The sequence below is a fragment of the Corallincola luteus genome (assembly GCF_004336975.1).
GTDB lineage: Bacteria > Pseudomonadota > Gammaproteobacteria > Enterobacterales > Neiellaceae > Corallincola > Corallincola holothuriorum.
Genome location: NZ_SJXE01000002.1, coordinates 115,344 through 173,014, shown reverse-complemented (window position 1 = coordinate 173,014; position 57,671 = coordinate 115,344). Strand labels below are relative to the sequence as shown.

The window sequence follows — 57,671 nt, the reverse complement described above, 5'->3', positions numbered from 1 at the left end:
AAGGAGCCACGATTGGCAGCGTTATTCCATCGGTAGATGCTGTTATTCCTGCTGCCGTAGGGGTTGATATTGGCTGTGGCATGGTAGCGACGAAAACAACACTCACTGCCAGTCAACTGCCGGATAATTTGTCTGCCATTCGGCATGCGTTTGAAGCCGCAGTGCCCCATGGTCGCACCAGTGGTCGAGGCCGAAGCCGAGATCGAGGTGCTTGGCATAACATTCCGGAGATCGTAGCGGGTGAATGGGTGAAGCTACAAACGCGGTTTGAACGTATTTGCGCCAAGCACCCCGCCATCAAGAAAACCAACAATGTGAACCATTTGGGAACGATGGGCACAGGGAATCACTTTCTAGAGCTTTGTCTGGATGAAAATAATGCTGTTTGGATTATGTTGCATTCAGGCAGCCGTGGGGTTGGTAACCGCATCGGTACCTATTTTATCGAGCTTGCTAAAAAAGAGATGCAACGCCACCAGATCAATCTGCCAGATATGGACCTAGCTTATCTGGAAGAAGGTAGCGAATACTTTGATGATTACGTAGAGGCAGTTGAGTGGGCTCAGGATTTCGCAGCGAAAAACCGTGAAATTATGATGTTCAATGCCATTGCGGCACTGAGAAAGCAGCTGCCAATTGAATTTTCAACGGCAGAGTTGGCGGTCAACTGCCACCATAATTATGTCTCACGAGAGCGCCATTTTGGTAAAGACTGCTTTGTGACACGGAAAGGAGCTGTGCGTGCTAAAAAAGGGGAAATGGGGATCATTCCTGGCAGCATGGGCGCGCGCTCATTTATTGTACGCGGCCTGGGGAATCCAGACAGCTTCAATAGCTGCAGCCATGGTGCTGGTCGAGTGATGTCGAGAACCAAAGCGAAAAAGATCTATAACGTCGATGACCAAATCAAGGCCACAGAAGGGGTTGAGTGCCGAAAAGATGCATCTGTTATCGATGAGATCCCCCACGCTTACAAAGATATTGAGCACGTAATGGAAGCACAAAAAGACCTTGTGGAAGTGGTGTACACCTTGAAGCAGATCGTGTGCGTTAAAGGATAGAAGTAGAAAAGGAGTAACCATGTCTTATCTCATCATCGATGGATCACAAGGTGAAGGCGGCGGCCAAGTGCTAAGGACAGCACTGACGTTATCCATTTTGACGCAGCAAAATATCGAGCTGATAAACATTCGGGCAGGTCGAAAAAAAACGGGGCTATTACGGCAACATTTAACCTCTGTTTTGGCCGCACAAAAAATTTGTGACGCCAAAACAGAGGGGGTGGAGCTCGGTGCTACGCGGATACGCTTTGCGCCAGGCCAAGTAAAATCGGGTAACTTCCATTTTGCGATTGGCACTGCTGGCAGCACAGTTTTGGTTTGCCAGACTATTTTACCGGTATTGGCTTTAGCGAAAGGCCACTCTACGGTGACCTTTGAAGGTGGCACGCACAATGGCATGTCACCCTCACTGTGTTTTTTACAACGCTCTTATCTGCCGGTGCTGGCGCGCATGGGAGTAGAGTGCGACGTACAAATATCTGCACTAGGTTTTTACCCTGCAGGAGGGGGGAAATGGCAGCTAAACATTGCGCCTACAACGCGGCTGCGCCCTTGTCATTTAACGCAGGCGGGCGCTGACGTCGCGACGACAATGGCAAACTGTTCGGCTAATGCCTTGATCAGCCAGTTATCAGAGAGCATTGGGCAACGGGAAATTACCACCGCTAAGAAAGCATTAGGCTGGCAAGAAGCATCCAGCGAAATAAGAACAGTGATGACGCCAGGCCCAGGTAACAGCTTTCAATTATGCATAGACGGCGAAAGCCATCGCCACTTATTTGAGGTTGTAGGAGAGCTGGGCGTATCAGCAGAAAGGGTGGCCAAGCGCGCTGTTGGCCGAGTGAATAAATTTGTTCATGCCCAAGCGGCAGTAGAAGAACACCTGGCCGATCAACTGCTATTACCTATGGTACTGGCAGGCAATAGCAGCTTTACAACAACCAAGCCTAGCTTGCATACAGTCACCAACATTGACGTGATTCGGCAAATACTGGGGGTAAAAATAAAAGTAGAGCAGATAGATGATCTGCTTTGGCGAATACATACAGAGGATTAGTTGATGGAACAACATCAAAGAACAGCAGAAAATCCAATAGCGCCAGGCATAAGAGAGGAGATCCTCCGGCGGATAAAAGCAGCCGAAAATGAGCACGGTGTAAAAGTACTATATGCCATCGAATCAGGCAGTCGCGCTTGGGGCTTTGAAAGCCCCAACAGTGACTATGATGTCAGGTTTATCTATGCGCACCCACTGGATTGGTATCTAGCAGTCGATCTCGAAGATAAACGCGATGTGATCGAGTATCCCATCGTTGACGAAATAGATATCAATGGCTGGGATATACGCAAGGCATTGAAGCTGTTTTTGAAATCCAACCCTGCTTTTATCGAGTGGTTACAGTCGCCTATTGTCTATGTCGACGATGGACACTTTGCTGATCAAGCCCGGCGGTTGATGCCACACATAGCATCCTCAACAAAGGGCATATATCACTATCGGCACATGGCGATAAACAACTATCGTGAGTATCTGAAAAAGGATTTAGTGCCGCTGAAAAAGTACTTCTATGTCTTAAGGCCGTTGCTTGCCATCATGTGGCTGGAAAAATTTGATGAACCTGCGCCCATTGAATTTGAAGTGCTTAGACAGTTGGTTGCGGATGACGGATCACTGAATTTAGCGATAACCCACTTATTGGAACGCAAACGAAAAAGCCAGGAAAAAGAGGTTGCACCAGCAGTGCCTGAACTAAATAAGTTTATCGAGTGTCAGCTCACACGACTTGAGAATTATGCTGAGAAGTATAAAGACAGAGCCGTGAGTTTTGCGCCTTTGAACACCCTGTTTCGGGACGTATTGGCTCGATACTAATCAGCAGCCGCTGGTATCCACCACGATGGTGTAGGTGTCATCTACACCATCGGTACCTCGGGGCTCTATATAGCGGACAAAGCAAGGGTTGGCGTCGTCTTCTAGGTTATAACCGATACGAACATTGGAGGAGTTAGAGTCCAGGTTGCAGGTGTCACCACTGCCGTAGCAGACTTCCAGGTCAGGATCTAAATCCAGCGTGTCGATAAGACCACCATCATTGTCACCATACGCTTCCGGATAACCGACTTTAATTTCGATATCGGTGCCACTGTATTCGATAGTGACATCTCGCAGTTCTTTTTCGATGTTATCGATAGCCGCTCAAATGTGACGATAAATAATGAGAACGGAGTGACCTTTCGAACGACAAAACAGATGGCAAAAGCAAAGAAGCAAAGGGCTCTCAATAACGGTGTGCTGTTAACGTGTTCGTTCTCAACCAGTGATTGAAAGTGCGTTGCAGCTGGCTGATCGGCACCCCGGTGACTCGCTCAAGCTGCGCGATACCCAGCGTGACATCGCATCGATCCGCTTTTTCCTGCAGCAAAAGTTGCGCAAGCCATTGCTCCCGTGTGGGATCGTCCATCAGAAAGTAGATAAATGCCCAGCTAGTCCCATAGAAATCTTTACTGCTGCTGCCGTAAAACTCTTGATGCGCTGTGTTTAGCAAAATATGCAGAGGCACAGGACTAAATCTGAGCACCTGCTCCGAACGCCAATCAGGGCTTGGGCTCACCTCGGCATACTGCATTTTAACCTGCAAGTTTTCCAAGTATTCTGATAGCCCTTCCGTTAACCATGGCCCGGTTTCGCCAATCAGCCCGGAAGTGATGGAATGCACGGCTTCATGCACCGCCGTTTCAGTGGTTTGTTGCTCACCTAAATAGAGTAAGACTGACTCGTTGCGGCTGGGCGAATAAAACCCCGGCGCATCAGCCCGAACACTTGCCTTAATAGAACGGCGGTAATCAGCATAGTGCGCCGAGTTGGCGAACACTTGCATATTCACAGCGATCTTTCGCAACTCGCCTTGACCCAATAACGAACGATAAAACAAAAAGCTCTTTTTGATACGCGCCCGCAGCTGATCCTTAAACATCTTATGAACACCGTGGGTCTTGAGATCTAACAGGTAATAGTCCATCTCATCACCCGTCGACAACTTGATCTGTTTGGCTTCGCCACCACCAGCACGCTTATCGGAATAGTGAGTCACACCATTGTCATCCACCCAGGTAAATACACTTAGCGTGGGTTTCTTTGCCACCTCCCCCAATGTCTGATCAATACATTCACCACGGCGCTGATAAGGAATGTGGCGCGTTTCGCCTCGGCCTAAAAAGGTACGTTCCGGTGCCGATACGGTTTGCCCAATTAACTCAGGTTGTGGCGCTTCAATCGCTTCTTCGACGGGAAGTTGAGCTATCAATAGTTCGTAGGTAGTGCGCAGCGAATGAACGACTTGATCAGGCAAGATATGACGATACCTGTCCGGCTTCAATGCAACAGCCAGCGCCCCGACAAGGAGGGCACATAGCAATAGAAGGCTTAATGAATATTTAGGCTTCATTCAGCTAAAACAATATCTGATTCAGTGGTACGCCTGCCAACTTGCTGTCCATGCCAGAGACTATGGCCTGCGTACAATTATGCATACTGCCCCGCCAGCCAGCCGGAGCTCCATGCCCATTGGAAGTTAAAGCCCCCGAGCCAGCCCGTCACATCCACCACTTCACCGATAAAATACAAGCCGTCGACGTTTTTTGCTGCCATGGTTTTGGAGCTCAAACCGTTGGTATCCACACCGCCCAAGGTGACTTCGGCAGTACGATAACCTTCGGTGCCGCTGGGGATCACCTGCCATTGATGCAGCACGGTGTTTAGTTGTTCGCGCAGTTTAGTACTGAGTTGGCCGATGGCAGGGTTCGGCAGTTGATGCAGTTTGATCCAGGCTTCGACCATGCTTTTGGGGAATTTCCGCGCCAGCGCATTTTTGAGGGTGAGTTGCGGCTGAGTTTTCGCCTGCTCCAATAGCCAATCAATCAGCGATTCTTGCGGCGACAGGTCAAAGGTGACCGCTTCGCCCGGTTGCCAGTAGGAGCTGACCTGCAACACGGCAGGGCCAGACAATCCGCGATGAGTAAATAGCAGAGCTTCTTTAAAGCCGGTGCCATCTTTAGCCGTGGCATAGCTGTCGACACTGACACCACTTAATTCCGCCAACACCTCTTTCTGCTCTGGTTGCAGAGTGAAAGGCACCAAGCCCGCACGGGTAGGCAACACGTTAAGGCCAAATTGCTCAGCGATTTGATAACCCAGTGGCGTGGCACCTAACTTAGGCATCGACAGGCCACCGCAGGCCACCACCAGCGATGTGCAAGCCAACTCTCCTTGGCTGGTTTTCACCAGAAAGCCGTTCTCCAATTTTTCCACACCCAGGATCTCGGTACGCAGCTGCACCTTCACGCCGGCGTCATCACACTCTTTTAGCAACATATCGACGATTTGATGGGCGCTATCATCGCAAAACAGCTGCCCCAGAGTTTTCTCGTGGTAGGCGATACCGTGCTTATCTACCATGGCGATAAAATCCCATTGGGTATACTGCGCCAATGCAGACTTACAGAAATGAGGGTTCTGGCTGAGGTAGTTGGCTGGTTCAGCATACATATTGGTGAAATTACAACGCCCCCCGCCGGAGATAATGATCTTACGCCCTGCTTTTTTGCCATGATCAAGCAAACGCACGCTTCGACCACGCTTGCCGGCCTCGGCAGCACACATTAAGCCTGCCGCACCAGCGCCAATTACTACTACATCTACATTCTCTGTCATCGGGTTTGCTCGATTATCGCCATAGGGGCAGGTTAAGCCGCTGCACGCTGTTCAACGCGTATTTTACGCAGCTTTTGCACTGAGCGGTAATGGTTCACTGCATACAGCAACGGCCAGATAGAACCGACAGAAAGTCAAAAGGCGTCGGCATTGCCCCGGTTGGCGCAGGCTGTCGTTAAACGCTAAGTGGCAAAGTCAGCGCCAGGCTGATTGGCAATTCATTACGAATCAGCCTGTTGGGATCACAAAATTACGCATCGACTAACGTCTTGATATCTAATCAGGTTATAAATAATTGATGTGGCGCAAAAGCTGAATGTTAGAAAAAACTAACGCCAACGATTGGAAAGCGGTGATAGATAGCGCAAAATACAAACAATTTAACATCACATTAACCTTTTCAATTCCGTCAGTGGCCATACTCATGTCACATGCGTTGAGTGAAAAGTTAATCCAGATTTTCATCATTTTTAAAGTTAAGGTTGCGCGACAGCATGGATCATATTCACGCCTTACCCAATGGCTTCCAGCTCGATAACTATCGTATTGAAGGCATACTTGGCCACGGTGGTTTTGGTATTACCTACAAAGCCGTTGATGTTTATCTTAATAAAATCTTTGCCATCAAAGAGTTTTTGCCAAACGAATTTGCTGTCCGCGCGGGCGACACTGTTGCGCCCAAAAGCCAACAAGATGCCGATGATTTCCAGTGGGGCTTAGATCGCTTTCTGCAAGAAGCCCAGGTATTGGCGCGCTTTACTCACCCTAACGTCAACCATGTACACCGCTTTTTCCAGGCGCACGGCACCGCTTACATGGTGCTGAATTATGAAGAGGGCGATACCCTTTCCCACAAGCTGCAAGCCACACCTAAGCTCAGCACTGCCGAGATCCAACGCCTGCTGTCCGACCTCACCAGCGGTCTGCGCCAGGTACACCAAGCCGGTATGATCCACCGCGACATCAAACCGGGCAATATCATTATCCGCCCTGATGGCAGTGCCGTATTACTCGACTTTGGTGCCGCCCGACAAGCGATCGGTAATCGCTCCGGCCGTGTTACCCAGATCTTAACCCCCGGCTATGCGCCTATTGAGCAGTATGCCGAGTCGATGGATCAGTTGGGGCCATGGACAGATATCTACGCATTGGGCATGGTTGCTTATCGCGCTGTTACCGGGTTCGGTGATGACAAACTAATGGATGCGGTGAGTCGCTCTCTGACCGCGTCACGGGGTGGCCCAGGAATGCCATCAGCGACCTCCCTTAGCCAAGGGGAATATCCCGCAGAACTATTAGACGGTATCGATTGGGCGATCGAGGTAAATGAGAACCAGCGCCCGCAAGCTGTCGAACTCTGGCAGCATAAATTGGGCTTAGTCGGTGAGCCAGCATCATCCTATGGCCAGCCCAACGGGCAGCCATCAGATCCAGCGGCAACCGTCGTCATGGGTTCACCGTCAGCGTCTCCTACACCATCGCAACCGGCCCAGCCATCGCCTGCCAAACCGGCGCCATCTCCGGCCCCTGAGCCCGCGCCAGGCAATAGTGGTGGCACCATGAAAACATTGCTGATCCTGTTAGTTGGCATCAGTGTTGGCGTCGGTGGTTACTTCATTGCTCAAAGCCAGCTCAAGCCTATTGTTAATGGTGGTGGAAGCCAAATCGTTGACACCAAAACCGCAGGCAAAGAAAGCAAAACCAAAGTGACCGCCGATAAAGGTCCGCTGCAGATCACGCTAAATCCTAGCTCAGCCAAGGTAGTGTTCACAGGCACCGGTCGCTTATATAGCAAAGGGATGACGCTACCCTACGGCAAATATGAAGTGAAGGTGTCAGCCGACGGCTATGAAAGCAGCACACTGACCCTAGATCATCAGGAGCATGGCTCACCATCAGTGAACTTAAGCGCGGCAATTTCAGAATTCGCCTTTACCGTAAAACGCCAGCCTGCGGATGCCAGGGTGCGCATTTTAAATATTGGCCCAGCCTATAGCGATGGTATGTTGCTTGCGCCCGGTAAATACCGCGTTGAAGTGAAAAAAGCCGGCTACCGTACACATACGGGTTGGCATGAATTTACGCCGAAAGCCGGGGATACAGGACCAACAGTCACCCTAAAACGTGGCGGCTTCATCGTGGATGCTTCCGGCAAAGGCGATTACAGCAATCTGGCTTCCGCCATTGCCGCAGCCAAATCCGGAGACACGCTTTTAATCCGCCCAGGCACCTACACTGGGGCGTTTAATTTAAGCAAAAAAATCAAGCTCAAAGGCGACGGTAACCGTAGTCAGATCGTGGTGACATCAACCACGGACAACACCTTTACCATCTCTGGCGATGCCACTCTCGATAATCTGACCATACGTTATACCGGTAAAGTGGATAACCAAAATGCCCTCTGGATCACTGGTGGCTCGCCGACGATCACCAATTGTGACCTGAGTAACGGCCACTCTACTATCTTGGCAGCGAAGGGCACGGCCAATCCAACGGTCACAGACAACTACTTCCATGGCACACCATGGAATGCCGTTAACACTTACGGTGACACCCGCGGACTCTATCGCAACAACCACTTTAAAGGCCTTGAGCAGCCCGTGTTTGTGGTCAAAGATCGCGCAAGCCCTAAAGTGCAAAACAACCGTTTTACTGACAATAAAAGCAATAACTTCCTGCTTCGTGATGCCGCAAAAGGCAGCTTCGAAGGCAACGTACTCCGCGGCACGGGTGAATCCTTTGCCATCTCCATTGCTGGCACATCAACACCGACCTTTATTAGCACCGATGTGAAAAGCCCTGGTGGTCGCGTGTTTTTGGTGAAAGAACAAGCGCAACCAACTATTCGCAAGAGTAGCTTGACCGGGCTATCGGACTGGGGACTCTGGGTCGAAGGCACGGCCAGTCCACGGTTTGAAGAGAATGAGGTGGATGGCTTCGGACTCACGATATACGACACCTCGAGTCCGGTCATCGTAAACAACACTCTGCGCAATATCGGCGGGAATGGTATAAACATTCGCGAAGAGGCTCAGGGCATCTATCGTGGCAACAAGTTCTATAACGTCGGCTACGATGACGACAACTCATACCCCAGTGTCTATGTTCATGAAGAAGCGTCACCCACCGTCAACGGCAACCGCTTCTTTAAAGGCGGTTCGCAGGAAGTCTACGAAGCGGGTAAGAAAGCTAACGTCTACGACAACTATTGATTTAGGAGCTTAACCATGGCGATTCGAGCCTATAGCATTGGCCGCAGCGCTCACAACGACATCGTTGTTAATGACGCGTCAGTGTCTGGACGCCACGCCGAATTGGTACAGGCCGCAGATGGTCGACTGTATCTTTCCGATTGCCAAAGCACCAACGGCAGTTTCGTTGATAATAATGGCCAGTGGCAGCCGCTGGTCCAAAGCTTTATTGAACCGCAACAAACACTACGCTTAGGGAATATCACCATCACAGCGCAGCAGTTGTTACAGCAACTCAATGGCAGTGGGCCTAAGCGTCACCCCGGTACCGGAGAAGTATACTCTTGAACCGCAAGGAGTATTGGCTCTACTGCCTGTGTGCAGCGGTAGTTCTTATACTACTGCTCTCCTTTGCCTTGCCAACAGGCAGTAATGCAGCGGCACTGTTGCTTGATCGTGAAAGCAGAGTACTGCCGTTTCCGTTCACCATCCCGGTGGTGATGTGGCTCGTGTTTGCCATCGGTATTGCCGAGCTTTGGTTCCGCTTAACCGCTGCCAATGAAGAACAGCAGCAGCTGGTCATGAAGTTGTTGCCGGAAGACCAGCAAACCATGTTGTTAGCTCGCGATTTAGGCGCGCTCTATCAACGCCTGCAAACCATTGCCCCCCACTGTTTTTTGCCGCGACTATTGCGCCGCGTTATTTTGCAATTTCAAAGCAGCGGTTCGCTGGCGCAAGCCAACACCATTTTCAATTCGAGCCTCGAACTTTATCAACATGAAATTGACCTGAGATACAACGTGGTTCGTTACATCAGTTGGCTGATCCCGACGCTGGGTTTTATCGGTACCGTAGTCGGTATCGCGCTTGCCCTCAGTGATGCCGGTGCAGCGCCCAAGTTTGACGACCCTGAGCTGCTGAAACAGGTGACCCTTAGCTTAGGTTTAGCTTTTTACACCACGTTACTGGCTCTGGTGATGTCTGCCGTGCTGGTACTGTTAACACACATTGCACAAGGGCGCGAAGAGCGTGCTCTGAACCTATCTGGACAATACTGTCTGGACAACCTCATTAACCGACTTTACGAACGTCAGGGGGAATAACATGCCCGTCTACAGAGATCAAAATGGCCGCATTATCGATAGCCCAACCCAACAGGCCAGCAATCCGCTAGAGCAGCCTACTCAGGTAGTCAGAGGCTCAACACCCAAACCAGCACAAGCGACCCCTGCCAGTCCATTAGATGCGGCAACCACTGTCAATCGACCAGGCGTCACCCCCGCCGCACCATTAGCAGGGCAGAATGTGGATACGCCGACATCTCGCACACCTCAAGGGCAAGTGCCAGCCGCAGCCAGCCCATCCGACGGCGATCCTAAGACCCGTGTCTTTCGTCCTGGTCGTGCAACCACCGCCGCGCCAGCATCAACAGGTGAAGCCCAACCCGCAGCTGCTGCGGCAACGGCAGAACAAAGCAGTGATGCCATGGCAGATCCCTTAGCCGGTTGGTTAGTGATCACCGGCGGTCCAGGCATGGGCAATGCGTTGCGCCTGGGTTATGGCGTGAATGCTATTGGCCGCGACGCCGATCAGCGGATTGTCTTAGATTTTGGCGATGACCAGATCTCCCGTAAACAACATGCGCTGGTCACTTACGATCCGAAAGGACGTAAGTTCTATTTGCAGCATGGTGGCGGTACCAATTTGGTCTACATGAATGAAGCACCCGTGCTGACACCGACCGAGTTAACTGCTGGTGTAGAACTGATCATCGGTGCTACCGAGCTACGATTCATGCCACTATGTGGCCCTGACTTCGATTGGCAAGAGAAGGCTTAACCATGGCGCTGACGCCCTTGATGGCTGGCGCCCAGATACAGGGCGCACGAGACTACCAGGAAGACAGTTTCGGTCACTGGTTGGTTAACGATGATGGCGACATGTTGCTGTTGGTAGCCGACGGCATGGGCGGTCACGCCGCAGGCGACACCGCCAGCTTGTTAGCGAAAGAGACTTTTCTCAATCACTATCAGAATTCAACCCCCGCGCCCGCAAGTGTGATGTTGCGGGATGCGCTCAATGCCGCCAATGGCGCGATCACCGAGCATATCGCGAACAACCCAGGTCACGAAGGGATGGGGTGTACCTTACTGGCAGCTTTAATCAGCGAGCAAGCAATCACCTGGGTCAGTGTCGGTGACTCTCCGATGTGGCTACTTCGTCACGGTGAGTTAAAACGGCTTAATGAAGATCATTCGATGTTACCCGTGCTTCAAGGCTTAGTAGAGCTGGGGCGAATGACCGAAGAGGAGCTGGCCAAAGACAGTCGACGTAACGCATTGCGATCCGCCTTATGTGGCGATCAATTGTCGCTCATCGACCAACCCAAAATGCCCGTTCCGCTGCAAGCCGGTGATCAGATATTGTTGGCCAGCGATGGCGTCCAAACACTGTCGGACAAGGCGATTGCCGAACAGTTGTCTGCCCAAAGCAGTGATCCAGCAGCCGGAGTACGCCGGTTACTGGCGGCTGTTGATGCCGCCAACGCGCCGGGACAAGACAATGCCACGGCAGTGCTCGCTGAGATCCCCGCCAGTGCCAACACGCCACACCAACATAAACAAGCTAGCAGCAGTAAACTGCTCCCCGCTGTCGGTGCCGTGGTTGTTGCCGCTGTACTTGGTTGGTGGCTACTGACCCCCACCCCAGATTGTGGTGCCACCGACGAAATCTGCGCTGATCCAGCCAGTGAAACACAGCCAACAGCACCGTCAATAATAGAACCTGAAACAGCAGCCGACACCGAGCTAGTGGCGCCAGAAACTATCGAAATCACACCCGAAGTTGCACCAGAAGTGCCAGAGATCGTCCCTGAAAAAGGGCTCGAAGATAAGGCAATGGAACAAGCCGTACCGGAAGATGCTGATGACGCGATCCCGCTAGATAAGCCACAAGCCGTCCTCAAGGTGCCCAGCAACAGCGTGCCTCCAAAAGAGAACGCGCCTAAGAAGAATAACGAGTAATGGAAGCATAATGATGAAACGACTGCTCACCGCGATGTTTATCTCTCTCCTGTCAACAGCGGCTTGGAGTGCCGACATTCCCCACCAAGGTCTGTTAGATAGCAGCTTAAAACTGAAAGTTTATCTTCATGATGAGCCCAGAGCCGAAGCCACTGCCGTGGTATTAGCGACCGGCTACGTGGTAACCAGCAGCGATGCACTGGAGAAAGGCCAGCGGTTTACCGTGGTGGACAGCAGTGGTGCCGAGCTGGCGGCAGTGCGCGTCAATCAAGATGACAAACTAGCACTAACACTGCTCAAAGTTGAAGGGTTGGATGCGCCGGCATTAGTTGTTGCCCGCCAGCAATCAGAACAGGGCAGAGCCGTTGGTGCCTTAAGCCTAAGCAGTGACAAACGTGAACAGCCAAAAAGTTTTCACTTTGGCATTGGTAGTATCACCGAACTGGTGAGTGACAAAGACAGTGGCCAGCGTTATATCAGCCACAACGTCAAACTTACTGATTACTCTCACGGCGGTGCATTGATAAATAACTGTGGTGAACTAATCGGCATCAACGTACCTGATCCCGATGCCAGTATTTTCACCAGCAAAGAGGGGATCGGCTTTAGTGTTCCCCTCGCCCAAGTGCAAGCGATGAGCAAAGCTTACGCCACCACCACGGTAGCCAAAGAGATCTGTTTGTCGGCTGCGGAACAAGCCCGGCTTGCCGCGGAAGCACTGGCCGACACCGAATCGAAACTGGCTGAAACCGAAAAGAGTTTAGGTGCCGAGCTCGATGCTTTGGAAACTGAGCGCAATGACCTGCAAAAGCAGCGCGAAGCCGAAGCGAAAAAAGCCGCCGAAGCGAAGAAGCTACTTGCTCAGCTGGAAGAGAAGCAGAAGCAACTAAAAGATGCCACCGCGGAAGAGAAGGCGGCATTAGGAGCTGAGATTGACGCACAAAAAGCGGTCGTTGCAGAAACGGCCGAGCGCGCTGCACAGCTAGAAGTGCAACTCACCGAACAACAAGCGGCATTAGACGCCGCCATTGCGAAGCAAGCAGAACAGCAACTTTGGTTGATCTACGGCGGTATTGTTGCCGGTGTCATCGTGTTGGCACTGATCATCATGCTGCAGCTACGTAAGCGTAAATCAAACCAACTGGTGCAACAGCAGCAGATGACAGCGGAAGAGTTACAACAGGCGCAACAAAATCTGGCCGCAAAGGCTGCACATGAACAAGCACTTGCCAGCGTCCCTGACCTATTGTTGGTTGGCCTCGAAGGTGAAGCCGCCAGTTTCGCTGTCAGGATCCAAGGCAGCAGCCTTGGGGCGGCTGTCGATGGTCTGGTGATCGGTCGCAGCCCTAACTCCAGTGAACTGGTTGTCACCCATAGTGAGGTTTCACGCCAACATGCCCGTTTAATCTGGGTGAGCCAGCAACTGATGCTGGAAGATCTGGCATCCACCAACGGCGTTAGCGTCAACGGTGTCCCGTTGACCGCACATCAACCGCACATGGTTCATGTCGGTGATCGCGTGCAGCTCGGTACGTTGGTTTTTGAATTAAGAAAGGCGTAACCAAATGCAGAAGTTACGAGTTCCCTTGCTCTTAGCCAGCGTGTTAAGCCTATTAGCACTGCCAAGTAATGCCGCATTAAAGCGTGTTGAAGAGCTGGAACGAGGTGTCGTGCGGATCGTCAACTTGATGAGTGATGGCACCTCCACAGGTACCGGCTCATTACTGAATAATGACGGTTACATCGCCACTAACCACCACGTTATCGAAGATTACGACGAGCTGTTCATCATCACCCATAATGATGAACAACGTATCGAAGCCGAGGTGATCATCGACTCACCCCAGCTCGATCTGGCCGTGATCCGAGTTCGTGGGATCCAGGGCAATCCGGTGGCGATCAACGATGGCAGCTTAGGTAAAACCAGCCAGGTGTATGCCTTCGGCTATCCAGGGATCTCGGATCAAGCACCAGGGGGACACGCTGCCGTACAAGCAACAGCTACCGAAGGCACTGTGAGTCGTGTCTACACCGGTTCCTGGGGCGGATCTCGCGCTTTGAAGATCGTCCAGCACGACGCCGCGGTAAACCCAGGGAACAGTGGCGGTCCATTATTAGATGCCTGTGGTCGAATGGTCGGTACCAATACCATGGCGATCAAAGCGCAAGCCGGTCATGGCGCGTTTTGGGCCTCCCATGCCTCTGAACTAACAGCCATTCTCAATAGCAAAGGGATCAGCTTTACCCGTGATACTTCAACCTGTGACACCAGTGGTGGTGCAGGTACCGATGCCAAAGCGAGAGAAGATGCTCTTAGCGCAAAGTCAGCGGCACAACTGGCAGAGCAACGCGCTAAAGAAGCGGAATTAAAGGCCGCAGAACTTCGCACGCAGATGGATGAACAGCTAGGAGAACGGGATAAACAACTCAACTGGCTGATCGATAACGTGTTGTTGGCCGGGTCTATTATGGCCGGGCTGTTAGTGATCACCTTGTTACTCGCCGTCAAAGGTAATCGCCAGAAAGCGGCACAGGTTGTACATCAGGTGGTTGAACCATTAAGTCAACGCTTTCGAGGTTCTGCCCCACAACGACCAGCAACGACACCAAGCCACCAACCTGGGCCGACGCAGGTTGCCCAGCACGCAGTCGCAACACCAAACAATGGTGGTGGTCTGGTACTCTCTGGTTTCAAAGGCCACTCCGATAGCGTTTGCCTGCAGGTGACCTCATCACTGTTGGCTGACGGCAGCAAAGGTTGCAGTATTGGCCGTCATCCACAGCTGGTTGACCTGCTACTGGACGACAGTTCCGTATCCCGTCGCCATCTTCGGATCAGCAGTGGAAGCAATGGCTTTATGGTCGAAGATCTCAACTCAACCAACGGTACCCGGGTAAATGGCCAGCCGCTGCAACCCTTCAAGCCAGTGCCACTTGCAGTCGATAGCCAGTTACAGATAGGGGACGTCAAACTCCTGGTCTCACTGGGATAATCACAAATGCAGCGCCGCAATCGCGAGATCAATATCTTCAGTATGTCGGCGCTAGATCTGTTTGCCTCCGGTATGGGGGCATTTATCCTCATCGCCATTCTGCTGTTCCCCTACTTCCCTCATACTGGCGACAGCGCCGACACCGAAGCGCTGAAAATCGCACTGGACGATGCCAATGCCGCGACGGAGGAACAAGCGGCTGCCGTAGAAGCCTTGCAAGCCCAGTTAGCCGAAGCGCTCCGGCTGCTTGCGGAAAAACCGGAACCGACACCACCCACACCTGTGCCCCCCGTACCAATTCCTGTTCCAGAGCCAAAACCTCTGCCCGGCGCAAAAACCCAATTCCCAGATATCGATCTGGTACTGGTGCTGGATGTCACTGGCAGTATGGGCAGCGCGCTAAATGCGTTGAAACGTGAGATAGTCAGCTTCGTCAGGGTCACAGACAAACTTTCTTCTTCTATCGGCATTGGCATCGTCGCTTATGGCGACAGGCAATACCGTACGCCCGTGACCGTACAGCCATTACTAAAAATTTCTGACTCACCGGCCAATTTCAAGCGGCTGAAACGCTTCGTGGATGCCCTTGAGCTAAGACATGGCATCGGTAAAGGCCGCAATGACGATACCCCCGAAGCGCTTTTTGCAGGATTAAAGCAGGCGGTTAACAGCCGCTGGCGCAAAGAGGTGGAGCAGCGGATGATTGTTATTATCACCGATGCCCCTGGCTATCCAGAAGAGCGTATGGCGACATTGAAGCTGGCGCGCAATTTCGTCAGCAGTAAAAAGAGCCGTATCTCTGTGCTGTTTGTCGACACCGACGAGTCAGTGCCCTTGGATCTAAAGGAGCTCGCCAGAGAAGGCAAAGGCAATGTGGTCGAAGGTGGCACCTCCCTCACCTCAGGTATATTGCAAGCGATCCTCATTGACTGAGCCCAGTCTGTTTGATTGAGTCATCAAACTCACTCAGGTGCATCAACTCCCATTGTGTTGGCTGCCCTAAAACAGGCTCAAAACCGACATACAGATAAGAAATGTGAGTAAGTGTAAAAAGCGGGAACGACCATCACACATTATCATTAGAAAAATTAATAAGCACTACTCAGATGTTACCCTGAACCTCTTGTAATTAGTTGAAAACAAGGAAGTAAAATATATGTTCCGCTACATTATTCCGGCGGCACTGGCCATGATCAGTGTCAATAGCCATGCCGTGGTTGGCGGCCAGACGGTGAGCGATCAAGATTGGCCTTATACCGTTAGCCTGCGCCAAATCGAAGGCACAGAAAGCGACTCTCTTTCTAACCATCGCTGCGGTGGCGCCTATATCGGCGAAGGCTTAATCCTAACCGCAGCGCACTGTGTGGCGTTGGCACCTGTAGAAAATTCTGTCGCTTGTATCGGCGGATCAGGTGATGCTAGTGAAAACAACTGCTACCGACTGGCCGATGTGAGAATTCATCCAGACTTTGAATCAGAATTTTACACCGCCGATCTCGCCATCTATAAACTTGCTTGGTTTAGTTCCCCTGACAATTATCCCGCAGCCAAAATCATCACGGCAGAACAAGATGCCCTGATCACCGCAGGTGAGACATTACACATACTAGGGCTGGGCTCTACTCGATACGAAAGCTATGACCCAGCCTATCGACTGCAAGGCGCTGAGATCGCAATCGCTAGCGAAGCAGATTGCAATGAGCAGACTGCCGTCCAGGCACCCGCAGGATTTGATGCCAGCAATTTCATCTGTGGCGGAGAGCAAACCAAAGGGCCTGCACCAGGGGATAGCGGCACACCTGCCTTTATCGAGATGGATCAGGGTATGATTTACACGGCCCTCGTGTCTCACGGCTACAACTACATGGGTGTATTTACCCGCCTTGGCTTACATCTGGACTGGATAAACAGTACTCGCGAGGAGCTGACACCAAATAGGATATTAGATGTTGGTGATGACCAGCAATGGTTACTGAGTGCACAACAACCAACGATAGAGCATCAACAATTGATTACCAATATCTCCACTGAAGCGGTAGATATTGTCGCCATTGAGATCCGCGGCGATGCGTCGGTCACACTGATCTCCCATAACTGCGGCACGCTTAACCCCAATAAGAGTTGTGAAGTATCCATCGCGGCGCAACAGCCCGAAAACAGCTACGGCAACGCTTTTTTAGATCTCGAGCTAAGTTCAGGTATCACATATACCGGCGTTCGCCTCACAACCGTTACCATGGGCGACATCCCAGGCATAGCGAATTGGCAGAGTGAATTTCAAAGCTGGTTAGCGGGCGGCACGTACCCTTGGAGCGCATTCGAAGATCGCGGGATCATGGTGCCTGAATATGTCGACACAGCTCAATTTCTTCAGGGCGAACTAACCGGGCCGGGCGTATTGCAATTCTCATCTCAAAGCTTAACTGCCAGCGGCGATGGTCGACTTCAGGTGCGACTTGATGACGCAGTGGTTATACAAATGAACGGTGATTGCCAAGCTGAACAATTAGCAGTAGCGGTACCAGAAGGTACGCATCAGATCACCTTTGATTATGAGGGTACCAACCAGTTCATGAACAATGGAAGTATTGTCCTATCCGACTTGGTATTTAACGATCAGGCATCCGCAACAGGCTCCCTGACATGCCACTACGTGAAGCCAGAATATTTCCCAGAAGGTGAAAATGATACCGTCATCGAAAACTCTGGTGGCAGTAGTAGTTTAGGATGGTTATCACTGTTGCCACTCTTTGTCATGCGTTTGCTAAGACGTCGATAAGAACATTCCCCAACATAAAAAAGGAGCCCAATGGCTCCTTTTTTTCATTCCGTCATTCTTCACAAAATACGGTTTAAGCACCCGGTTCCATAATTGAACCCGGCTTACCACCGCGGGCCATCGCCTGAAGATCTTTATCAATAAAGAACAGTAGCTTACGGTCATTATCCAGCAGATCGATTTTATCCAGAATACCTTTAAACAGCTTCTCTTCTTCATGCTGCTCTGCCACATACCACTGCAGGAAGTTAAAGGTGCTGTAGTCATGACTGGTAAAGGCCACGTGAGCCAGCTCGTTAATCGCGCTCGTGACTAAACACTCATGCTCATAGATCTTCTCAAACAGATCTTTCAGCGATTCAAACTCATGGGCCGGTGAAGCAATGCCGCCTATGATAGGCATGGCACCTGTTTCACTCACATAGGTGAACAGACGGTTCATGTGCTCCATCTCTTCGGTAGCATGCTCCCGCAGAAACTCAGCAGCACCCTCAAAGCCCTTATCTTCACACCATGCACTCATCTGCAGATAGAGGTTAGAAGAAAAGAATTCCAGATTAATCTGTTCGTTCAGCTTTTCGATCATCGGTTTCGCTAACACAGCTAAGCTCCTGTCATTATTCTGTACCGCTATAGTCTTATTCTCCGGTGGATAGCTTTTCAGATCAATGCGCTGTAATAATATTTTCTTATAATTCAAATCCTTGATAATACGAATAGCTCGCATTGCGGTTCGATGACCCACTCGCCGTTTAAATTAGGCGAAATAAGCAAAGCCCGCATATGCTTGGATCAGCTTTTAATGCCGGAGATAACTATGATTATCACCCCACAACTTGCAGGTAACGTTGCCCGTAGCTGTCACCCTATTGGCTGTCAGCAAGCACTGCAGGCACAGATCGATTATGTGCGAGCCCAAGGAGCGATCACCACACCCAAGCGAGTATTAATCCTCGGTGCCTCCTCTGGTTTTGGCTTAGCAGCCCGTGTTGCATTAGCTTTTGGCGGTGGCGCGGATACCTATGGCGTATCCTTTGAACGTGGGCCGTCAGAAAAAGGCGTTGGTTCCGCAGGTTGGTATAACAACTGTTATTTCCGCCAAGCTGCCGAAGCCGCGGGTCTGAAAGCGGCCAACACCATTGGTGATGCCTTTAGTCCCAAAGTGCAGGAGAAAGTGATCGCCGATCTGCAAGCGGACTTTGGCCAGATTGATATGGTTATCTACTCACTCGCCACTGGACGCCGAGATATTCCTGCCACAGGAGAAAGCTTCCGCTCAGTATTGAAAACCACAGGCGCACCGGTCGAAGGCAACACCATCAACCTTGAAGCCCAAGCGTTAGAATGGACCTCCATCCCAACCGCCACCAGCGAAGAGATCACTCACACCACCAAAGTGATGGGCGGTGAAGGGTGGCAAGAATGGATTGAGGCCCTGCTGGCTGCCGATCTACTTGCACCCGGCGCACAGACGCTGGCATTTAGCTATCTCGGCCCCGAACTGTCGGCACCAGTGTATCGTTTTGGCACCATCGGCGTCGCCAAAGAACACCTGCATGCCACCGCCAATCATCTCAATGAACAGTTACAGCAGGCGGTCGGCGGCACAGCCTACCCTGTGGTGGCGAAAGCACTGGTTACCAAAGCAAGTGTGTTTATTCCGGTCATGTCCGTGTACTTGGCACTACTGATGAAACAGATGAAAGCCAACGGCACCCATGAGGGTTGTATCGAACAATGTTATCGCCTGTTCGCCACTAAAGGTGCCGGACAACAGCCTGTATTAGATGAAGATCGCCAATTACGCTTGGATGACTATGAACTGGCACCCTCGCTGCAAGCTGAGATTGCCAAGATCTATCCAACAATTAATGGAGATAACTTTAAAGCGTTAACCGATTTTGACGGCTACCTGCATGATTTCATGGCACTGAATGGTTTTGATTTGGCGGGTGTAGATTATTCTGCGGAGGTCGATATGACGGAAATGGCGGCACTCAAGCCTTAATCAATAGCGCTAGCAAAAACGGCTATGGCTTAGCTCGCCAAACGACAACAATAGTGATCCGAGGGTGTATCACCCTCGGTCTCTTTTAGACTCCCCAAACACTGTTCAGATAGCCGTTCCGTCTCCCAATCTAACCATTCTTGCTGATAAGACAACTTATCCGCCGAACGCTGAGCCTTTTGGCTTTTACCATGGGCACCGCCCTTGTTCATCAGCGGTGATATCGCATGTAAATTACGTGGCTTGTGCTGCCGTTTTGTTTTCATCCTAATGCTCCGTTAGCTTACTTATATATGAACCCGCCGTTGCCAACACGGCGGGCTCTGTTACCCCTTCACACAAACCAATTGCTTCAAGGTATGTACCACCTCCACCAAATCGCTTTGGTGTGCCATCACTTGGTCAATATCCTTATAGGCGCCGGGGATCTCATCGATCACCCCTTTGTCCTTGCGGCACTCAACGCCGCGGGTTTGCTGCTCCAGATCTGCACGACTAAAGCGTTGCTTGGCTTTGGCACGACTCATCTTTCTCCCTGCTCCGTGGGAGCATGAGCAAAAGCTTTCCGCACTGCCCTTACCGCGAACAATGTAAGAACGAGTTCCCATCGAGCCAGGAATAATGCCCAGCTCACCGGCACGGGCTGATATCGCGCCCTTGCGGGTCACAAACACATCGGCACCAAAATGATGCTCCTGCTGCACGTAGTTATGATGACAGTTAATCGCTTCCTGGGTTATTTCAAACCTTGGCAGCAAAGGTGCAATCGCTCGCAGCACCAACGCCATCATCTCCTGACGATTGATACGCGCATACTCCTGCGCCCAATCCACTGCCCCCACATACGCAGCAAAATGATCGCTGCCCTCACTAAAGTAAGCCAGGTCTTTGTCGGGTAGGTGATGCATATGCCCCTCCATATCTCGCTTGGCTTGCTGGATAAAGTAGCGGCCAATGGCATTACCGATCCCACGACTGCCGGAGTGCAGCATGACCCAAACATCGCCACTGTCATCGACACACAGCTCAACAAAGTGGTTACCCGAGCCCAACGTCCCCATCTGAGTCGCCCATGTTTGTTGTGGGTTTTTCAGCATTTTCAGCAGCGTCGGATGGCGCTCAAACAACTGGTCAATGCCAGCTTGTAGCCCCGCACATGCCTGGATGCGCACTGACACCTGCTTATGGCAGGCGGCACCCACCGGCACGGCGCGCTCAATCGCTTCACGTACCGGCTTTAAGTTATCCGGTAACTGTGATGCCTTAAGCGACAGCCGCAGCGCATTCATACCACAGCCGATATCCACACCCACAGCGGCAGGAATAATCGCTTTATGGGTCGGAATAACCGCGCCAACAGTAGCACCGATCCCCATATGCACATCTGGCATCGCCGCTATATGACGATGAATAATAGGCAACTTAGCTATATTTTTTAATTGATTAATAGCAGCATGGTCTATGTCATCAGTGAATATCTTCACTGGCATATCTTTATTTTTTTCGCCGCTATTTAATTCTATTTTAACAGGCATAAAAATCCCCTTCGCAATATAAATCGCGAATATATTATTCTTTGGAAGACTGCCAGATACTAAAAGCCCCGGCGTATGGCCAGGGCTAGTGTTTATGCTTCCTGGCTTGCAAGTCCCCAACAAAGGCCTTGCAAGCACAAGTACTTGAAAGACCATAGTTAATGGCTGATATAGGTAACCTCTGTCATTTCAAGTACTCCTCTAAATTGATGAATGGATAAGCTGTGGAGATATTAGTGACTAATATTTTTTTGTCAAGAAATAATGAAAAACAAATAAAACATAATTTTTATAATGTAAAAGCCTTACATCATATCCAAAGTAAATAGAATCTCGACATATTACATAAAAAATGAATTTTCATTCACAATATAACAATTAATTTATTAACCAATAAATTAGATCACAAAACTAATGCCTAGCATTCGGAATTAAAATAAAAGAGGGCCCATCTGGGCCCTCTTTGTCGGCAACGCGTCCTTGCTTCGGGTGGAGATGAAAAGTGTGTTTAAGCAAAGCTCAGAGGAAAATGGCAGCCCCCACCACGATCAGTAAAACCCAAATAACCATCCGGAACGCCTGAAACTGCTCGACCATACCGCCCCCTACCTACAATTCTGAGTTAATTGAGGCAGGCGTGATGCTAGGTGTAATCAGCTCCTTCGGCTCACGATGCTGCGACAACTCTGTTTCAAGAGAATCGTCACGCTGCGACTCCATTAGCTGCATCAGTCTAGCCAGTTCATGCTGGGGTCTTGCCACATGAAATACTGAATTTCGATTGATCTGTGCTGTAGCGTCACCGGGGGCACGACTCTTGAAAACCACTTCAACATCTTCACCGCGCAGTGAAGCTGAGATGTCGCAAAAGATGACCGCAGCGATAGGATGCATCCCTTTTTCCAGCGAGATCTCGCCATTTAGCAGGGCTTCATCACGAAACCCCTGATAGAGATTAACGCTGTCAGAAAACAACTCTCGGCCATTAACGCGTAACGATGCAAAACAACGTGTGGCCACTTTAGGCTCATTGCTGCGCTGCATCGATAGACGGTTAACATTGAATGACAACACAAATTGGTGACGACCTTTATGTAGACTGGGATAAACACCATTCATCTGATACGCCCCCACGGGTGGGCGTTCTATCTGGTTGTAGCGGTGGCGCGCTAAATGAAAACGCGATTCGTCCATCACAAAGCTACCTAAATCTGAACCGACCAGTTCAGGTACAGCCTTTCTGAAATCAGGGCTCTTGTGCACTCGCACCACCCAACCGGGCTGTAATCGCATGCTGCTAGCCGCATGGGAAAACAGATTGTCACTGCGGGCACCTGGCTCCAAGGTTCTGAGCACATCAACCTCACCCTGCAGCTGCTGAAAGTTAGTATTGAGTTGATTGACCTGTTTCTTTACCTGTTGATAGCGCATACAGGCCCAGGTTCCCCCCAGGAATACGAGTACTAAACTAATTACTGAAAGTGACACCACATATTTGGCAGCGCTCTGGCTGCGACGTTTATTGCTATTTAGATTAGCCATTGCAAACTCCTCCGTCCGACTAATCCAACTGAATCAATTGTTATGCCACAAGAATTTACTTCATTTTTATCAAATGGTTAGCCCTAATTGTCGGCTGATGTATCGCGGCATCTAGTCGCATAATGCAACAAGGATAGAGTTGCAAAATGCAACTGTTCGCATTTTGCAATCCTCAACCAATCGACTTCCCCAGCGCTCAATAACTATCTATCTAATTGATAATTAATAGGTAAATTCTCTCTCAACGAGTTCGGCACAGGTTTTGAAAACGTATCAACTGACGTGGCAGGTCGTTACTTGCCAAATTCGGGTTAAGGAGCGGAAGAATGCAAAACAGAAGAAAAGTCGCTTTCTTTATGAAGAGTGTCAGTTTGACTTTGAGCAGTTGGATTGCTTTATCGGCGCAAAGTCATGCCATAGAGATAGTCGAATTAGATGTCGATGTAGAGCTGCAGTTGTTAATGGATATATCAGGTAGCGTCAACCATCAGGAATACCTACTGCAACGGGATGGCTACGCTCAGGCATTTAGCAATGATCAAGTGCAACAATCAATTTTACAAGGTGAACTCGGTAAAATAGCGGTGCAGTTGGTTATGTGGAGCGGCCAAAACCAACAGAGCGTGATGGCCGATTGGACACTGATCGATTCAGTCACTTCGGCACTGGATTTTTCAGCGTCTCTTGCCGAACTAGCTCGCCCTTTTTGGCACATGACAGGGGTTGGCGACGCCATCGACTTCGGTGTAGCGCAGTTCGAAGACAACGGCTTTAATGGCACACGCCAAATCATCGATGTGTCAGGTGACGGCATAGAAAATAGTGGCAGAGATACGCTACAGGCCCGCGGCGATGCCCTGACCAAAGTCGATACTATCAACGGCATTGTAATCAGCCCCTACCAATCAGTTAATGACTTTTACATGGATGAGGTGGTCGGCGGTGAGAATGCTTTCCTGATGCAGGTCGATCGATTCGAACAGTTTGGCGATGCGATCCAGCAAAAACTCAGTTATGAAATCAGTGGCGATGGCATCCCACCTGAGGCCACTCGCGTCATAGTGCCAGTCACGGGTTCGTTATCCTTAAGCGCCCTCGGCTTACTATTTCTGGCAATCAGTCTAAAACGTCGAAAGGAGCACTAAAATGCGATTAATTCTCCTGCTTTGCCTATCCGCACTGCTGATTGGATACGCCATCGCCGATGAACAACCCAAGATACGTTTTGGAGAAGTCCTGGCTGAAAGCCCTGGCACCAAACCGGTATTTTTAGAACAAAACCGATTCGCCATTACTCCTGAGACACTCTACGGCCTGGTTGTTGAAAAGCCTTCCGCCACCCCTTTTACTTTAAGCACTATCCATTTCATCCCTCGACAGGATGGTAGCGGTGAGTTCAATAAAGTCGCTAGTCGCATGGTCGAAGCAATCGGTAGCAGCGCCGTGTGGCTCAAACCGCTACAAGACGATCCTACGGGGATATACATGATGGAGGTTTACGTCGATCTGCGCCTGGTAACCACCATCGAATATGAGTTGTATAAGGTGCACTAAGCTGATGAGTAAATATCATCCTGACGAACATAATAGTCGAGTCCATCCACGCGTCTCGATGCGTGTACAGAGGCTCAGGCTGCGACTGAAACCAAAGGGCTGGCGTTATTTGCTGAGCGGTTGGCAACACACGACCCTGCTGAATATCTCGAATGACGGTATTGGCTTCAAAAGTCGCCACATGTTTATCGTCGGTACATGCTACGCCATGATCCTCGGGGTTGGTGACCAACAACAATGCCATGTGCGTATTGTCCGCGTCGATCAGGTAGGAAGCAGCTTCTATTGCGGTGCAAAATTAGTGGACCACACAGCCTTACTGCAGCGGCTGATCGCAGGCATCAAACCAACTCGAGCCCACCAAGGTGCCCCCGCTCAGCCGCGAAGGTCGCTCAGACTGTCTTGAAGCTGCTCCGACCGCAATGGTTTTACCAGCACCTTATTGACCCCAATCGCGGCAAATTGTTGCGCTTCTTTCAGCCCGCTATTCGCAGTTAGCGCAAAAATTGGCACGTCACACATAGGCGTTGCTAACTCACGGATCCGACGACTGGCTTCTAGGCCATCCATGACAGGCATCCGCAAGTCCATCAGCACCAAGTCAAACTGGCTGCTGCTGACAGCCTGCACGGCTTCCGCACCGTTATCAACTAGGCTGACATCGTGCCCAAGTTGCTGCAGCATCAACTTCATCACCATCTGATTGCTTTTGCTGTCTTCAGCCACCAGCACTTGCAGTGATTGATTAGCCGTATCCAATTCCGGTATGTAGTTATCTTCAGGCACGCTCACCAGCGGCAGGCTGAACCACACCTTTGCACTCCACGGCTGTGCCTTTTGCTTTGACTCGATACCAATTGTGCCCGCCATCGACTCAACAATGCGCTGACTTAATGTCAAACCCAAACCACTGCCTTGATGAGTACGGGTCTGGCTGTTGTCGCGCTGTTCAAATAGCCCAAACAGCTGTGATGATTCGTTTTCGTCAAACCCCGGCCCCTGATCCAGGATCGCAAAAGTAATATGGCTATCATCCGCAGAAACCTCTAGCCGAATCGTTCCTGAATCACTAAATTTCACCGCATTACCTAGCAAGTGAAACAGCACCTGAGCAATGAGATCGCCCTGCACTAATGATAGATTCGCCAGCGTAGTGGCAACAACGCAATCTAACTTCAGCCCCTTCGACGTCGCTTGTGAACGCCAAAGCTCCAATGCATGGGTAGTCAGTGCCGTGACCGTATGAATTGAAGCGCTGTTGGACGCTGGCAACGCCGTCGACTCATTCAGATCACCCCGCACCTGACTCAGCGTTAGTAGATCTCTTAACAGAGATTCAAGCAAAGCTGATGATTGGGATGTCATGGCGAGATGCTCTTTTTGCGATGGCGTCATCGGCTCGTTACTCAATAACTCCAAACCACCAACAATGCCATTAATCGGTGTCATCAACTCATGCTGCATCATCGCCAAGAATGCGCTTTTCGCTTCTGCTGCCTGCTCGGCGTCTCGCCATGCTTGCTCAAGCGCTAACTGCTTACGCTTAATATCCGTGATATCCCGTGCGGTACCGCGATAGCCAATGAAACATTCGGCTTCAAATCGAGGCTCGCCACTGACTTCAATCCAGCGCAGTTTGCCTGGCACAGGCTCTATTTCGAAGCGCAGCTTCTGAAACGGCGATCTGGCAGACAACTGTTTCAGCAAGCTACGCCAGCGCCCCTGTTTCTGCTCATTGGGGCTACGTAATCGCAGCCAGCGCCGACTCAAAAGATCCAACTCCGAAGTCTGCTTAGCAATGCGATCTGGCTGAGTTAAATAGGTTAATCGCAGACGATCATCGGTTTCCCAAAACCAGTCACTGGCACTGCTGGCAAACGCTTTGAATCGGAGTTCACTCTCTTTGTGGGCTTGCGTGCGTTGCTCTACCAAGGTTTCCAGATGATGTCGGAACCCCAAGTTAATCATCAATTGCGACAGGAAAGGTCGAAAACGGGAGACTAACCGACGCGCTTCATGATCAAAAACATGTGGCCGACTGTGGAGACAGATCAACAACACCTGACGCCGGCTATCTGCAATGGAGGTGATGATAGCACTGTGTGCCATGCCCCGAACCTGTTCGGGCAAAGCCTGCCATTCCGGCAATAAGGTGGTATCAAACAGCAGTAACGTATCTCCGGAAAGTGCCCGGCTAAATGACGTCGCTGCGGGCCAGCGCGCAGCCATCAGTACCTCACTACTGGCAACCAGCGGCGCATACTCACCGCTCTCAAACTCAACGATAAGTGCATGCTCTAACGCCGTGAAGGGCTTAAGCATCTCGATTAATGCGTCAATAAGTTTTGCCGGATCGGCGGCGGCAGACAGTCGCTGCAACCCCTGCAACAGAGCGTCATTCTCCGCTTGTAATTTATGCGCCTGACTTCTGGCTCTAACCAATTGCTGCGCTAACTCATGGGAAGATTCAGCCTGCTCCAGCTTATCGTCTTGGTTCACTTAGCCCTCCATGAATAGCACACTGGCGATCATCAAATTACCATGAGCGAATTCCCCACCAATAAACTGGCCCTGTTCGCCAAATGTAAATGCGCCAGCAAATGGGGCACCCTTTAATACCTGATTAATAGACGCAACCACATCAGGCATCTGGCGCTGCACCGTCAACATACAACCGGCACAATAGATATTTAAGCCACCAATAATCCGGTACCGCTCTGCGTCTAACGTCTCCTTTGCTTCCTGCGCCACGCGGCCAGCCCGACCAATCAGGCTCTCCGTTGTACCTTGCATCAGAACAATCTCTTCACCTACCTGAACTTCGGCAAAAAGATTCAACCCTCCCTGATCGGAAACATGTTCGGGGTGCGCCAATTTGTAATAGGGCACACCGTTAACCTGCCCAACGTAACGGCCTAAAGGGCTGAGCGTCGTTGCGGCCAGAATACTGTCGTCTCGTTTGATATGAGACTGAATCAGCCCCTCAGTCCAACGGTTGTAAAGCTGAGCAGCAGGCAGATCATCTAACCGCTCCAGATGACGACTACTGGCAGCGGTTACGGTTGCTTTCAGTGACGTTGGTAGGTAGCCAGAATGAAAGCTAAAGCCTAATTCACAGGAGGGATAAAACAGAGTGAATGCGATGCCGTCATCGCACAGGGTGCCATTGGCCCCTATCAGCCATTGCTGCGCCACCTTGTTATCGGCAGCGCTCCCACCAATAACCGGCGTGGAACGACCAAACACCCCCTCAATAGTGTGCAGTATCCGCTCCTCTTGTCCCGGTGTACCGTGCAGCCACACCAGAGCAGGAAGCTCACCGACGCGATCTGCAGCCAACATCGCCTGATACAAAGCAGCCTTTACAGACGCATCAACATTGCCAACGAAGGGCTCGACAGCACAACCAAAGCTGCCATGGGCGTCCTGACACGCCCATACCACCAAGCCATAGCCGCTAACACCGTGGTAGCCAAGCTCTGTCATTGCCCCCTGACATGATGTGCACAACATCTGTTGTGTATCCGGATAATGCGCAAGCAGTTCGCTCTGCACCAGCTTCACGTCCATATCGCTAGTGACGTATATCAGTATCAGGTCAGGGTTAGCATCGAGCCTCGCCGATAGCTGTTCAACCGTTTCATCGACCGCCTTAAGGGAATTAGGTTGCGTGCTGAACGCGGTTGCGATCTGCATTACGGCTCCTTCGGCTGGTAAGCTAATAACTCCGACTGGGTTTGTTGCCAAAGCCGTTCGAGCTGGGCAATCAATTCATTGATCTCCTCCGGACTACCCGCAAGCGCCAAACCCTCTATCCGACCAGCACACTCACTTAACACTATTGCCCCAAATGTTGCGCCACTAGTGCAGAGCGTATGGCTTTCACGTAACAGCAATTGGCGGTCATTTGAGCAATTCGACAGCGCTTCTACACGGGACTGTGCTTCATCAATAAAACAGGTTCGCAGCTGCGGCCAAAGCGCGATGCCCGTATCTGCTAATAGTTTCTCCAATGTCTCCTCAGACAAGCAGCTGGTGTTCATCCTGCCCCTTCCATTGCTTAATTTTTCGGTATAGAGTCGAAGGATTAAGCCCTAGCTTCTTCGCCGCCTCACCAACTTTACCCTGATGCAACTCAACCACATGCTCAATCAAGCATCGCTCATAGACCTCGTAAGCGTTAACGGCCTCGACCGAATTGGGTAACCAGCCATCTCCGCTTCCTGGCTGTGCCTGCCGACTAACGCGATGGTGGGATATGTCAATTTCGGGCTCAGCAAAGGCACGCTCAAAACGCGCTTGAATATCAGGTAACATTGACAGTTCAACCAGATCACCATCGTGGAGTACCGCCACATTTCTCAGTACGTTTTCCAACTCACGGACATTGCCCGGCCAGAGATATTGGCGCATCCAGACTTGCACTTCGGCACTGAAACCACTGAATCTGCGCTGCTCCTCCGCACAGATTTTTACCAACAGAGCATCAGCGATCAGCAAAACATCGTCGCCGCGGTCACGCAACGGCGGCAACACCAAGGGAATAACGTGCAGCCGATAGTAAAGGTCTTCCCGAAAACGCCCCGCACCCACCTCCGTCAGAGGATCACGATTGGTCGCACACACGATACGAACATCCGCGGTCTGCAGCTTGCCACTTCCCACACGAGAAAATTGTCCCGTTTGTAAAAACCGTAACAGCTTACTCTGCAGATCCAGATCCATCTCACACAGCTCGTCAAGAAACAGCGTTCCACCTTGCGCCTGTTCAGCTGCGCCCTCTCGGTGTGTAACTGCACCGGTGAACGCCCCTTTAACGTGACCAAAGATCTCACTTTCCATCAGTTCTCGAGGGATAGCGGCACAGTTTATAGCGACAAAAGGCGCTTTACTCCGAGGACTACGTTGATGCAGTGCTTGGGCACACAGCTCTTTACCTGTACCACTTTCTCCAGTGATAAATACCGTGGCTTTACTGGTTGCGGCACTTTCAATGATCCGGTAAATCTGCTGCATCGGCAATGACTTTCCGATTAAGCCTTCGAAACTTTCAACAACAAAAGTTTGGTGTAGTGACTCAACGAGGGCACCGAGCTCAGACAAACGAAGGGTGTTCTCTACTGTCACCAGCAGGCGCGCTTTTGAGACAGGTTTCAGCAGAAAATCTCTTGCGCCAAGTCGCATCGCCTCAATCGCATTTTCCAGTGAGCCATGCGCAGTGATCACCACCACGGCGACATTAAGTTTCTGTTCAGCGACAAATTCGAGGATACTCTGACCATCCATGTCCGGCAGCTTTAGATCCAGCAACATCAAGTCGGGCACCTGACGATCGAGCGCAGCCAAGGCTGACTTACCACTGGCATGATGGCTGACGCGATAGCCCTCTTGCTTTAAGTAGCTTTGATAGACGAGCGCCAAAGACTGGCTATCTTCAACGATCATTATGCTAGCCATCAAACCTCCTTAAAAAACTCTGGTCTAATCCTTACAGCTAGTCGTAATACCTTGCTAATTCAAGCTGTTTGACTTGATTATGAGGCACAACTAGAAATGAATAACGCAAAACAGCAGTAAAGAGTAAAGATTAAAGATTATTAGCCTTTACTATTATCTGCCATTTATCGAGGTACAAATTTGGACTCAGTTACCCAAGCCGCACTCGGTGCCGCTGTCGGCGGTGCTATCGGGGGGCGACAGTTAGGCTGGCGCGCGTTCGCCTGGGGCGCAGGCTTAGGCACACTCCCCGATATGGATATCTTCATCCATTACCCCGACGCCGTCGACCAAGTCACTAAGCACCGTGGTTTTAGCCACTCGATCTTTGTACTGACGGCGCTCTCACCTGTGCTAGGCCTGCTGATTGCCAAACTACACCGATGGCGGTTTTGGGGCGCCACTTTGATGGCTTGGTTGTGCTTAGTGACTCATCCACTGCTTGACTGCTTCACCAGCTACGGCACCCAGCTGTTTTGGCCATTAGCCTCACCGCCGATCGCTTGGTCAACCATCTTTATCATCGATCCGCTATATACCCTACCGCTGCTGATAGGCGTGATATTCAGTCTCATCGGCTTTAATCGGCGGAAAGCCAAACCATTGAAGTCGAACCTATGGGGGTTGGGGATTAGTCAGGCATATTTGGCATTGAGCTTGGTTTTGATGTTATCGGTGAAATATCAAGCCAGTGCGGAACTCGAGTCCAAGGGCGTGTCAGAGACCCCTTTTATCGCCCCAACGCCATTCAATATCTTAAGCTGGCGCATTGTCGGTAAAGATGACCACCACTTGTGGATAGGGTATTTCAGCTGGCTCAACCCTAAACCGATTCACTTCAACACCTATCCCCACAAGCACAACTTGGCCAACAAAGAGGCGCTACCCAAGCTGGCGCGTTTGGATTGGTTTACACATGGCTTTTATCAATTACAGACTGATCAAGGACAACTTAAGTTCGTTGACATGCGCTTAGGCATAGAGCCATACCTACCCTTCCGTTACTTGCTGGCAGAGCATACCCCCGCAGGCTGGCAACCCAAGCAAACCGTACGCTTGCCACCACCTAAAACAGGAAAAGAACTGGTACCCGAGTTGATAAAATTGGTGCGAGGTCAGCCACTGCCAGCAGTGGATTTCGAACAAATAGACAAACCAAAAAAATGACGGGTATTAGTTAGCTATATCCATCACACGTTGCAAAAACCAATACATGCCGACACCACCCACGCAACCGGCCAAAGGATAGGTGATAGCGGAAGGCGCAATTGCCCAGCGACGCCCGGAAGCATAGCGATACAAACGAGGTATAAATAAAATGATCACACTAAGTACGGCAAGAAAGCTGATTTGGCCAATTTCCACTCCCAGATTAAAAAACAGTAGGGCCACGGGCACCTCGGCTTGCGGTATTCCTATCTCCTTCAGTGCACCCGCAAAACCCATTCCATGAAGTAACCCGATACTACCCGCAACCAACCAAGGCGAGCGCATACCCAGCTTGGAAGATTGATCGATTGGTAACATGATCTCATAAGCCATCATAACAATAGACAACGCAATCAGCGTTTCAACCAATGCCGAAGAAGGAGTAATAAACGACAGATACACTAAAGAGAGTGTCAAACTATGGGCTAACGTGAACGCAGTGATCGATTTAATAAGTTGCACACTGCTACCCAACATCAAGTAGATAGCAAATACAAACAGCAAGTGATCATAGCCAAAAACTATGTGCTCAATACCAAGGGTTAGATAACGGCTAATACTGCTCAGCCAATCACCTGAATAGCCTTCCCCTTGCTGGAATAAGGGGATAACAATACGCTCATCGGCACGCAATAACAGCTGTCTTTCACGCGTATCATAGCCAAGTGAAGGCGCAGTCAAGAGTACTCCGGATGCTTGCCAATGAAGCGTCAGCTTATCGCCATGCTTCCATTTACTACGGCAGGCAAAACGATATCTAATGACATCTAATGCACCACTCACCCTTTCTGTGCCGCGCATTTGGCATTGTTCAGGTAGATCAGGCAGGGACACCTGATATGCCAGATGAAAAGGGATCATGACGTCAAACTGAAACTGCCGTTCGTCCGCTTTGGCCGTCACTGACGCCTTGTCGGACTCCGTCAAAACAGCACTGATAATACCAAGCTCGTGGCCCATCACCGGAAAGCCCTGCAATGACACCAAGAAAATGAAAAATGACCGTAACCAATACTTCAAAGCGTGGTACTACCTTCTGTCACACCAATCGAAAAGCGCGTTTTCAATTGCTCAACCCGCAGTCGGATAAATGCTGACTCTTTTTCTTTTTTCCACTCATTCTCCACATGCCTCCGTACTTCTTCAAAGATTGGCAACGCACCTTGGCGCATCCTCTCAACACGTATGAAGTGGTTACCGGTAGGACTTGGAAATGGTCCTTGCCATACCCCTTTCGGTACCTCAATGATCGCCTCCGCCACATGAGCACCATACCGAGCCGCTATCCCTTGTTCGGGGAGGTCATTCCAATAACTTGAAGAGGATTGCTGAGTCAGCTGTGGACTGGCTTCAATCTGCCCCGAGCGTAGCTCAACCAGCAAGGTCTGCGGAATCGGCCTATTGGTGACAAAGAAGAGTTGCTCAAAGCGCCACGATGGCGGTGCTCTGAAGCTGTCTGTGTGACGCTTAAAATAGTCAATTAGCTCACTTTCAGTCGGAGTCGGAACTTGTGATTTGATAATAAAGTGCATTTTATTGAGAAGACGCATACGTATCATTGCATCGTCATTAAGGCCTAGGCGGTAGGCCTCTTTGAGCAGTATCTCTTCCTGCACATGCTCTGCCAAAACAATCTCTACCTCCTCAGCCGTCAACGGTCGGCCGCGCCCCTGTTCGGCATAAGCCACAATGGCCTTTTTATCCGCAACACTCACCTCAATCGTGGGAGTCGGAGAGGGAGCGTAGAGCAGGTCGAATAATGCAATCACCCCCGCCACGAATAGAAACACCAGCCAGGGTTGTTGCAACCACGGCTTTAATTTGGCGCTCTGCTTACTAAACCTATTCATCGATTTGATACAATCCGTCAACGGTCAGGTGAAAATTGATTCAGAGTGGGCACGATGCAAAGTCCCCCACTCTACTACCTAAGGATCTTTCTGGATCAAGGCAAATGAACCTTGAGAGCTATCATCTGCTTCAAACTGCCCTGTCACTGGCGAATAAGTGAAGTAATCCACTCGGTCTTCCATGGGCTTAAACACGTAATAGCGGAGCAGCATGACCTCTTGCGCATCACACTGATAATCCACAATAAAATTGTGGCTTACCCCCCCACGAGGACCATTCTGGGTATAGTATGCTTCGCGCTGACAAACATGGCCGGCATTAGACATAACGATGTTGTCATACTTGGTCAGCAGGTTGTTCTTAATATGAGAAGTGGCCCAAGTGTCATGGGTCGCCAGAATTACCTTGCGGTTTGGATAGCGAGCCAATATCTGTTTGGCCCACTCCATGCCTGCCGGGCGATAATCGGAGTACTGATCGTACGTCTCGACCTGCAAGAACAGATAGTCTTCACTGCCAATTGTCATCAGGCCATAGTTGTTTTCAACGCCGCCAAAATCCCCACCCCACCAGGCTTCATTAGAGAAGCTAGAGACAGGGAAGTATTGATTCATCATCCACGGATCGTCATGATTACCGATGATAGGCATGAAGGGCACTTGCCCGTAGAGCTTATCCCAAGCAGAAGTGGAATTATCCCACTCCCAGCGCTGATTCCAGCCCTCGGTGATATCGCCCAATCCTTGCACAAACTTGATGTTGAGATCTTCTTTCGTATCCACTAACCACTGAAAAGCGGTGCGCATGTGCGCGATAGGCGCATTGTCACGATTTTGAGAGTAGTGCTGCGTATCGGGGATCACTACTAGCGTCCACTCTCCTCGAGATTTATCAACACTGTGGGGGCCCTTCCCGGCTGGTTTAACATCGATATAATTAAGGTTAAAGTCGCCATCAACGACATGCATTCTTAACGTTTGCTGACCCGCCTCTAGCGTAATACCTCGCAGCGTCGTTGTGCGCCAAGTTTGCCAGCCTCCCGTATGTGGGATGTTGATGTCGCCGGAGATATCATAGCCAGCGGATTCAAAACGGATGACAGAGCCATTCCCTTCGCTAGCGACACGCAGATCCAAATCATACTTACCAGCAGATTCAACCATGACGGTGTACTCAAGCCACTCACCGTCCCTAAGCCAGCCGAGACTATAGCCAGCGCCAACATCATTTGCTCGCTCAATGTCGACACCACCATCTCGGTATTCACCACCTAAGTTTTCTGGCTCTACATCTGAATAAGCAAATTCAGCACATCCGCTATTGTAGTTTTCAGCCTCAATCCGTCCCGGTATGCCCACAGCCCTGCCGCCATAAGGTAGCGAATCACACTCATCGCCCGGCTGTTGCTGCCCTTTTTCATATACACGTACGTAATCCACCTCCATAATTTGCGGAAATACGGTGTTTTGATTAGGACTACCAGGCCAGTTTCCACCCACGGCGACATTGAGAATCAGATGAAAGCGCTGATCAAATGGCGCTGGATAGCTACCACCTTCACTCCACCACTGCGTTTGTGTTTGGTACAACTTGCCGTCGATATACCAGCGAATTGCTTCCGGCTCCCACTCAACACTGTAAGTGTGGAACTGTGTCGCAACATTCGTCGCTGGAGTAACCTTGTCACCGCTATGTGTGTTGTCAGGCCATTTACCACCATAGTGCAGTGTGCCGTGGATGCTATTGTTACCATCCACTTGCAGATTGACAGCCTCCATAATGTCAATCTCGCCACTGGACGCCCACCCACCGTATGCATCATCTGTCGGTAGCATCCAGATAGCTGGCCATAACCCCTGACCACTTGGCAACTTGGCTCGCACATCTACACGACCGTATAGAAAATCCATTTTTCCTTTGGTATCGAGCCGCGCAGACGTGAAGTCACGGCCACCATCGCTCCCCTCGTAGTATTCACGACGAGCAGTGATTTTTAACGAACCATTATCGACGTAAGCATTTTCTTGCCTAGGCGTGTAGTACTGCAGCTCATTGTTGCCGCCGCCCCAGCCATTATCTGAATGGTTCCAACGCTGAGCATCAATTGCGGTACCATTAAACTCATCACTCCACACCAAGTTCCACCCTTTAGGTTCATCTGGGTCATTTGGATCATCCGTGTCTTCTTCGTGGATATCGATGTAGTTTAAGTTGATCTCTTGATTGGCAAACATAACTTCCAACTGATGATTACCCTCAGGTAATTCGACGCTCTGAGAGATCGTCTGCCAATTCTGCCAACCTCCGGTATTCGGGATCAAAAACGGGTCGCCAAGGTATGAGCCGTTCAAGCGCAGAGACAGAGAACGCCCATCCTTAATTGTTGAGACTCGAGGGGCAACCTGGTAGCGGCCCGATTTTTCAACAAAAATTTCGTAACTCAGACTTTCTCCGCTGTCAGTCCAGCCCACATTAAAGCCCGCGCCATCATCAGATGTGCGCTCAATGTCGACATCCGTATTTCGATATTCTCCACCGCTGTTGCCGGATGTTGTATCGTAATAATTTACAAAGTCTTCGGCTTCAACCCGACCAGGTAACGAGATCGGCTCGCCCACAGAGGACATGCCTTCGATCTGAATATAGTTAATGTTAATTTCACGGCTTTCGAAAAAGATTTCTAGGATATGCGAACCGGCTGAGAGATGGTGCTGAGACTCTATGGTTTGCCAGTTTTGCCATCCTCCGGTGTTTGGCAAAGTGGCGGTTTCACCGAGCTGGCTACCATTTAATTTGAAGTGAAGTCTTCGTCCATCTTTGGGGGTCGATATCCGTGTTTTAAACTGATAGTCACCAGCTGTTGGCACAAGGATGTTGTAGTGAATATATTCACCCTGCTTCGTCCAACCGACATAATAGCCACCGTCTGTATCCTCAGCGATGCCGATATCAACTTTGCCCCAACCATACTCGCCTCCCTCGTTGTACCAAGTTGAGTCTTGCGCGCCATCATAATCTTCAGCTTCAATGGTGCCAGGTAAAGTCACCTCGCCTTGCGCTGGTAATGCCGCTGTCAGACACCCAATCAGAAGTAATAGGTAAGAAGTAGAGCGTTTCTTAAAGTGATTTTTCATAACCATCCCTGTGACTCAATTAACGTCTATAGCTGTCCGCATTAAGCCAGGTTATCTCATGCCAGCGAATGGCTACGCGCAAACCGTCAATAATGTGACACGCTAAGTCAAGAGTATGGCGAAATAGCTAAGGCCGCATGTCAACACACGACGCTGTCATGTCATCTGACGCCAAGATAGTTAAACCGTGATGAAATTCACAGCCCCTACTGAACCAGCTTCCTGTAGTGTTGCGGAGCGCACTGATACCAGCGTTTGAAAGCGCGAGTGAAATTACCTGCGTCAGAAAAGCCCAAATTTTGGGCGATTTCACTGACGCTGTAGGCAGAAGAATTTATGTAAACCTCCGCCTCCTTCATGCGCACTTGATCTAAAAGCTGACTGTAACTGGTGTTCTGCTTTGACAGCCGGCGCTGCAACGAACGAACACTAACCCCCAGCCTTTCTGCGACAGCGGAGATGGAAAAATCATCGTCACTTAAAGCAGTTCGAATGCTTTGGCTTAGTTGTGCCAAGAAGTCATCTGGTTTCAATCGGTGAATCGTATTCAGACAATCAGCATCATGCGTTTCAAAAAGTGCAGCATTCGCATGCATTGAGCCTTGTAGCAAGCTTGCTCTATTAAGCAACAACGCATGCTGTTTCGCTTGCCACTGAATAGGCACCCCAAAATATGCTTCATACACTGCTGCATCATCCGGCTTCTTCTGTGCCAGATGAACTTCATAAATAAGTTCGCTGCGTGGCTGTACAAAACGAAAAGTTCGTACCGTCGCGGCTAAGATAGCATCTGAAATCATCGCGTGAGGCTCTGCTGAGCCTACAGCGTCATAGCTAAACCGAGGGTGCTCCGGCTTGTCATCAAAGGTATAGCGCAGCACATTTGATATATACGCACTATATTTTGCCATCAAATGTAAGCCCGTATGAAAATTGGGGGCGGCAAGAACAGCAAGCGAGAGAGATTGAAAAGTATTCGGAACTAGTCCTAATCGAGACACCAACCCAACGCTGTTGCCATGAAGCTGGTAGGCCGCATCGAACAGGCGAGTGACCTGATCTGCATTCCAATAAGTTTGATTGACAACATGCGCTTCCAGCCCTGCATGCCGCAAGATTTCTGCATTACACCAACCCGTCAGCTTAAAACCTTGTAGGCAAGAATTGACCCAACTTCCTAAAATATACGACTTATCCAAAGCCAATACTCACTTCAATGCTTTGCTCAAAATGTTACCAGCTTATATCGGCGCCTTCATGACGCTATTCACACACTCTTAGATTGATCGGCTCACCACAAGACAAATCAGACCCCCTCTCCGCTAAAGCAGTAGATTCCGTCGCCCCTTATCTATGGCAGTGCAATGTGAGTAGCGAAAATAAAAAAACGGCACCCGAAGGTGCCGTTTTCTCGAGTTCAGAGTCAGCAGTTATAAACCCAGGATCTGCTTGCCCTGTTTGAACTCTACGTCGACTGGGATCTTTGCAGCTTCCAATCTAGCCAGGTCAGCGGCTAACTGTTCGCCAATCACCCCTTTCGTAGCCAACAACTGATCAACCCCCGCATAGTCACCGTCACCTTGCAGAGTGAGGATCAACTTGGAGAGATCGTTAGTGGCTTGGGTGAACTTGTCGAAATTCACTCGATAAAACCCTTCGCTGTCACGGCTAAACGCGCCTTGCTCGGCAAAGTAGTTAAAACGCATCATATTGGCTTTACCGTGGGCACTGGAAGCACCAAAGCGCACACTACGGAAAATACCCGCAAGGAAGGTGGTGTAATAATCTTCCAACACACCTTCGGTGATCTCGCCTTTATTAAACAGCTCTCGCACCATATACAGGCCCAAGATATCTGCTTTGCCCTCTTCCAATGGCGAGGCATGCTCTTTCAGCGCATGCCGCACGGTGCCATTGCCGTTCAGGGTATTCTTGATACCTAAACCATGGGCCACTTCATGGAACATGGTGTTGGCAAAGAAAGCATCAAAGGTGATGTGTTGACGTTGGTCTGGCGCAATAAGCACATCAGCGATGGGCAACAAGATCTGATCAAACTTCGCCCGCATCGCGTTCTTCAACTGCAGACGACGCGTGCCTTTTTCCAACTGTACCCGTTCATCATTGGGCAAGTTAATCGCGATGGTCTTGCTGCCAGCATTGGAGTGACCGGCGTAGTAGATCACCTCATAGGCATTTAGATCCGCATCAGAACCAGGCACTTCAGCTTTATATGCTGCATCTACCGGTAAACCGGTTTGTAGCTCAGGCAAAAACTGCGCAAAACGTGCTAAGCGCTCGCTCCACGCCATATCCTTTAACAGCACATAAGATTCAAATGCAGCACGGTAGCCATAGAGCTGGTCTTCATAAGTCTCAATGGGACCAAAAACCAGATCAATCGGATTATTCTTCATATCCATCCAAGCCATGTCGGAAGGATAATAATCGTTGCTTAATAGCGCGTCGGCTCGCAGCTTAAGGTAATTGGCAAACTCGCCGTCTTTCGCAAGCGCTGACGCCTGACGTAGCAAATCGGCGGCTTGAGTCAGTTCAGTTTGGTAGTGCGAGGCATAGTCAATCGCTTTAAAACCACCATCGCTTTCACGAACAACGACGGAATAGAGTCCATCCTTATCTACAAAGCTAGCCGCTTCAAACTCGACCTTTGTCATATCATGGGGATAGAACTCCGCACCGAGAGGCTTGTCGTCATATCCGGTCAAAAACGGCTTGTCACCATTTAACCTGTCCCATGGGCCGTAGTTGATGGCGGCAAAATGGCGAACTTCAGGATCTTCGATAGCTTGAAGAAAGGTGGTTTTATCCTCACCAAAAGCTTGGCGCCAAAACAGATCATCCATAATTTCTGAGGCATCAATCAGAAGCGCAAGCATCTGTTTTTGCTGTTCAGAATAAGCAGATAGATCAGCGGTCAGCGACACGGGTTGATAAATAGAAAGCCGACTTCTATTGAAGTCGGCTTTAAGCTGCACTTGTTGTTTTTTGGTTTGTGCAGATGACTCGGGTGCCTTTTGCTCGGCTGGTTGGCAAGCAACCAGTCCTAACGACACTCCGAGTACAACCCCTCTGGAGATGGGGGAGAGGGTCATCATAGGATCCTCATTATTATATTGTTTGTTTTAGTATGGGCAGGAATACTACCTGCCCTGCGCTGCGTATAGTAATACTGAAGTGGTATAAAAAAACCAAAGTGAAGATCAAAATAGTAGAAGCAGCCATGTCAGCTTTTTGTACACATTTATTTACGATAAAATTTACAACGGCAAGAACGCCTGCTGCCATGCCAGCTGCCGCGATAAAAACCACCGCAAACAAATTCAACGCATCACTTAGTCCAGTTCAAATTCTACCCAGACCTGCACACTGATCTGCTGCGTCGGTGCTTGATAACCTGCACTTTCATCCGCCATCGCCATCCGCAACTGGGGCATCGGAGACGCCTGGTTGACGGTGTCGATTCGCTCAACCTCGCCTAGTTTGGCACCATAAACAGCGGCAAGCTCTTGCGCCTGCTTTCGGGCATCTTTTAATGCGGCGATACGCGCCTGATGTTGTAACGACTTTAACTGGCTGAAATGCCAATTAACGCCCTGCACCTCATCAGCACCCGCACTCACCACTTTATCCAGCAGCGGCGCTAGCAGCGTTGGATCCTTTAAGATCAGGACGATCTGACGAGAAGCTTCAATACCGATATAGGTACGCACGCGATTTTGATAATCGTATCGGGGAGATAATCGCAGATCAGCTGCGTCGATCTGGTTGTCTGCCAACCCCAAACCTCTAACGCTGTCCAAAATTGCGGTAACCGACTCATCTGCTGCACTTTTAGCCTGTGTTGCCGTAGTGGCGGTTTTCACCACCTGCAGCCGAACCAGCACCTGATCGGGTATCTGTTCCAGCGTCGCCGTCCCCATCACGCTAATGGTGCCAGCCGTGGCCGACCCCATCAACAACATCAGATAGAGGCCAACAAGCATCAATACTCTCTGCATCTTTCCTCTCCTTGTTATGATTCAAACAGCTAGCTGATTGTAGCGCCCGCGGCTCCAGCCGCTTCGATCCCCTTGGTCAACGCATCTCGCCGATTCAATTTACTGGCGTTTAACGTCTCCAGTTCATTCAAGCTTTGCGCTAAATCTTTCAATTCTCGGTTCAACGCTTTCTCTTCTGCCAGCAGCTCCGCACGGCGTGCTTCATAGCTTTTATCAAGTTCAGCTAAAGCGGCATCCATCTGTACCTGCACTTCGCCAAACATAGATTGCTTCTGATCTGTTTGCTGACGTCGGGCTTCTTCAAGGGTGCTCCGCTTCTCCTGCCTTAGCAGATCCATATTGCTTCGATGGTTGACCACCAACTCCTCTTTTTCGACCCGCAGTTGCTCTCGCATCTGCTGATGCTCCTCTTTGGTCTGCTCCAGCGCTTTATCACGCGCTTTCACGCGGGCATCAAGATAGGCACGATATTCATCGGACGAAATGGAATCGGGATCCAGGCCGCTGATATCGGCCTTGTACGCCTTGTGCACATCCTGTACCAAGATATTGTAGTTGCGATCGTTATCGACCATGGCTTTATCCAAAGCGCGACGTTTACTGGCAAACGCGTGCTCGGCCTGAGTAAAACGGTCTTCAAACTTTACATTCAAGGCGATGAGCTGCTGTTTACGCTGCTCATTCAAGTTGGCCTGGCTTTGCCGAGACTTAGCAGCATAACGCTCTTCAACTGCTTGGCGTTGGCTTTCAAACTGTTGCTTGAGCCGATCCACCTTGTATCGGTTGGAATCCCTCAGGGCGCTCAATTGCACCAGTACTTCCTGATGGCGCACCCGCGAACCGCTAAGCTTCTCTGTCAACTCTGCTACTTCAATATTGACCTGTGAGAGCTCCGCATTGGCAAGTTTCAACGCGCTGTTAAATTCAGCGGAACTGATCACCACATCATTATCTTTCTGCGGCACCCCCTCATCGGTGAACGGATCGTTCTCAAATGCAATCTCTATCTCCCAGCCATGAACGCCCTTCTTCGCATCGGCCACGCCCAGCACGGCTTTACTCTCTCCACGCTGGCGTCCAACGGAGACCACTTGAACGTCACCGAGAACAAACAGTGGTTGATAAAGATCCTCTTTCGGCGAGAGTTTCGCCGTAAAACGGTATTGCACTGCGCTATCGCCGACTAGAGATTCACTGTCCAGCTTTACCGAGCCAACCTGCCATGGTTGCCAAACGATATGGCGCTCAATCGCCTTTTGCACTTCAGCTGAATCGGGGGCATCACTACAGCCCGTCATTAACAACAGACTGCCAAACATTAGAACAAGTAATTTATTTACCATACCCACGGGATCCATTTCGAAGAAAACAATCAATCAAACCTGACAGAGTTTATGGGGTTGTCACAGCGGTGTCAGCGGCAAGAGTCAAAAAATCCACTATCTACAACGTAAAAAGGCGCCAATCAGGCGCCCTTTCTTAGAGATATGCGATATTAAGCCAACGGCATTTCCACTTCTGGATCCGCATCCGCTTCGTAATCCACGCCCGCCACCCCGAAACCAAACAGCTTCAGGAAGTCGGCATGGTAGCCGCGATAATCTGTTAACTCGTTATAGTTCTCAGTGGTGACTTCCGGCCAAACATCGGCAACAGCAGCCTGAACATGAGGCGCAAGCTCTTTGTCATCAACACGTAAACGATTATCTTCATCTAGGTTTTCAGGGCCGACATAGACCTGTTGGAACAAACGCTGGATCTGTTCGATACAACCTTCGTGGCTGCCCTCTTCCTTCATCACTTTATATAGCAATGAAATATACAGCGGCATAATTGGAATGGCGGAACTGGCTTGCGTCACCAACGCCTTTAACACGCTCACACGGGCCTGACCCTTGAGCCCACTTAACTTGCCTGTGATCGCGGCGGCAGCACGATCAAGATCTTCTTTCGCTTTACCAATGGTCGCTTTGCCATAAATAGGCCAGGTCAGTTCTTTACCGATGTAGCTGTAGGCAACTGTTTCCACGTTTTCTGCTAACACACCCGCTTCACTCAGTGCATCAAGCCATAGCTCCCAATCTTCACCGCCCATCACTTTCACGGTATCGGCGATCTCTTGCTCGGTCGCTGGCTCCAGCGTCATCTCATGCACTTCAAGCTTGTCTGTATTCAGCGTACGCGCAGTATACGCCTGACCGATCGGCTTCAATGTTGAAGTGAAAGTCTCGCCAGTTTTAGGATCCGTACGGCGAGGCGATGCCAAGCTGTAAACCACCATATCAACCTGACCAAGATCTTGCTTAATCACCTCAATGGTCTTCTGCTTAATCTCATCAGAAAAAGCATCGCCATTGATGTTCTTGCTATACAAGCCAGCTTCATCAGCAGCACTTTGGAACGCCGCAGAGTTATACCAACCCGCACTGGCCGTCCGCTTCACCGTACCCGGCTTTTCAAAGAAAATACCGAGGGTGGCAGCACCGCAACCAAACGCGGCAGTGATACGCGACGCCATGCCATATCCAGTAGAGGCACCGATCACTAACACCTTCTTGGGACCATTAGCGATAGCACCCTGTGCTTTGGTAAAGGCGATCTGCTCCTGCACGTTGGCCGCACAGCCAGCGGGATGGGAATTGGTACAGATAAAACCGCGAATTTTTGGCTTGATAACCATGAGTCATTCCTGTCTGTTGGCGAGCAAATAAGCGCTAGCCCAATGATAAGCTGCGCCTATTATGTCCGAATAGTGAGCGTTGACCAAACCAACACGCAGTGGTCGGAGTTGGTTAACCTTCTATATTGGCAACCTTTTCCGCTTGTGCCAGTCGATTCTCTACTTTTACCTTCTGCCCAGGCTGCAAACGCTCAGCACCTCGAACCACCACCGCCTGCCCTGCGGATAGCTCACCGACCACCTGGATCAGATCGCCTTGGGCAATACCTGTGCTTACCTCAATACGGCTAGCAGCACCCTCTTCATCGATGCTAAAGACATAGCGCTGCTTGCCGCGCAATACCAATGCATCACGAGGCACGGCGATCACCTGCATCGGCTGACTGTTGGGCAGCGCGACTTTGACCGCAGCGCCCACCGGCCAATCCGTGTCGTTCATCTGCAACCTCAACTCCATGGTACGAGAGCGCTGGTCGCCCACAGGGATCAAGGTTCGTACAGCAAACATTGCGGATTGGTTGAGATAGGAAACCTCCACCTGATCGCCAACTTTGAGGTAGGCAGCCACACTCAATGGTGCCTGTATGCGCACCTCGCGCGTAGAGATCTGCACTAAGCGCAGAAGATCTTCACCAATCTCCGTATATTCACCGGGCTGCTGTACACGACTCACCACCAAACCATCGTAGGGGGCCTTCACCTGCGTGCGTGCCAGTCGATGCTTAATTTGCTCGCGGCTAATATTGGCCTCCACCAACTCCTGTACGGCCATGTCCCGCGACGAGGTTAACTCATCCAATTCATTCTGGGATGTTCCCTGACTGCGAGCCACTTCGGTGAAGCGCTCCAGTTTCTTATCCAAAAAGGTCAGTTGCGCCTGCAAACGCACGATGGCCGACTCAGCCGCGGCTAGCTCCAACGCCAAATAGCTATCATCAATACGCGCCAACACATCTCCGGCTGCAACCTGCGTCCCCACTTCCGCGATCCAGGTCAAACGGCCACTGATCTCTGCGGCAATCTCTGCATCATGGCGCGAGGCTACGGTGCCGGGCAACCACAGCTGCGCTTGCATCTGCTGGCTTACGGAGGTGGCCACCCACACCGACGCCGGTGGCGTTTCCGCGACAGCGCTAGATGATAGGCAGACTAGGCCAACACTGATAAACCACTTCACAAATCTCATCTCACTAACTCCGGTTGCCTTTGTTGCCACTGGCCATTGGAAAACGCTCCGGCATATCCACGACTTCGGCTTGCCTCTGTTGACCTTCACCTAGGCGCAGTAATGCCGGTAACAACAGCAGGGTAAATAACGTACTCACCGACATGCCGCCGACAATGACCGTCGCCAGGCCACGATAGATAACACTGCCAGTGCCTGGCATCAGCACCAGCGGCAACATGCCGAAAATACTGGTCAAGGTACTCATAAAGATAGGCCGCATCCGCAACAACAATGCCTGCCTGACAGCTTCAGCACGATCTTCGCCATGGCGCTCTGCGGAGCGGGTCTGATGCACTAACAGGATCGCGTTGTTCACCACCAAACCCAGTAAGATCACAAAGCCAATCATGGTCAGTAGATCCAGCGGTTGAAAGCTGACTAGATGCAATAAACGTAACGCTAACACGCCACCCACCGTCGCTAACGGTATTGATAGCACCACCAGCAAGCTGTCCTTGGCTGAGCGAAACAGTCCGGCCATGAGCAAAAACAACAGCAGTAAAGCAACAACGAAGTTCTCCGCCATGTTACTCAGTGCGCTCTTTAGACTATCTGCACTTCCGCCATAACCGATGGCACCATCGGCAGGCATACGCGCCTGCAATTGCGGCTCAACCTCAGTTTTTATCAGATCAATCGCTTGCTGCAACGTCATCCCCTCAGGGGGCGTTACACCTAACGTAATGGTACGGCGGCGATCAATGCGCTGAACCTGACTTGGCCCTACGGTACGCTCAATATCTACGAGTTCGCCCAAGGTCACCTGACCACCTTGAGGCGTTGCCAACGGCATGGCGGAAAGCTGCTCAGGTGACTGCCATTGATCACTGCGGAAGATGATATTCATCCGCTTATCACCATCAAAGTACTCGCCAACGTAAAGGCCATCACCAAACGACCGTATCAGCCTGCCAAGATCGCTGCGATCCCAACCCACTTCCAACATCCGTCTGTCATTTGGCACCACCCGGAGTTCTGGTTCCGCCATCTCTAAGCCAGGATTTGGGCGTACATTCGCTTCCGGCATCACTTCATTTAGCCGCTCGACACCAAAACGTGCCACTTGTAGCAGAGCGTCGGTGTCTCGCGATTTCAGGTGCACAGCAATATGACGTCCACCCCCAAAACCACCAAACAGGTTACCTTGCCGGGCAAAAGCCATGGTGTCTGGCAGACCTACCAAGATCTGCTCCCGCATCAAGGTTTCCATCTCTCCGACTTGCTCTTGCTCTTTCACCCTGACGCCCATTGTGCCACCGTTGGGCCAGAGGATGATGTAGTAGTTTTTCAAGGCGGGTTGCTGCTCGCCCTTCATGTAAGGATCTAAGCGTTGAACTATGGTCTGCACGATCTCTTTATCTAACGTATCGATAGAAGCACCTGGGGGAAAGTTAAACCAGGCATCAACCGCATCCCGTTTCACTGGCGGCAGATAGTCGATCGATGGCAACATCAATACAGTCACTGCAATCGGCACTGTCATCATGCTGACAATTAAAAGCCAGCGCCGCTTAGCGGATGCCGTTATTCGCATAATTCTCTCGGTAATGCGGAGCCATAAACCTGCCAACCGATCTGGGATCGCATCACGTACCAACCAGCGGCTGGCAGCAGCGGGTAAAATAGTGACCGCAACAAGTAAAGAGATGGACACTGCGATGGCGATGGTCAGCGCCAAATCAGCAAACAGTTGACCTTCGACATCCTTAAGGAAAATCACCGGGATGAAAATGGCCACCGTGGTAGCTGTGGACGCCAACAGCGCCCCCCATACCTCAGTGGCACCGACTTCCGCAGCTCGCAAGCCGGTCTCGCCTTGTTGGCGATGACGAACGATATTTTCCAGTACAACAATGGCAGCATCCAACACCATACCCACCGCAAAGGCCAAACCGGCCAAAGAGATCACATTCAGTGAGCGCCCAGTGAGCTTAAGTACCACAAAAGTGGACAGCAGCGAGATCGGGATCGCCAATGCCACCAGCAAGGTGGCGCGAGTCTGGCGCATAAACCACCACAACACGCCAATGGCGAGCAAGATGCCAATACTCAAATTACCTGTGAGCAGGTTGATCGCTCGCAGAATGAAAATCGACGCATCAAAAGACTGCTCCATGGTGAGCTGTTTTTCTGCCAATACCGTCTGCCGCAGCTTCTCTACTTCCGCTTTCACTAACGACAAGGTTGCCAAAACATTTGCGCCACTTTGGCGATCGATACGCACCGATATCGCTGGATTGCCATTCTGGATCGCCAACCCCTGGCGATCGCCACGTTTCACCGTGATCTCTGCTATGTCCCGCAGATACACCGGCCGACCATCACGCCATTCAAGAATTAACTCACCCAACTGCTCCGGCTGGTAACGCCCAGCAAAGCGCAAGGTGTACTGACGCCGCCCCACATCGACAAAACCGCCGGATATGTCATTACCACTGCCGAGCAAGCTACCGATAGCACTCAGATCGATTCCCAGATCTGCAGCAAGAAACGGATCGAAACGAACCTGTAGCTCTTCCGGCGAACCTCCGCCACTTTCTAAACGCGCACGACTGACACCGGGCACAGACTCCAAACGGGGGCGCACCACATCTTCAAAGAAAGTCAGGTAGTCACTAACTGGGTGTTCATTCTCCGGCAACGCCTGAATGAAGAAGTAGGTCAGCGCAGGAGTGTCTCCACCCCAACCGCCCAACATGATGGTGGGTGGATCAGAATCGCGAGGCATCAATGGCAAGCGGTTCATCCGCGCAATCACCTCAATCAGGGTCTTCTGCATATCGGTTTCTAAACCGAATGTCAGGTTGATCCAGCTGGTACCGCGATTCGCCCAGGCGGACATCTCTTCAACACCCGGCAGCCCCTGCAACACCTCTTCTTGTGGCTCAAGGATCTCCGATTCAATCTCCCGCGGCGAGGCCGCGCGCCAACTGGTCATCACCGAGATCTGCGGACGCTCAATCGAGGGGAAGAGTTGTACTGGCAGCTGATGCAGGCTGTATAGCCCTAGCAAAGCGACCATGGCAACCATGATTAAAACACCGGCGGGGTTCTTCAATGAACTGGAAGTAAGGACCATAACCTTGTCACACTGATAATAATGACACTGAGTATATGAGGGAAAAGAGGTTAACGCCTAGGCAAAGGGTTACAAATTATTAACATTGAGGCCAATCTGTTTGTCTGTGCAAATCTCAATCGAGCTGACAACTGTACTTAACCACTTCAACCCCCGTGGCATGGGTGTAGCTATGTTCTTTAGACATACCGACATGACGCATCACAGCAATCGATGCGAGGTTATCAGGCATAGCAATAGCCACTAATTTGCTGGCTTCTTTACGCTGCTTACTATTGTTCAACACCCAGGCGGCAGCCTCTTTAGCGTAACCCTGCCCCCATTCACAACGAAATAACCGGTAGCCCAACTCAAGTTCGCCGGTCTCATCCCCCTTAGCATCAACAAACGGGCGATTATGTACCCAGCCCAATATCCTTCCATCCTCCTGATGCTCCATCACAAAGAAGCCCAGATGCGATGCTCTTTCAGCCAATGCCTGCCAACGGGGTAACACCCGCTCACGATAGTGCTGAACTGGCGTCGGATTCCCGCCGTTGATGTAACGCATCACTTCAGGGTCACTGTCCAGAGCGACCAAAGCATGCAGATGCTGCTCATTCACGGGGTGATAGTTGATGCGTGTTGAACAACACAAGGTACCCATAATGACTCCCTACTCTACTTCAGCCCTAGCCTCTGCCATGAGCTTTACCTTAGTGGAATGATGCAGCTTGACCGCGAAAGAAAACGCCAATGCAAAGTAGATATAGTCCCTAAGTAGTTGAACTGCAATTCCTTCAACAATGCTTGTGAAGCCACGCAACACCACACAGTTCATCCGCAAATAATAGAAAGCAACAAACCCACCCTCGTTATTAAAGTCATTGCGACGCCTAGACACCTAAACAGTGCGATTTGTGCTGCTGATCTGTAGGGAAGAGAGCCACTCATATGACTACGCCAACCGGCGCAACCATGGCGATTGCAAAGCTTAGATGTGCTTATATTTACTGGGGCGGGTAGAGTGCCTAAATAAAACTGAGGCTATGCATTAGACAAGTTAAGTATTTGAGAACACTTAACTTGTCTTGGTGTGTGACTAGAAGAAGTAGCTACCGCCGAGGCCAATCCAACCAACATCGATATCATCACCCAAGCTATAACCCGCCTCAGCGTGCATCGCAAACTGCTCGGTTAAACGATATTCAGCGCCCAAAGAGCTATAGAATACGGTGCTGTCATCAATATCGGCCTCACCACCTTGAACATCCAGGTCAATATCTTGAATACCCAAGCCCAGACCTGCTGTCAATGAGAAGTTCTCGGTAACCAACCATTGAGGTGCCCACGCCGCATAAGCAATACTCACGTCGCCTGTACCGGTCACAAATTCATTGCTGTTGCGTCCCTTAAAACTAAACTCCCCCTGATCCATATAGCCTATTTTCCAGGTCCATAACGGACTGTATTGGACCTTAGCAAACAGCTCAAAACCGGCATCGGTATCGTCGTCAAGATTCGGTTGGAAGCCGCACTCAAAAATACAAAAATCCCAGCTTTCATCAAAATAGGTTTTTACACCCGTAGCGCCAATAGAGAAGCTCGGGCCTTCGCTTTCGGCGAAAACGGACGTAGAACAGGCAAATAAACAAGTAGCAAGGACAATAGCAGGGGCTTTCATAACGACTCTTCCATAAGTGAATGCTGAATTACAGTAACCGTCTGAATATACGATAAAAAAGGCCACCGATAAAGCGGTGGCCAGTCATTGCTTACGCTAACGCAACCGATCCCCGTTAGGCTTGGGCCAAGGCCTGCTCTAGGTCTGCAAGAATGTCATCGATATGTTCGATACCGACACATAGACGGAGCATCTCAGGAGTCACACCAGCGGCTGTCAGCTCCTCATCAGAGAGTTGACGGTGAGTGGTACTGGCCGGATGGCACGCCAGTGATTTCGCATCACCAATATTCACCAAACGCTTAAACAAGCCAAGCGCATCGTAAAACTTCACTCCCGCTTCCAAACCGCCCTTAATACCAAAGGTGAGCAGTGATGAAGGTTTACCATTAAAGTACTTCTGCGCTAAAGGATAGCGGGGGTCTTCCTCCAGGCCGGCAAAGCTAACCCACTCGACTTTTTCATGCTGTTTCAAATAACTCGCCACCGCGAGGGCGTTGTCGCAATGACGCTCCATCCGCAACGCTAAGGTTTCTATCCCTTGCAGGATTAAAAAAGCATTCATTGGTGATATTGCCGCTCCGGTATTGCGTAGCGGCACCGTACGGGCACGACCGGCGAAGGCCGCAGGACCAAAAGCTTCGGTATACACCACACCATGATAAGCCGGTTCCGGTTGGGTCAGCATAGGGTATTTTTCCGGATAGTCGGCCCAGGGGAAAGTGCCGCCATCTACTATCACACCGCCTAGCGCAGTGCCGTGTCCACCCATATATTTAGTCAATGAGTGCACCACAATATCGGCACCATGCTCGATAGGTTTGCACAATACCGGGGTTGCCACCGTGTTATCGACCACCAACGGTACACCGCCGTCATGGGCCGCTTTCGCAACAGCCTCCAGATCAATAATGTTGCCTGCGGGGTTACCAATCGTCTCGCAGAATACCGCACGGGTATTCTCATCAATACAGGCAGCGATCGCCTCAGCGCTATCATCCGCTGCGAACTTAACCTCAATTCCCATTGACGGCAGCATGTGAGCAAACAGGGTATAGGTGCCACCGTACAGTTGTGGTGGCGATACGATATTCGCGCCAGCGCTGGCCAAGGTAATAATCGCATAATGAATGGCTGAGCTACCGGCTGACAACGCGAGCGCCGCAACGCCCCCTTCCAACGCAGCGCAGCGCTGTTCCAACACATCTGTGGTGGGGTTCATAATGCGGGTGTAGATATTACCAGGCACCGCCAAGTTAAACAGATCGGCGCCGTGCTGAGCGTTATCAAATTCATACGCCACGGTTTGATAAATAGGCACGGCAACCGATTTGGTCGTCGGGTCAGTTTGATAACCAGCATGTATCGCCTTGGTTGCATCTTTCATTCAGATCGATCCTTTGTCATTAGACGTGAAAACTACGCCGAATTAGGTTTTGAAGTGGGTTAAAAGCAGTCTTGTTATCAGTACCGCAAAGGGGTCATCCACAGATAGTGACATGACCGGGTTGGCTGGCAACTTCCTGCAACCAGCGCCTGATAGCCGGATAGCACTCCAGATTAAAACCGCCTTCATCGGCCACATGGGTATAGGCATAGAGCGCAATGTCAGCAATGGTATAGCTATCTGCCACCATAAAACGCCGGGTGCTCAGATGGCGTTCCAATACCCGCAGCGCTTTTTCCCCTTTCGGATGAGCCGCCGCCAGTTCCGACTCATGTTTACTCGGATCAGCAAACACCCGCCAGAATCGACTGGTCGCGATATAGGGCTCATGGCTGTATTGTTCGAAGAACATCCACTGTAAGACCTGCGCCCGCTCGAACGAGTCCTGCGGCAGGTAAGCGGTATTCTCTGCCAGGAACCACAGTATCGCATTTGATTCCGGCAATGTACGGCCATCTGGAAGCTGCAATACGGGCACTTTGCCATTGCAGTTTAAATTCAAAAACTCAGGGGTTCGCGATTCACCGCTAATAATGTCAATAGAATACCGCTCATAGGGAATATCCAGATGAGACATCATTAAGCGCACTTTATAGCAGTTACCAGAAGCTGGCATTTCGAAGAGGCGGTACATGGTTCCTCCTATGAACTCAGCCATGATTAAATAGGCAGCCAATCAGGTCGATAAGCATGGCAGGGGCAGGCGAGCAATACCAGCTAAAGAAGGAGAAAAACCAGCTAAATAAGCCACTGATCAAATTAACCAACCATCGCCACCCAAAGCAACTAAATCAGTCACTTAACAAATAGAACAACCATAGATAGACGACAGCCTAAAACGGTAAGTTAGTTAACTTTTTCAAACGCCTTAATTGCACCCATCATAGTGGGAAAGCCTTTACTTCCCTGACTTTCCAAAGCACTAAACATACTGCCCGACAGCGCACCAAAAAATCCCATACTGAGCACATCTTGGCCACATAAATATAGATTACTGTAGGGTGTCTTGGCTTGACAGAATTCAAAGCTATCGCGGCCAGCAATAAAGGGGACACCGTACATATTGCCGTGAGGATGCTGGGTAAAAAAGGCCAAGCTGAGCGGTGTGGATAACTCTCTATAGTCAATCGCTGCTCTCAACTCTGGATAATGCTGGCTGACGGTATCGATAAGCTGACTAATCAACTCATCTTTCATCGCTCGGTAATCCTTACCGCGCTTTTTCCAAACAGTATCTCGCCACTGGCTAAACCGTGCGGGGTCAATATGTGCGACAACCTCACCGCAAAAATTGCTATTCTCGCCCTGCTTTAATGTCGGAAATGAAAGAAATACACCGCGGCTTTCCTGAGTCAAAAATGGCCCATCGGCTTTTTGATCAAATAGCCAATAATTGCTGCTGGTAAAGCCCAGCTCACGGGGGTCTCTATTCAGCGAAAAGTACAGCGTCATAAGACTGGTGCGCCAAGGGATCTCTTCTAAATCTGGATATATCGGCTTATCTAAAAGTTTACGATAGGTATTGTAAGCCCCTGAACTCGAGAACAGCTGTTTGATAGGTAACGTAAAGGAATACGCGCTAGGCTTATGGTGATCTATGGTGACATCCAGCGCAACAACCTGAGCTGCTCCCTGTTCTTTGCCGGTAATGATTTTCTCTATCTTCACATTGGTCAGGCAGGTGCCGTCACACTTTTCCAGCTCATCAAGTAACACCTGGGCAATCTGGCCGCTTCCCCCCTCGGGGTACCAACCACCGTCAAGATAACTGTTCATCACCAGCGCATGTATCGCGAACATACTCTGTTCAGGTGGCAAGCCATAATCGCCCCACTGACTCGCGAGCAAGTTACGCAGCGCCTTATCTTTAAAGTGACACGCCAAATACTCTGCAGTGGTCTGCCTTCCCAAACTGTTATTGAGATGGCGCAACCAACGCAGAGGATAGGCAATTAGCGATGGAACAATATTTATAATATTTTTTTTGATCAGCCATTGGCTGGCCTTCTGAATATCTTTGAAGTAGCCCTTGATCGCTTTTTCTTCGTGAGGAAATTTATCCACCAAGCTGGCGATCAACTCTGCCTTTCCAGCGATGAAATCAAAACTGAGATCTTGATAACGAATACGATCATAGGCCGGATCAAGCTTTCGCCACTTCAATCGGTCGTTTGACAGAAAACGTAACAACCTAGAAGGCAATTTTTCATCTTCAGGGTTACCAACATAGTGGATACCTACGTCCCATTCATATTGGCCACCTTTGCGCCCAAAGGTATGCGTTTGACCACCCGCAGTCCAATGCTGCTCTAATAGACAAACTTTTTTAGCAAACACCTTTGCCAACAACAAGGCGACACAGAGACCACCAATGCCTGAGCCGATGACGTGAACGTCATACGTTTGCAACTTGTCTATTAATGCCTTGTTTGCAACTACCATGTTGTCTGAAATGTCCTAGTGAACGATCTATTTGGAAAGGAGTCACCACAACATATACAGCTACACATTAATTACTAGGTGCACGATCAATGTGTGGTTTTTATTATCAAATACAGTATCACGACGACCGACAATACACTCGCCATGTACACATCTTAAACCACGCAGACGCACTTACCCGGAGCTAATAGGGAATTACTGACACTCTGTCGTTGCGACGTCCATCAGCTTCACTCGCAATGCTTCACCCTCTTCATAAGCGCACTGGCTTAGCCCATCCTGGCTGTTATAGCGTTGCTTACAACTGTCGGTCACCTGTTGCTGTTGTGATTCCGTCAACGACACCTCTGCGATCAGCTTAAACTCCTGACACTGCTCAGGTGTCAATTCCGACGCGCTCGCCGAAGATACGAATGCAAATGCCAATACTGCGGCGCCAATCAGGTTTTGTTTGCTATTGGACGTCATTGGGTTCCTCTGCCGTGACTTTAATTAATCGCTTTGCTAATTAAGCAAAGAAGAATGCCACTGAATTTACGATTAAAAAACAAACGCCCTCACATTGTTAAAAAAATGTGATCAAAAACAACATCCCATTCCGGCGGCTTGTTAATAACCAACTACATCCATTCAGTAATTAACTCGCTATAATGACGCCCAATTGTGACAACCGGATAGCAAACGTGCGTAAAGACAGTGCCGATTTTACCGATATTTTTCTCCATGACAGGCCACTGATCGATACCCGTGCACCGCTGGAGTTTGCCAAAGGCGCCTTCCCCACCGCAGTTAATCTGCCCCTAATGACAGATCAAGAGCGCGCCAAAGTGGGCACCTGCTACAAAAAGCATGGCCAAGATGCCGCAATAAAGCTCGGCCACCAACTGGTGAAAGGGGCTACCAAAGAGGCGCGAGTGGCCGCTTGGCAGCGCTTTTCCGAGCAACATCCAGAGGGTTACCTCTACTGTTTTCGCGGCGGCTTGCGCTCGCAGATCAGTCAACAATGGCTGACAGAAACAGGCACCCCCTACCCCCGAATTAGCGGCGGCTATAAAGCAATGCGCCGCTTCTTAATCGACGAGCTAGAACAGCACCTCCCTAAGGTACCTCTGGTCATTTTAGGCGGGCGTACCGGTTGCGCTAAAACCCACTTGCTCACTGGCTTGCCCCGTTTCATTGATCTGGAAGGGCTCGCCAACCATCGAGGCAGCGCCTTCGGCAAACGTATCGGTGGCCAACCGGCACAAATAGGCTTTGAAAATGCGCTGGCGATCGACCTATTAAAATATCGTCATCAGCACGGTTACCAGCCGCTTGTGCTAGAGGATGAAAGCCATCTGATAGGCCGCTGTGCCCTGCCACTATGTCTACAAAATGAGATGCAACAAGCACCGCTAGTATTGGTAGAAACCTCGTTAGAACAACGTATTGAGACTAGCTATCGCGACTATATTCTCGATAATTTGGCGGCATCTCAGCAAAAATGGGGAGAGGAGGAAGGCTTTAGCCACTTTGCCGATGGCTTGCGCCTGGCGATGAGTAAATTAAAACGCCGCTTGGGTGATCTTCGCTACCGGGAGTTATTGGCTCTGTTGGAGCATGGCTTCAATGACCACCTCCGGGGGCGACCGGAAAGTCACAAAGCTTGGATCGCCCCGCTGTTCGCTGAGTATTACGATCCCATGTACGACTATCAGCTGACCAAAAAGCAGCACCGTATTGTGTTTCGTGGCGATACGGAAGCCGCTAACGATTACTTAAGAGATGAAGCCACCCTCAAGCGGCTGCCATCATTTACCTAACCACTTTAACTTTCGACAACACCGACTATTTTAAGGACAAAAACAAGATGAAGTTCATTTGGAAACCCCTGCTGGCGCTAACCGCCCTCCTCGCTACCAGTAGCAGCTTTGCCACTGTATTTACCTTCACCGCCATACCCGATGAAGATGAAAGCCGCCTACAGGAGCGCTTTAACAAAGTTGCCGTCTATCTCAGTGAACAACTCGGTGTCGAGGTACGTTATATTCCGGTGAAATCTTACGCGGCAGCGGTGACAGCTTTTCGTAATGATCAAGTGCAGCTGGCTTGGTTTGGCGGTTTATCTGGCGTTCGTGCACGGGCACTGGTACCTGATTCAGAAGCGCTTGCTCAAGGCTATGAAGACCAATTCTTCAAAACCTACTTTATTGCCCATCACCAAGCTGAACTCACTGCTGCGGCTGAGTTTCCACACAACGTGGCGGGTAAGACCTTCACCTTCGGCTCCAAAGGCTCTACCTCTGGCCGCTTAATGCCTGAGTTCTATCTACGTCTGCTCAGCGAAAAGTCGCCAGAGCAACTGTTTAGCCGCGTCGGCTTCTCCGGTGATCACAGTCGCACCATCGCTCAGGTACAGTCAGGTGCTTACCAAGTCGGTGCGGTAAATTATAAAGTGTGGGAGAGTGAGTTGGCCGCAGGCAAAATCGATGCAAACAAGGTCAGCGTGATCTGGGAAACCCCCACCTACCCCGACTATCAATGGAGCATCCGCGGTGATGTCGATGGTCGCTATGGCGAAGGCTTCAAAGCTAAGGTGAAAGCCGCCTTACTGAACATGAAAGATCCCGAGCTGTTGGCAAGCTTTCCACGTCAATCTTTCGTCCCAGCTAGCAATGCCGACTATGAACCAATCGTGCAGACTGGCAAAGCGATTGGTTTACTTGATTAGTCCCGTTAGCCCAAGCCAATGACAGCGATATTCTCTCTCGACGGCGACTCTCTATGCTACGGCAAGCAACGGGTGCTTGGCCCATTGCACCTGACCATAGTCCAAGGTGAGCATATCGCCTTAGTCGGCCGCTCTGGCGCGGGTAAAAGCTCGCTGCTGAATATGCTCTACCAGCAAGCGGCAGAGCGCGCAGCGCTTTGCCCGCAGAGCTATGGCCTGGTTGCTCCGCTGTCGGTATATCACAATATTTATATGGGCCAACTGCCCCGGCATAACGCCCTGTATAACCTGTGTAATCTGCTCCGCCCATGGGCAACACGGCGTGCCGAGGTGGCAGAGCTTGCTGCAGAGCTTGGACTCAGTGACAAACTATTCAGTGCCGTGGCCGAGCTGTCCGGAGGGCAACAACAGCGCACAGCGATTGGCCGCGCGCTCTATCAACAAGCCCCAATTTTTCTCGGTGATGAACCGGTTTCCAGCGTTGACCCGCTGCAAGCCAAGCTGCTGATTGAGCTGATCCAAAGCCGCCATCAAAGCTCGGTCATTGCGCTACACAACAAACAGCTAGCATTAAGTTGTTTTGACCGCGTGATTGGCTTAGACCAGGGCAAGATCCTGTTTGACCTGTCAGGCGATGCCTTAACGGCAGCGCAACTCGATGCGCTCTATGTTGATGCGTAGGCCAGCCGATGGCTAACAGCGGTCAGCGCCTGAAACAGGTCTCCTTATTTTTTCTGATCAGTGCCCTGCTATTGTTGCCGTGGGCCGATTTAGCAGTATATCAGGTGGAACCAGGAACAGAGTTGGGTCGCATGCTCAGCGGCTTGCTGTATCCCGACCTCAGCCAATGGCGCACACTGCTTTCTGCTACCGGCATCACCCTCGCCTTTGCTTTTATCGGCGTCGCCGCTGCGGCAATCCTAGGTTTGCCCCTCGCCTTGCTGTTTCAGTGGCGGGCGATACGAGTGGCTTGTGCCTTTTTCCGCGCGATCCACGAGTTATTCTGGGCACTGATTTTTATGCAGGTGTTTGGACTCTCTGCGCTAACAGGATTACTGGCTATCACCCTGCCCTACGCCTGCACGTTTGCCAAAGTGTACGCCGAGATCCTCGGTGGTGTTGACGACCATAACAGCGTCCCCAAAGGCACAGATAAGATCAGCCACTGGTGCTATAGCAAGATCCCTTCAGCATGGTCGGCGTTAGTGGCCTATACCCGTTACCGTTTTGAGTGCGCCCTGCGCAGCAGCGCTATTCTTGGTTTTATCGGCTTACCTACCTTGGGTTTCTATCTGGAAACCGCCTTCTCGCAAGGGCAATATGATGAAGCCGCCACCATCCTACTGCTGTTTTTTGCTTTAATCGCCAGCTTAAAACTATGGCTCTACGCTCGCTTAGTGCCCCTGTACTTGCTTGCAGCGTTCTGGTTATTACCAGACACAGCAACGGTGCACGGCAGCTACCTTTGGCAATTCTTTAGTCAGGATATCTGGCCAAAAGCAGTGCAAGCGGGCGATTGGTCTGCAGCGTTCAGCTGGTATGGCAAGCAGTTACAGGAGATCGCCTTGCCCGCCGTCGGCAATACGCTATTGCTAACACAACTCAGTCTGGCGGTGACCTGCTTGTTGATGATCGCTTTTAGCTGGCTGGGTAGTCAGCAGTTTGGCCGCCGACCAAGCCAAGTTTGCGGGCACGGTGTATTGCTGATGATGCGCTCAACACCCGAGATGATATTGGCGTTTATTTTTCTGCTGATATTTGGTCCATCCATGCTGCCCGCCATACTGGCGCTGGCACTGCATAACGGTGCCCTTATCAGTTATCTGGGCAGTCGCATCGCTGACAACGTCAAGCTTCGCCTTGATGCGCCCCGCGGATTAAATCGCTACGGTTACGAAGTCCTGCCTCGGCTGTTCCCGCAGCTGCTGACCTTTCTGCTCTATCGCTGGGAGGTAATCATGCGGGAAAGTGCCATCTTAGGCATACTGGGGATCACCACCCTGGGCTTTTATATCGACTCCGCATTTGAGGATATCCGTTTTGACCGCGCGGCACTGCTGATCATCGTCAGTGCACTGCTGAATATCACAATTGATAGCTTGTCACGGCGAACCCGTGCTTATGCGGGATTGAGAGAGCTAAGACTCGAATAACAGGTTGTTGCCAATCAAGAATTTGGCCATTTAACTCAATAATAGGCCCGAAAGCGCGAGCCTATTATATTTTCTATCCTACTTGCCTAATTACTTATTGTTGACGCTCATAGGCTCCAATGTCGAATCCTGCACCAATAGGACGGTTACGCCCCATAATGTC

At 50.6% G+C, this 57,671-nt stretch carries 48 protein-coding genes (2 of these 48 cut by a window edge); 21 read left to right on the top strand and 27 right to left on the bottom strand.

What is annotated here, in order from left to right:
- The 3 genes in view from EZV61_RS07295 to EZV61_RS07285 are tightly spaced (at most 19 nt apart) and all read left to right on the top strand, a layout consistent with a single transcriptional unit that may run on beyond the window.
- Positions 1 to 1,061, top strand: partial view of an RtcB family protein gene (locus tag EZV61_RS07295; RefSeq protein ID WP_131414822.1) — the 3' portion only. It extends 166 nt beyond the left edge of the window; 1,061 of the gene's 1,227 nt are visible here — the last part of the coding sequence; its start codon lies off the left edge, out of view; it ends in the stop codon at positions 1,059 to 1,061.
- A gap of 19 nt (positions 1,062 to 1,080) precedes the next feature.
- Positions 1,081 to 2,118 carry an RNA 3'-terminal phosphate cyclase gene (gene rtcA / locus EZV61_RS07290; RefSeq protein WP_131414821.1) on the top strand — a complete coding sequence of 346 codons (1,038 nt, stop codon included), beginning with the start codon at positions 1,081 to 1,083 and terminating at the stop codon, positions 2,116 to 2,118.
- Between the two features lie 3 nt (positions 2,119 to 2,121).
- Entirely contained in the window at positions 2,122 to 2,934 is an 813-nt protein-coding gene (locus EZV61_RS07285; RefSeq protein ID WP_131414820.1) for a nucleotidyltransferase domain-containing protein, read from the top strand.
- A 406-nt stretch (positions 2,935 to 3,340) separates the two neighbouring features.
- On the opposite strand, the gene EZV61_RS07280 is transcribed toward EZV61_RS07285, so the two are convergent.
- Together EZV61_RS07280 and EZV61_RS07275 are read right to left on the bottom strand one after the other, a co-directional pair.
- A complete protein-coding gene (locus EZV61_RS07280; protein ID WP_131414819.1) occupies positions 3,341 to 4,507 on the bottom strand; it encodes a DUF4124 domain-containing protein in 1,167 nt (388 codons plus the stop codon).
- 77 nt (positions 4,508 to 4,584) lie between these two features.
- Entirely contained in the window at positions 4,585 to 5,772 is a 1,188-nt protein-coding gene (locus tag EZV61_RS07275) for a BaiN/RdsA family NAD(P)/FAD-dependent oxidoreductase (protein WP_131414818.1), read from the bottom strand.
- A 494-nt stretch (positions 5,773 to 6,266) separates the two neighbouring features.
- Between EZV61_RS07275 and EZV61_RS07270 the strand changes: the two genes are divergently transcribed.
- The 9 genes from EZV61_RS07270 (at position 6,267) to EZV61_RS07230 (ending at position 17,758) form a co-directional block, all read left to right on the top strand.
- The gene (locus EZV61_RS07270; protein ID WP_131414817.1) at positions 6,267 to 8,984 is read left to right on the top strand and encodes a protein kinase domain-containing protein; all 2,718 of its coding nucleotides are present in this window, start codon (positions 6,267 to 6,269) and stop codon (positions 8,982 to 8,984) included.
- A 15-nt stretch (positions 8,985 to 8,999) separates the two neighbouring features.
- A complete protein-coding gene (locus EZV61_RS07265; protein ID WP_114337522.1) occupies positions 9,000 to 9,311 on the top strand; it encodes an FHA domain-containing protein in 312 nt (103 codons plus the stop codon).
- The gene (locus tag EZV61_RS07260; RefSeq protein ID WP_114337521.1) at positions 9,308 to 10,066 is read left to right on the top strand and encodes a MotA/TolQ/ExbB proton channel family protein; all 759 of its coding nucleotides are present in this window, start codon (positions 9,308 to 9,310) and stop codon (positions 10,064 to 10,066) included. The genes EZV61_RS07265 and EZV61_RS07260 overlap by 4 nt, the downstream gene beginning before the upstream one ends.
- A gap of 1 nt (position 10,067) precedes the next feature.
- A complete protein-coding gene (locus EZV61_RS19530) occupies positions 10,068 to 10,802 on the top strand; it encodes an FHA domain-containing protein (RefSeq protein ID WP_205695341.1) in 735 nt (244 codons plus the stop codon).
- 2 nt (positions 10,803 to 10,804) lie between these two features.
- On the top strand, positions 10,805 to 11,986 hold the full coding sequence (locus EZV61_RS07250) for a PP2C family protein-serine/threonine phosphatase (protein WP_131414816.1): 1,182 nt from the start codon (positions 10,805 to 10,807) through the stop codon (positions 11,984 to 11,986).
- Positions 11,987 to 11,996: 10 nt separating this feature from the next.
- Positions 11,997 to 13,547 carry an FHA domain-containing protein gene (locus tag EZV61_RS07245; RefSeq protein ID WP_131414815.1) on the top strand — a complete coding sequence of 517 codons (1,551 nt, stop codon included), beginning with the start codon at positions 11,997 to 11,999 and terminating at the stop codon, positions 13,545 to 13,547.
- Positions 13,548 to 13,551: 4 nt separating this feature from the next.
- Positions 13,552 to 14,979: a trypsin-like peptidase domain-containing protein gene (locus EZV61_RS07240; RefSeq protein ID WP_131414814.1), complete on the top strand. Its 1,428-nt coding sequence runs from the start codon at positions 13,552 to 13,554 to the stop codon at positions 14,977 to 14,979.
- Positions 14,980 to 14,985: 6 nt separating this feature from the next.
- Positions 14,986 to 15,912: a vWA domain-containing protein gene (locus EZV61_RS07235; protein ID WP_131414813.1), complete on the top strand. Its 927-nt coding sequence runs from the start codon at positions 14,986 to 14,988 to the stop codon at positions 15,910 to 15,912.
- A gap of 223 nt (positions 15,913 to 16,135) precedes the next feature.
- Complete coding sequence (locus tag EZV61_RS07230; protein WP_131414812.1) at positions 16,136 to 17,758, top strand: S1 family peptidase; 1,623 nt, start codon at positions 16,136 to 16,138, stop codon at positions 17,756 to 17,758.
- Positions 17,759 to 17,831: 73 nt separating this feature from the next.
- Here the strand turns inward: EZV61_RS07230 and ftnA are convergent, their stop codons facing one another.
- A complete protein-coding gene (ftnA, locus tag EZV61_RS07225; RefSeq protein ID WP_114337760.1) occupies positions 17,832 to 18,359 on the bottom strand; it encodes a non-heme ferritin in 528 nt (175 codons plus the stop codon).
- A gap of 216 nt (positions 18,360 to 18,575) precedes the next feature.
- On the opposite strand from ftnA, the gene fabV (EZV61_RS07220) reads away from it, so the two are divergent.
- Positions 18,576 to 19,766: an enoyl-ACP reductase FabV gene (fabV, locus tag EZV61_RS07220; protein ID WP_131414811.1), complete on the top strand. Its 1,191-nt coding sequence runs from the start codon at positions 18,576 to 18,578 to the stop codon at positions 19,764 to 19,766.
- Between the two features lie 29 nt (positions 19,767 to 19,795).
- Here the strand turns inward: fabV (EZV61_RS07220) and EZV61_RS07215 are convergent, their stop codons facing one another.
- The 3 genes from EZV61_RS07215 to EZV61_RS07205 all read right to left on the bottom strand — a co-directional run bounded on the left by EZV61_RS07215 (position 19,796) and on the right by EZV61_RS07205 (position 22,843).
- Positions 19,796 to 20,032 (bottom strand): hypothetical protein, encoded by a 237-nt coding sequence (locus EZV61_RS07215; protein WP_130566815.1) that lies wholly within the window; start codon positions 20,030 to 20,032, stop codon positions 19,796 to 19,798.
- A 60-nt stretch (positions 20,033 to 20,092) separates the two neighbouring features.
- The gene (locus tag EZV61_RS07210; protein WP_131414810.1) at positions 20,093 to 21,301 is read right to left on the bottom strand and encodes an RtcB family protein; all 1,209 of its coding nucleotides are present in this window, start codon (positions 21,299 to 21,301) and stop codon (positions 20,093 to 20,095) included.
- A 609-nt stretch (positions 21,302 to 21,910) separates the two neighbouring features.
- The gene (locus tag EZV61_RS07205) at positions 21,911 to 22,843 is read right to left on the bottom strand and encodes a hypothetical protein (RefSeq protein WP_131414809.1); all 933 of its coding nucleotides are present in this window, start codon (positions 22,841 to 22,843) and stop codon (positions 21,911 to 21,913) included.
- 326 nt (positions 22,844 to 23,169) lie between these two features.
- Here EZV61_RS07205 and EZV61_RS07200 point away from each other — a divergent pair, with 326 nt between their 5' ends.
- Genes EZV61_RS07200 through EZV61_RS07190 form a run of 3 tightly spaced genes read left to right on the top strand, consistent with a single transcriptional unit; the run spans position 23,170 to position 24,803 of the window.
- Complete coding sequence (locus EZV61_RS07200) at positions 23,170 to 23,988, top strand: DUF1194 domain-containing protein (RefSeq protein WP_131414808.1); 819 nt, start codon at positions 23,170 to 23,172, stop codon at positions 23,986 to 23,988.
- A 1-nt stretch (position 23,989) separates the two neighbouring features.
- On the top strand, positions 23,990 to 24,397 hold the full coding sequence (locus EZV61_RS07195; protein ID WP_130566811.1) for a hypothetical protein: 408 nt from the start codon (positions 23,990 to 23,992) through the stop codon (positions 24,395 to 24,397).
- Between the two features lie 4 nt (positions 24,398 to 24,401).
- Complete coding sequence (locus EZV61_RS07190) at positions 24,402 to 24,803, top strand: hypothetical protein (RefSeq protein ID WP_130566810.1); 402 nt, start codon at positions 24,402 to 24,404, stop codon at positions 24,801 to 24,803.
- Here the strand turns inward: EZV61_RS07190 and EZV61_RS07185 are convergent.
- Genes EZV61_RS07185 through EZV61_RS07170 form a run of 4 tightly spaced genes read right to left on the bottom strand, consistent with a single transcriptional unit; the run spans position 24,773 to position 29,854 of the window.
- Positions 24,773 to 26,896 carry a PAS domain-containing sensor histidine kinase gene (locus EZV61_RS07185; protein ID WP_131414807.1) on the bottom strand — a complete coding sequence of 708 codons (2,124 nt, stop codon included), beginning with the start codon at positions 26,894 to 26,896 and terminating at the stop codon, positions 24,773 to 24,775. The two genes, EZV61_RS07190 and EZV61_RS07185, sit on opposite strands and share 31 nt — an antisense overlap.
- Positions 26,897 to 28,093 (bottom strand): FIST signal transduction protein, encoded by a 1,197-nt coding sequence (locus EZV61_RS07180; RefSeq protein WP_130566808.1) that lies wholly within the window; start codon positions 28,091 to 28,093, stop codon positions 26,897 to 26,899. It abuts the gene before it with no gap.
- Positions 28,093 to 28,440, bottom strand: a complete 348-nt coding sequence (locus tag EZV61_RS07175; protein WP_131414806.1) for an Hpt domain-containing protein — start codon at positions 28,438 to 28,440, stop codon at positions 28,093 to 28,095. Before EZV61_RS07175 ends, EZV61_RS07180 begins: the two co-directional genes overlap by 1 nt.
- A complete protein-coding gene (locus tag EZV61_RS07170) occupies positions 28,418 to 29,854 on the bottom strand; it encodes a sigma-54-dependent transcriptional regulator (protein WP_131414805.1) in 1,437 nt (478 codons plus the stop codon). Before EZV61_RS07170 ends, EZV61_RS07175 begins: the two co-directional genes overlap by 23 nt.
- Positions 29,855 to 30,034: 180 nt before the next feature.
- On the opposite strand from EZV61_RS07170, the gene EZV61_RS07165 reads away from it, so the two are divergent.
- Complete coding sequence (locus EZV61_RS07165; RefSeq protein ID WP_165569555.1) at positions 30,035 to 31,060, top strand: metal-dependent hydrolase; 1,026 nt, start codon at positions 30,035 to 30,037, stop codon at positions 31,058 to 31,060.
- A 6-nt stretch (positions 31,061 to 31,066) separates the two neighbouring features.
- Here EZV61_RS07165 and EZV61_RS07160 read toward each other — a convergent pair whose 3' ends face one another.
- The 16 genes from EZV61_RS07160 to EZV61_RS07085 form a co-directional block, all read right to left on the bottom strand.
- Complete coding sequence (locus EZV61_RS07160) at positions 31,067 to 32,122, bottom strand: HupE/UreJ family protein (RefSeq protein ID WP_131414803.1); 1,056 nt, start codon at positions 32,120 to 32,122, stop codon at positions 31,067 to 31,069.
- Positions 32,119 to 32,952 (bottom strand): peptidyl-prolyl cis-trans isomerase, encoded by an 834-nt coding sequence (locus EZV61_RS07155; protein WP_114337510.1) that lies wholly within the window; start codon positions 32,950 to 32,952, stop codon positions 32,119 to 32,121. The genes EZV61_RS07160 and EZV61_RS07155 overlap by 4 nt, the downstream gene beginning before the upstream one ends.
- Positions 32,953 to 33,030: 78 nt before the next feature.
- Positions 33,031 to 36,087: a carbohydrate-binding domain-containing protein gene (locus EZV61_RS07150; protein ID WP_165569554.1), complete on the bottom strand. Its 3,057-nt coding sequence runs from the start codon at positions 36,085 to 36,087 to the stop codon at positions 33,031 to 33,033.
- 206 nt (positions 36,088 to 36,293) lie between these two features.
- Entirely contained in the window at positions 36,294 to 37,292 is a 999-nt protein-coding gene (locus EZV61_RS07145; protein ID WP_131414801.1) for a helix-turn-helix domain-containing protein, read from the bottom strand.
- 225 nt (positions 37,293 to 37,517) lie between these two features.
- On the bottom strand, positions 37,518 to 39,200 hold the full coding sequence (locus EZV61_RS07140) for a dipeptidyl-peptidase 3 family protein (RefSeq protein ID WP_131414903.1): 1,683 nt from the start codon (positions 39,198 to 39,200) through the stop codon (positions 37,518 to 37,520).
- Positions 39,201 to 39,440: 240 nt separating this feature from the next.
- Positions 39,441 to 40,106 carry an SIMPL domain-containing protein gene (locus tag EZV61_RS07135; protein WP_131414800.1) on the bottom strand — a complete coding sequence of 222 codons (666 nt, stop codon included), beginning with the start codon at positions 40,104 to 40,106 and terminating at the stop codon, positions 39,441 to 39,443.
- A gap of 29 nt (positions 40,107 to 40,135) precedes the next feature.
- Entirely contained in the window at positions 40,136 to 41,449 is a 1,314-nt protein-coding gene (locus EZV61_RS07130) for a coiled-coil domain-containing protein (RefSeq protein WP_131414799.1), read from the bottom strand.
- A 152-nt stretch (positions 41,450 to 41,601) separates the two neighbouring features.
- The gene (gene fabV, locus EZV61_RS07125) at positions 41,602 to 42,786 is read right to left on the bottom strand and encodes an enoyl-ACP reductase FabV (RefSeq protein WP_131414798.1); all 1,185 of its coding nucleotides are present in this window, start codon (positions 42,784 to 42,786) and stop codon (positions 41,602 to 41,604) included.
- A 112-nt stretch (positions 42,787 to 42,898) separates the two neighbouring features.
- A complete protein-coding gene (locus EZV61_RS07120) occupies positions 42,899 to 43,972 on the bottom strand; it encodes an efflux RND transporter periplasmic adaptor subunit (protein WP_114337503.1) in 1,074 nt (357 codons plus the stop codon).
- Positions 43,973 to 43,976: 4 nt separating this feature from the next.
- Positions 43,977 to 47,093, bottom strand: a complete 3,117-nt coding sequence (locus EZV61_RS07115; protein ID WP_130566802.1) for an efflux RND transporter permease subunit — start codon at positions 47,091 to 47,093, stop codon at positions 43,977 to 43,979.
- A gap of 115 nt (positions 47,094 to 47,208) precedes the next feature.
- Entirely contained in the window at positions 47,209 to 47,739 is a 531-nt protein-coding gene (locus EZV61_RS07110) for a GNAT family N-acetyltransferase (protein ID WP_114337501.1), read from the bottom strand.
- Between the two features lie 435 nt (positions 47,740 to 48,174).
- On the bottom strand, positions 48,175 to 48,756 hold the full coding sequence (locus EZV61_RS07105; RefSeq protein WP_131414797.1) for an outer membrane beta-barrel protein: 582 nt from the start codon (positions 48,754 to 48,756) through the stop codon (positions 48,175 to 48,177).
- Between the two features lie 115 nt (positions 48,757 to 48,871).
- Positions 48,872 to 50,143 (bottom strand): O-acetylhomoserine aminocarboxypropyltransferase/cysteine synthase family protein, encoded by a 1,272-nt coding sequence (locus EZV61_RS07100; RefSeq protein WP_131414796.1) that lies wholly within the window; start codon positions 50,141 to 50,143, stop codon positions 48,872 to 48,874.
- 94 nt (positions 50,144 to 50,237) lie between these two features.
- Positions 50,238 to 50,837: a glutathione S-transferase family protein gene (locus tag EZV61_RS07095; RefSeq protein WP_114337498.1), complete on the bottom strand. Its 600-nt coding sequence runs from the start codon at positions 50,835 to 50,837 to the stop codon at positions 50,238 to 50,240.
- A gap of 212 nt (positions 50,838 to 51,049) precedes the next feature.
- Complete coding sequence (locus EZV61_RS07090; RefSeq protein WP_131414795.1) at positions 51,050 to 52,645, bottom strand: phytoene desaturase family protein; 1,596 nt, start codon at positions 52,643 to 52,645, stop codon at positions 51,050 to 51,052.
- A gap of 195 nt (positions 52,646 to 52,840) precedes the next feature.
- Positions 52,841 to 53,113 (bottom strand): hypothetical protein, encoded by a 273-nt coding sequence (locus EZV61_RS07085; RefSeq protein WP_114337496.1) that lies wholly within the window; start codon positions 53,111 to 53,113, stop codon positions 52,841 to 52,843.
- Positions 53,114 to 53,328: 215 nt separating this feature from the next.
- On the opposite strand from EZV61_RS07085, the gene mnmH reads away from it, so the two are divergent.
- Genes mnmH through EZV61_RS07065 form a run of 4 tightly spaced genes read left to right on the top strand, consistent with a single transcriptional unit; the run spans position 53,329 to position 57,508 of the window.
- On the top strand, positions 53,329 to 54,447 hold the full coding sequence (gene mnmH / locus EZV61_RS07080; protein ID WP_240695164.1) for a tRNA 2-selenouridine(34) synthase MnmH: 1,119 nt from the start codon (positions 53,329 to 53,331) through the stop codon (positions 54,445 to 54,447).
- Positions 54,448 to 54,494: 47 nt separating this feature from the next.
- On the top strand, positions 54,495 to 55,355 hold the full coding sequence (locus tag EZV61_RS07075; protein WP_131414793.1) for a putative selenate ABC transporter substrate-binding protein: 861 nt from the start codon (positions 54,495 to 54,497) through the stop codon (positions 55,353 to 55,355).
- Positions 55,356 to 55,373: 18 nt separating this feature from the next.
- Positions 55,374 to 56,036, top strand: a complete 663-nt coding sequence (locus EZV61_RS07070) for an ATP-binding cassette domain-containing protein (RefSeq protein WP_131414792.1) — start codon at positions 55,374 to 55,376, stop codon at positions 56,034 to 56,036.
- A gap of 8 nt (positions 56,037 to 56,044) precedes the next feature.
- Positions 56,045 to 57,508, top strand: a complete 1,464-nt coding sequence (locus EZV61_RS07065; RefSeq protein ID WP_131414791.1) for a PhnE/PtxC family ABC transporter permease — start codon at positions 56,045 to 56,047, stop codon at positions 57,506 to 57,508.
- A 94-nt stretch (positions 57,509 to 57,602) separates the two neighbouring features.
- Here EZV61_RS07065 and EZV61_RS07060 read toward each other — a convergent pair whose 3' ends face one another.
- Positions 57,603 to 57,671: the 3' portion of a choice-of-anchor Q domain-containing protein gene (locus EZV61_RS07060; protein WP_131414790.1), read on the bottom strand. It continues 2,850 nt past the right edge of the window; 69 of the gene's 2,919 nt are visible here — the last part of the coding sequence; the start codon falls outside the window, past its right edge — the gene reads right to left on this strand; the stop codon is at positions 57,603 to 57,605.

Coding starts and splice junctions, on each gene's coding strand:
- EZV61_RS07250 (WP_131414816.1), top strand. CDS start 10,805: ATGGCGCTGACGCCCTTGATGGCTGGCGCCCAGATACAGGGCGCACGA.
- EZV61_RS07265 (WP_114337522.1), top strand. CDS start 9,000: ATGGCGATTCGAGCCTATAGCATTGGCCGCAGCGCTCACAACGACATC.
- EZV61_RS07230 (WP_131414812.1), top strand. CDS start 16,136: ATGTTCCGCTACATTATTCCGGCGGCACTGGCCATGATCAGTGTCAAT.
- EZV61_RS07130 (WP_131414799.1), bottom strand. CDS start 41,449: ATGGTAAATAAATTACTTGTTCTAATGTTTGGCAGTCTGTTGTTAATG.
- EZV61_RS07140 (WP_131414903.1), bottom strand. CDS start 39,200: ATGACCCTCTCCCCCATCTCCAGAGGGGTTGTACTCGGAGTGTCGTTA.
- EZV61_RS07235 (WP_131414813.1), top strand. CDS start 14,986: ATGCAGCGCCGCAATCGCGAGATCAATATCTTCAGTATGTCGGCGCTA.
- EZV61_RS07245 (WP_131414815.1), top strand. CDS start 11,997: ATGATGAAACGACTGCTCACCGCGATGTTTATCTCTCTCCTGTCAACA.
- EZV61_RS07110 (WP_114337501.1), bottom strand. CDS start 47,739: ATGGGTACCTTGTGTTGTTCAACACGCATCAACTATCACCCCGTGAAT.
- EZV61_RS07090 (WP_131414795.1), bottom strand. CDS start 52,645: ATGGTAGTTGCAAACAAGGCATTAATAGACAAGTTGCAAACGTATGAC.
- fabV (WP_131414811.1), top strand. CDS start 18,576: ATGATTATCACCCCACAACTTGCAGGTAACGTTGCCCGTAGCTGTCAC.
- EZV61_RS07270 (WP_131414817.1), top strand. CDS start 6,267: ATGGATCATATTCACGCCTTACCCAATGGCTTCCAGCTCGATAACTAT.
- EZV61_RS07175 (WP_131414806.1), bottom strand. CDS start 28,440: ATGAACACCAGCTGCTTGTCTGAGGAGACATTGGAGAAACTATTAGCA.
- EZV61_RS07085 (WP_114337496.1), bottom strand. CDS start 53,113: ATGACGTCCAATAGCAAACAAAACCTGATTGGCGCCGCAGTATTGGCA.
- EZV61_RS07115 (WP_130566802.1), bottom strand. CDS start 47,093: ATGGTCCTTACTTCCAGTTCATTGAAGAACCCCGCCGGTGTTTTAATC.
- EZV61_RS19530 (WP_205695341.1), top strand. CDS start 10,068: ATGCCCGTCTACAGAGATCAAAATGGCCGCATTATCGATAGCCCAACC.
- EZV61_RS07100 (WP_131414796.1), bottom strand. CDS start 50,143: ATGAAAGATGCAACCAAGGCGATACATGCTGGTTATCAAACTGACCCG.
- EZV61_RS07200 (WP_131414808.1), top strand. CDS start 23,170: ATGCAAAACAGAAGAAAAGTCGCTTTCTTTATGAAGAGTGTCAGTTTG.
- EZV61_RS07105 (WP_131414797.1), bottom strand. CDS start 48,756: ATGAAAGCCCCTGCTATTGTCCTTGCTACTTGTTTATTTGCCTGTTCT.
- EZV61_RS07275 (WP_131414818.1), bottom strand. CDS start 5,772: ATGACAGAGAATGTAGATGTAGTAGTAATTGGCGCTGGTGCGGCAGGC.
- EZV61_RS07280 (WP_131414819.1), bottom strand. CDS start 4,507: ATGAAGCCTAAATATTCATTAAGCCTTCTATTGCTATGTGCCCTCCTT.
- EZV61_RS07070 (WP_131414792.1), top strand. CDS start 55,374: ATGACAGCGATATTCTCTCTCGACGGCGACTCTCTATGCTACGGCAAG.
- EZV61_RS07195 (WP_130566811.1), top strand. CDS start 23,990: ATGCGATTAATTCTCCTGCTTTGCCTATCCGCACTGCTGATTGGATAC.
- rtcA (WP_131414821.1), top strand. CDS start 1,081: ATGTCTTATCTCATCATCGATGGATCACAAGGTGAAGGCGGCGGCCAA.
- EZV61_RS07150 (WP_165569554.1), bottom strand. CDS start 36,087: ATGAAAAATCACTTTAAGAAACGCTCTACTTCTTACCTATTACTTCTG.
- EZV61_RS07215 (WP_130566815.1), bottom strand. CDS start 20,032: ATGAAAACAAAACGGCAGCACAAGCCACGTAATTTACATGCGATATCA.
- EZV61_RS07210 (WP_131414810.1), bottom strand. CDS start 21,301: ATGCCTGTTAAAATAGAATTAAATAGCGGCGAAAAAAATAAAGATATG.
- EZV61_RS07065 (WP_131414791.1), top strand. CDS start 56,045: ATGGCTAACAGCGGTCAGCGCCTGAAACAGGTCTCCTTATTTTTTCTG.
- EZV61_RS07285 (WP_131414820.1), top strand. CDS start 2,122: ATGGAACAACATCAAAGAACAGCAGAAAATCCAATAGCGCCAGGCATA.
- fabV (WP_131414798.1), bottom strand. CDS start 42,786: ATGGTTATCAAGCCAAAAATTCGCGGTTTTATCTGTACCAATTCCCAT.
- EZV61_RS07170 (WP_131414805.1), bottom strand. CDS start 29,854: ATGGCTAGCATAATGATCGTTGAAGATAGCCAGTCTTTGGCGCTCGTC.
- EZV61_RS07155 (WP_114337510.1), bottom strand. CDS start 32,952: ATGAATAGGTTTAGTAAGCAGAGCGCCAAATTAAAGCCGTGGTTGCAA.
- EZV61_RS07240 (WP_131414814.1), top strand. CDS start 13,552: ATGCAGAAGTTACGAGTTCCCTTGCTCTTAGCCAGCGTGTTAAGCCTA.
- EZV61_RS07135 (WP_131414800.1), bottom strand. CDS start 40,106: ATGCAGAGAGTATTGATGCTTGTTGGCCTCTATCTGATGTTGTTGATG.
- EZV61_RS07190 (WP_130566810.1), top strand. CDS start 24,402: ATGAGTAAATATCATCCTGACGAACATAATAGTCGAGTCCATCCACGC.
- EZV61_RS07120 (WP_114337503.1), bottom strand. CDS start 43,972: ATGAGATTTGTGAAGTGGTTTATCAGTGTTGGCCTAGTCTGCCTATCA.
- EZV61_RS07095 (WP_114337498.1), bottom strand. CDS start 50,837: ATGTACCGCCTCTTCGAAATGCCAGCTTCTGGTAACTGCTATAAAGTG.
- EZV61_RS07205 (WP_131414809.1), bottom strand. CDS start 22,843: ATGGCTAATCTAAATAGCAATAAACGTCGCAGCCAGAGCGCTGCCAAA.
- EZV61_RS07075 (WP_131414793.1), top strand. CDS start 54,495: ATGAAGTTCATTTGGAAACCCCTGCTGGCGCTAACCGCCCTCCTCGCT.
- EZV61_RS07180 (WP_130566808.1), bottom strand. CDS start 28,093: ATGCAGATCGCAACCGCGTTCAGCACGCAACCTAATTCCCTTAAGGCG.